At 64.9% G+C, this 55,192-nt stretch carries 52 protein-coding genes and 6 tRNA genes; 42 read left to right on the top strand and 16 right to left on the bottom strand.

Going from position 1 to position 55,192, the window contains the following annotated elements:
* Positions 1-57 precede the first annotated feature (57 nt).
* Complete coding sequence (locus Y882_RS08340; protein ID WP_046971448.1) at positions 58-864, top strand: hypothetical protein; 807 nt, start codon at positions 58-60, stop codon at positions 862-864.
* Between the two features lie 720 nt (positions 865-1,584).
* On the opposite strand, the gene Y882_RS08345 is transcribed toward Y882_RS08340, so the two are convergent.
* A tRNA-Pro gene (locus Y882_RS08345) sits at positions 1,585-1,661 on the bottom strand.
* Between the two features lie 199 nt (positions 1,662-1,860).
* On the opposite strand from Y882_RS08345, the gene hisS reads away from it, so the two are divergent.
* Together hisS and Y882_RS08355 are read left to right on the top strand one after the other, a co-directional pair.
* Positions 1,861-3,246, top strand: a complete 1,386-nt coding sequence (hisS, locus tag Y882_RS08350) for a histidine--tRNA ligase (protein ID WP_046971449.1) — start codon at positions 1,861-1,863, stop codon at positions 3,244-3,246.
* Positions 3,247-3,334: 88 nt separating this feature from the next.
* Positions 3,335-5,227, top strand: coding sequence for an HAL/PAL/TAL family ammonia-lyase (locus Y882_RS08355; protein ID WP_046971450.1), 1,893 nt, complete (start codon positions 3,335-3,337; stop codon positions 5,225-5,227).
* A gap of 124 nt (positions 5,228-5,351) precedes the next feature.
* On the opposite strand, the gene Y882_RS08360 is transcribed toward Y882_RS08355, so the two are convergent.
* The 3 genes from Y882_RS08360 to Y882_RS08370 are packed head-to-tail and all read right to left on the bottom strand — an operon-like array spanning position 5,352 to position 7,987.
* Complete coding sequence (locus tag Y882_RS08360) at positions 5,352-5,978, bottom strand: DUF998 domain-containing protein (RefSeq protein WP_052949805.1); 627 nt, start codon at positions 5,976-5,978, stop codon at positions 5,352-5,354.
* Positions 5,979-5,987: 9 nt separating this feature from the next.
* Positions 5,988-7,532, bottom strand: coding sequence for an MDR family MFS transporter (locus Y882_RS08365; RefSeq protein WP_082121016.1), 1,545 nt, complete (start codon positions 7,530-7,532; stop codon positions 5,988-5,990).
* On the bottom strand, positions 7,529-7,987 hold the full coding sequence (locus tag Y882_RS08370) for a MarR family winged helix-turn-helix transcriptional regulator (protein ID WP_046971451.1): 459 nt from the start codon (positions 7,985-7,987) through the stop codon (positions 7,529-7,531). Before Y882_RS08370 ends, Y882_RS08365 begins: the two co-directional genes overlap by 4 nt.
* Before the next feature lie 284 nt (positions 7,988-8,271).
* Here Y882_RS08370 and Y882_RS08375 point away from each other — a divergent pair, with 284 nt between their 5' ends.
* The 14 genes from Y882_RS08375 (at position 8,272) to Y882_RS08440 (ending at position 21,331) form a co-directional block, all read left to right on the top strand.
* On the top strand, positions 8,272-8,607 hold the full coding sequence (locus tag Y882_RS08375) for a YerC/YecD family TrpR-related protein (RefSeq protein WP_046971452.1): 336 nt from the start codon (positions 8,272-8,274) through the stop codon (positions 8,605-8,607).
* Entirely contained in the window at positions 8,604-9,497 is an 894-nt protein-coding gene (gene hisG / locus Y882_RS08380) for an ATP phosphoribosyltransferase (RefSeq protein ID WP_046971453.1), read from the top strand. Before Y882_RS08375 ends, hisG begins: the two co-directional genes overlap by 4 nt.
* A 27-nt stretch (positions 9,498-9,524) precedes the next feature.
* Complete coding sequence (gene hisD, locus Y882_RS08385; RefSeq protein ID WP_046971454.1) at positions 9,525-10,832, top strand: histidinol dehydrogenase; 1,308 nt, start codon at positions 9,525-9,527, stop codon at positions 10,830-10,832.
* Positions 10,829-11,935, top strand: coding sequence for a histidinol-phosphate transaminase (gene hisC, locus Y882_RS08390; protein WP_046971455.1), 1,107 nt, complete (start codon positions 10,829-10,831; stop codon positions 11,933-11,935). The genes hisD and hisC overlap by 4 nt, the downstream gene beginning before the upstream one ends.
* Positions 11,932-12,996, top strand: coding sequence for a bifunctional histidinol-phosphatase/imidazoleglycerol-phosphate dehydratase HisB (gene hisB, locus Y882_RS08395; RefSeq protein ID WP_046971456.1), 1,065 nt, complete (start codon positions 11,932-11,934; stop codon positions 12,994-12,996). The genes hisC and hisB overlap by 4 nt, the downstream gene beginning before the upstream one ends.
* On the top strand, positions 12,996-13,586 hold the full coding sequence (gene hisH, locus Y882_RS08400; protein WP_046971457.1) for an imidazole glycerol phosphate synthase subunit HisH: 591 nt from the start codon (positions 12,996-12,998) through the stop codon (positions 13,584-13,586). The genes hisB and hisH overlap by 1 nt, the downstream gene beginning before the upstream one ends.
* Positions 13,583-14,311, top strand: a complete 729-nt coding sequence (gene hisA, locus Y882_RS08405) for a 1-(5-phosphoribosyl)-5-[(5-phosphoribosylamino)methylideneamino]imidazole-4-carboxamide isomerase (RefSeq protein ID WP_046971458.1) — start codon at positions 13,583-13,585, stop codon at positions 14,309-14,311. Before hisH ends, hisA begins: the two co-directional genes overlap by 4 nt.
* A complete protein-coding gene (gene hisF / locus Y882_RS08410; protein WP_046971459.1) occupies positions 14,305-15,075 on the top strand; it encodes an imidazole glycerol phosphate synthase subunit HisF in 771 nt (256 codons plus the stop codon). The genes hisA and hisF overlap by 7 nt, the downstream gene beginning before the upstream one ends.
* A 25-nt stretch (positions 15,076-15,100) precedes the next feature.
* The gene (gene hisIE, locus Y882_RS08415; protein ID WP_046971460.1) at positions 15,101-15,733 is read left to right on the top strand and encodes a bifunctional phosphoribosyl-AMP cyclohydrolase/phosphoribosyl-ATP diphosphatase HisIE; all 633 of its coding nucleotides are present in this window, start codon (positions 15,101-15,103) and stop codon (positions 15,731-15,733) included.
* 256 nt (positions 15,734-15,989) lie between these two features.
* Positions 15,990-17,387: an FAD/NAD(P)-binding protein gene (locus Y882_RS08420; protein WP_046971461.1), complete on the top strand. Its 1,398-nt coding sequence runs from the start codon at positions 15,990-15,992 to the stop codon at positions 17,385-17,387.
* 126 nt (positions 17,388-17,513) lie between these two features.
* Positions 17,514-18,515, top strand: a complete 1,002-nt coding sequence (locus Y882_RS08425; protein ID WP_046971462.1) for a sulfate ABC transporter substrate-binding protein — start codon at positions 17,514-17,516, stop codon at positions 18,513-18,515.
* 3 nt (positions 18,516-18,518) lie between these two features.
* Positions 18,519-19,343 carry a sulfate ABC transporter permease subunit CysT gene (cysT, locus tag Y882_RS08430; RefSeq protein WP_046971463.1) on the top strand — a complete coding sequence of 275 codons (825 nt, stop codon included), beginning with the start codon at positions 18,519-18,521 and terminating at the stop codon, positions 19,341-19,343.
* Positions 19,340-20,203, top strand: a complete 864-nt coding sequence (cysW, locus tag Y882_RS08435; protein ID WP_046971464.1) for a sulfate ABC transporter permease subunit CysW — start codon at positions 19,340-19,342, stop codon at positions 20,201-20,203. Before cysT ends, cysW begins: the two co-directional genes overlap by 4 nt.
* 9 nt (positions 20,204-20,212) lie before the next feature.
* Positions 20,213-21,331 (top strand): sulfate/molybdate ABC transporter ATP-binding protein, encoded by a 1,119-nt coding sequence (locus Y882_RS08440; RefSeq protein WP_046971465.1) that lies wholly within the window; start codon positions 20,213-20,215, stop codon positions 21,329-21,331.
* Positions 21,332-21,343: 12 nt separating this feature from the next.
* Here the strand turns inward: Y882_RS08440 and Y882_RS08445 are convergent, their stop codons facing one another.
* From Y882_RS08445 to Y882_RS08460, 4 genes are all read right to left on the bottom strand, one after another.
* Positions 21,344-22,375, bottom strand: coding sequence for a C13 family peptidase (locus tag Y882_RS08445; RefSeq protein WP_046971466.1), 1,032 nt, complete (start codon positions 22,373-22,375; stop codon positions 21,344-21,346).
* Positions 22,376-22,392: 17 nt separating this feature from the next.
* Complete coding sequence (gene mtnC, locus Y882_RS08450) at positions 22,393-23,079, bottom strand: acireductone synthase (RefSeq protein WP_046971467.1); 687 nt, start codon at positions 23,077-23,079, stop codon at positions 22,393-22,395.
* 119 nt (positions 23,080-23,198) lie between these two features.
* A complete protein-coding gene (locus Y882_RS08455) occupies positions 23,199-23,765 on the bottom strand; it encodes a 1,2-dihydroxy-3-keto-5-methylthiopentene dioxygenase (protein ID WP_046971468.1) in 567 nt (188 codons plus the stop codon).
* Positions 23,762-24,409, bottom strand: a complete 648-nt coding sequence (locus tag Y882_RS08460) for a methylthioribulose 1-phosphate dehydratase (RefSeq protein ID WP_046971469.1) — start codon at positions 24,407-24,409, stop codon at positions 23,762-23,764. The genes Y882_RS08455 and Y882_RS08460 overlap by 4 nt, the downstream gene beginning before the upstream one ends.
* 163 nt (positions 24,410-24,572) lie before the next feature.
* Here Y882_RS08460 and Y882_RS08465 point away from each other — a divergent pair, with 163 nt between their 5' ends.
* Positions 24,573-24,905 (top strand): high-potential iron-sulfur protein, encoded by a 333-nt coding sequence (locus Y882_RS08465; protein ID WP_046971470.1) that lies wholly within the window; start codon positions 24,573-24,575, stop codon positions 24,903-24,905.
* A gap of 467 nt (positions 24,906-25,372) precedes the next feature.
* Here Y882_RS08465 and Y882_RS08470 read toward each other — a convergent pair whose 3' ends face one another.
* Both Y882_RS08470 and Y882_RS08475 read right to left on the bottom strand, forming a co-directional pair.
* Positions 25,373-26,815: an amino acid permease gene (locus Y882_RS08470; RefSeq protein ID WP_046971471.1), complete on the bottom strand. Its 1,443-nt coding sequence runs from the start codon at positions 26,813-26,815 to the stop codon at positions 25,373-25,375.
* A gap of 75 nt (positions 26,816-26,890) precedes the next feature.
* Positions 26,891-28,396, bottom strand: coding sequence for an amino acid permease (locus Y882_RS08475; RefSeq protein WP_046971472.1), 1,506 nt, complete (start codon positions 28,394-28,396; stop codon positions 26,891-26,893).
* 245 nt (positions 28,397-28,641) lie between these two features.
* Between Y882_RS08475 and Y882_RS08480 the strand changes: the two genes are divergently transcribed.
* On the top strand, positions 28,642-29,175 hold the full coding sequence (locus Y882_RS08480; RefSeq protein WP_046971473.1) for an NUDIX hydrolase: 534 nt from the start codon (positions 28,642-28,644) through the stop codon (positions 29,173-29,175).
* Positions 29,176-29,187: 12 nt separating this feature from the next.
* Here Y882_RS08480 and Y882_RS08485 read toward each other — a convergent pair whose 3' ends face one another.
* The 3 genes from Y882_RS08485 to Y882_RS08495 form a co-directional block, all read right to left on the bottom strand.
* Positions 29,188-29,721 carry a 3-hydroxyanthranilate 3,4-dioxygenase gene (locus tag Y882_RS08485; RefSeq protein WP_046971474.1) on the bottom strand — a complete coding sequence of 178 codons (534 nt, stop codon included), beginning with the start codon at positions 29,719-29,721 and terminating at the stop codon, positions 29,188-29,190.
* 324 nt (positions 29,722-30,045) lie between these two features.
* Positions 30,046-31,935 (bottom strand): DNA topoisomerase IV subunit B, encoded by a 1,890-nt coding sequence (parE, locus tag Y882_RS08490; protein ID WP_046971475.1) that lies wholly within the window; start codon positions 31,933-31,935, stop codon positions 30,046-30,048.
* Between the two features lie 153 nt (positions 31,936-32,088).
* On the bottom strand, positions 32,089-33,888 hold the full coding sequence (locus Y882_RS08495; protein ID WP_046971476.1) for an aminopeptidase P family protein: 1,800 nt from the start codon (positions 33,886-33,888) through the stop codon (positions 32,089-32,091).
* A gap of 223 nt (positions 33,889-34,111) precedes the next feature.
* Here Y882_RS08495 and cyoA point away from each other — a divergent pair, with 223 nt between their 5' ends.
* The 12 genes from cyoA to truD all read left to right on the top strand — a co-directional run bounded on the left by cyoA (position 34,112) and on the right by truD (position 46,281).
* Positions 34,112-35,095, top strand: coding sequence for a ubiquinol oxidase subunit II (gene cyoA / locus Y882_RS08500; protein ID WP_046971477.1), 984 nt, complete (start codon positions 34,112-34,114; stop codon positions 35,093-35,095).
* Between the two features lie 3 nt (positions 35,096-35,098).
* Positions 35,099-37,123 (top strand): cytochrome o ubiquinol oxidase subunit I, encoded by a 2,025-nt coding sequence (cyoB, locus tag Y882_RS08505; RefSeq protein WP_046971478.1) that lies wholly within the window; start codon positions 35,099-35,101, stop codon positions 37,121-37,123.
* Positions 37,124-37,126: 3 nt separating this feature from the next.
* Entirely contained in the window at positions 37,127-37,759 is a 633-nt protein-coding gene (gene cyoC, locus Y882_RS08510) for a cytochrome o ubiquinol oxidase subunit III (protein ID WP_046971479.1), read from the top strand.
* Positions 37,759-38,127, top strand: coding sequence for a cytochrome o ubiquinol oxidase subunit IV (cyoD, locus tag Y882_RS08515; protein ID WP_046971480.1), 369 nt, complete (start codon positions 37,759-37,761; stop codon positions 38,125-38,127). Before cyoC ends, cyoD begins: the two co-directional genes overlap by 1 nt.
* 220 nt (positions 38,128-38,347) lie before the next feature.
* Positions 38,348-40,018, top strand: a complete 1,671-nt coding sequence (pyrG, locus tag Y882_RS08520) for a CTP synthase (protein ID WP_046971481.1) — start codon at positions 38,348-38,350, stop codon at positions 40,016-40,018.
* Positions 40,015-40,848, top strand: coding sequence for a 3-deoxy-8-phosphooctulonate synthase (gene kdsA / locus Y882_RS08525; RefSeq protein WP_046971482.1), 834 nt, complete (start codon positions 40,015-40,017; stop codon positions 40,846-40,848). The genes pyrG and kdsA overlap by 4 nt, the downstream gene beginning before the upstream one ends.
* A 102-nt stretch (positions 40,849-40,950) precedes the next feature.
* A complete protein-coding gene (gene eno / locus Y882_RS08530; protein WP_046971483.1) occupies positions 40,951-42,264 on the top strand; it encodes a phosphopyruvate hydratase in 1,314 nt (437 codons plus the stop codon).
* An 18-nt stretch (positions 42,265-42,282) separates the two neighbouring features.
* Positions 42,283-42,609 carry a cell division protein FtsB gene (gene ftsB / locus Y882_RS08535; RefSeq protein WP_046971484.1) on the top strand — a complete coding sequence of 109 codons (327 nt, stop codon included), beginning with the start codon at positions 42,283-42,285 and terminating at the stop codon, positions 42,607-42,609.
* Positions 42,606-43,298: a 2-C-methyl-D-erythritol 4-phosphate cytidylyltransferase gene (ispD, locus tag Y882_RS08540; RefSeq protein WP_046971485.1), complete on the top strand. Its 693-nt coding sequence runs from the start codon at positions 42,606-42,608 to the stop codon at positions 43,296-43,298. Before ftsB ends, ispD begins: the two co-directional genes overlap by 4 nt.
* 26 nt (positions 43,299-43,324) lie before the next feature.
* Positions 43,325-43,798 (top strand): 2-C-methyl-D-erythritol 2,4-cyclodiphosphate synthase, encoded by a 474-nt coding sequence (gene ispF, locus Y882_RS08545; protein ID WP_046971512.1) that lies wholly within the window; start codon positions 43,325-43,327, stop codon positions 43,796-43,798.
* Positions 43,795-45,213 (top strand): magnesium transporter, encoded by a 1,419-nt coding sequence (gene mgtE / locus Y882_RS08550; RefSeq protein WP_046971486.1) that lies wholly within the window; start codon positions 43,795-43,797, stop codon positions 45,211-45,213. Before ispF ends, mgtE begins: the two co-directional genes overlap by 4 nt.
* 51 nt (positions 45,214-45,264) lie before the next feature.
* Positions 45,265-46,281 carry a tRNA pseudouridine(13) synthase TruD gene (gene truD / locus Y882_RS08555; protein WP_046971487.1) on the top strand — a complete coding sequence of 339 codons (1,017 nt, stop codon included), beginning with the start codon at positions 45,265-45,267 and terminating at the stop codon, positions 46,279-46,281.
* Positions 46,282-46,586: 305 nt separating this feature from the next.
* Here the strand turns inward: truD and Y882_RS08560 are convergent, their stop codons facing one another.
* Positions 46,587-47,138 (bottom strand): Smr/MutS family protein, encoded by a 552-nt coding sequence (locus Y882_RS08560; RefSeq protein WP_046971488.1) that lies wholly within the window; start codon positions 47,136-47,138, stop codon positions 46,587-46,589.
* Between the two features lie 196 nt (positions 47,139-47,334).
* Here Y882_RS08560 and surE point away from each other — a divergent pair, with 196 nt between their 5' ends.
* The 4 genes from surE (at position 47,335) to Y882_RS08580 (ending at position 50,518) form a co-directional block, all read left to right on the top strand.
* Positions 47,335-48,129, top strand: coding sequence for a 5'/3'-nucleotidase SurE (gene surE / locus Y882_RS08565; RefSeq protein WP_046971489.1), 795 nt, complete (start codon positions 47,335-47,337; stop codon positions 48,127-48,129).
* 4 nt (positions 48,130-48,133) lie between these two features.
* Entirely contained in the window at positions 48,134-48,829 is a 696-nt protein-coding gene (locus Y882_RS08570) for a protein-L-isoaspartate(D-aspartate) O-methyltransferase (protein WP_082121017.1), read from the top strand.
* 25 nt (positions 48,830-48,854) lie between these two features.
* Positions 48,855-49,463, top strand: coding sequence for a YqaA family protein (locus tag Y882_RS08575; protein WP_046971491.1), 609 nt, complete (start codon positions 48,855-48,857; stop codon positions 49,461-49,463).
* 65 nt (positions 49,464-49,528) lie between these two features.
* On the top strand, positions 49,529-50,518 hold the full coding sequence (locus Y882_RS08580) for a peptidoglycan DD-metalloendopeptidase family protein (RefSeq protein WP_046971492.1): 990 nt from the start codon (positions 49,529-49,531) through the stop codon (positions 50,516-50,518).
* 69 nt (positions 50,519-50,587) lie between these two features.
* Here the strand turns inward: Y882_RS08580 and Y882_RS08585 are convergent, their stop codons facing one another.
* Both Y882_RS08585 and yhbY read right to left on the bottom strand, forming a co-directional pair.
* On the bottom strand, positions 50,588-50,974 hold the full coding sequence (locus Y882_RS08585; protein WP_046971493.1) for an Mth938-like domain-containing protein: 387 nt from the start codon (positions 50,972-50,974) through the stop codon (positions 50,588-50,590).
* A 13-nt stretch (positions 50,975-50,987) separates the two neighbouring features.
* Positions 50,988-51,284, bottom strand: coding sequence for a ribosome assembly RNA-binding protein YhbY (yhbY, locus tag Y882_RS08590; RefSeq protein WP_046971494.1), 297 nt, complete (start codon positions 51,282-51,284; stop codon positions 50,988-50,990).
* A 79-nt stretch (positions 51,285-51,363) separates the two neighbouring features.
* Between yhbY and rlmE the strand changes: the two genes are divergently transcribed.
* The 7 genes from rlmE (at position 51,364) to Y882_RS08625 (ending at position 54,961) form a co-directional block, all read left to right on the top strand.
* Complete coding sequence (gene rlmE / locus Y882_RS08595; RefSeq protein WP_046971495.1) at positions 51,364-52,014, top strand: 23S rRNA (uridine(2552)-2'-O)-methyltransferase RlmE; 651 nt, start codon at positions 51,364-51,366, stop codon at positions 52,012-52,014.
* The gene (ftsH, locus tag Y882_RS08600) at positions 52,011-53,957 is read left to right on the top strand and encodes an ATP-dependent zinc metalloprotease FtsH (protein WP_211259151.1); all 1,947 of its coding nucleotides are present in this window, start codon (positions 52,011-52,013) and stop codon (positions 53,955-53,957) included. The genes rlmE and ftsH overlap by 4 nt, the downstream gene beginning before the upstream one ends.
* Before the next feature lie 379 nt (positions 53,958-54,336).
* Positions 54,337-54,413 (top strand) — tRNA-Arg (locus Y882_RS08605).
* A gap of 174 nt (positions 54,414-54,587) precedes the next feature.
* A tRNA-Pro gene (locus tag Y882_RS08610) sits at positions 54,588-54,664 on the top strand.
* A gap of 27 nt (positions 54,665-54,691) precedes the next feature.
* Positions 54,692-54,768, top strand: a tRNA-Arg gene (locus Y882_RS08615).
* A 14-nt stretch (positions 54,769-54,782) separates the two neighbouring features.
* Positions 54,783-54,859, top strand: a tRNA-His gene (locus tag Y882_RS08620).
* Positions 54,860-54,885: 26 nt separating this feature from the next.
* A tRNA-Lys gene (locus tag Y882_RS08625) sits at positions 54,886-54,961 on the top strand.
* Positions 54,962-55,192: the final 231 nt, after the last annotated feature.

Below are 55,192 nucleotides of genomic sequence, written 5' to 3' on the forward strand. Positions count from 1 at the left end.
CATCTATCAGTGGTCGTCTCGGGGCGTCAGTCTCGATCTGGGCATGCGCCACTCTAGGTGGCCATTCCCCAAGAGCTCCTTCGCCGCCTGCGGTTCGAAACCCTTGGCAGCACCAATCAGGTCCTCATCGCCCTTGTTCGCCAAGCCATAACCTGGCTGGATGGCGACGGCCTGACGTTGCGCGCCGATGTCCATGAAGGGCCTGTCCCTGCGTCGCCGGTCGCCACCAGAGTCATCCCGGATCATCTCGACAGGCAAGCGAAGCAGGACTTCATCCAGTCCCTGGATGACCTTTGGCCCAATGCCCGCCTGAGCTCAGTGCTACGAGACGGGCATTTGCTTGCCATCCAGATGGAGCGACAACCCAGAGCAGATGCTCAGCTCACTCAGATATCCATTCCCAAGGAAGTGCTGGCACGCTTGCAGCGCGATGGTGTCGGAGCAGTCAGTCAGTTGGTTATTTCGCTTGCTCCCTACGCCATGCGTCGATTGGACAGAGACAAGCTCTCTCTGGATGTGGGAGCTGAGTCGGCCCGTCCAGCGATCTCGAGCAACGAGGCCGAAGCAAAGCAACCTAAGGGCAGTGCAGTTAAGGAGCACCAAAAATCGGCGAGCCTGACTGTTGGCGATCTGATCAGCGCGTTGTCAAGGCTGCCCACGCACTCGCGTGTCGTGTTCGACGAGCGCGAGGACAGGTGGTGGGACGTCGAGCACGTAGAGGCTTCTCATATGGGTGTCGACAACTCTTGCGAGCGAGCACCGGCTCCAAGGGGGGGGGCTCCGCTGGAGGAGGCAGCGGTGCTTGTGTTGCTAAAGGGGAGCCCATCCGACGTCTACGAATTTAATGGCGACGAGATCGAGTGATCAGCGGTCCTCTTGTGCAGTTTCGGCTGTCAAAGGAACCGACAAGCTGGCAAGAAGAGCCGATGGTGATGGGTGTTGTAGCAAGAGCCGAGACTCAAGCTCGTCGTCAACATTCCGAACAAGCGGCCGAATACTTCTGTTCGATGGCATAAAAGCTGTTGATGATGGCGTTGGTTAGAAGTGCAAGAGGCTATAGCTGGCAAAGCCAGATCCCTCAGGCCAATGACGAAGACTGGTGTCTAGAGGCGCAAACGGAAAAGCCGAAAGCTATTAATTGTCGACATTAAAAACCCACTCTGGGCCACGGCGGACCATCTTCGCGCCAACATGGGCGGCGCCCGGACCAAGCACACTGTGTTTGGGCTCACCATTGCCAGCATGCTTTCCGCTGAGATGGTGAATTTCCCCATCGCTCGCTACTTTTAATCCTTGGCAGTAGCGCAGTGTGGTGCCTCGAGCCGCCGCATTTTACGCGACCTCTCTAGTTGGTGTGCGAGTGCAAGTGCCTGCCGGCTCCAAATCAAATCTAATCTGCTGGATTTACTTGATTCGTAGTTGCCCGCCACGACTCGTAAGAGTCGCGTGATGCCTCACGTGTGCTCAGCGTCGGTGAGCAGCGAGCTGTCAGGAGGGCGCAGTCGTCTTGTTTTTTTTGCAGGATGCTTGCAGGACAAATGAAAAAGGCCGCTCGGTGAGAGTGGCCTAAGTCATTGAAAACATTGGTCGGGGTGACATGATTCGAACATGCGACTTCTACGTCCCGAACGTAGCGCTCTACCAGGCTGAGCTACACCCCGTGGGAGCCGCGTATCTTAATGACACCTCGGAGGCTTGGCAACAGTTGCGGGGAAAAAATCTTCACAAACGTTGGCCGGCGGGTCGCAGGGCCTCTGAGCAAGGTCTTGGGGCGGCCTTCTGCTAATCTATACGGCTCTGTCGGACAGGTTGCCAACCGGCGTTGGCCGACGTTTTTCACACCGCTAAGCAGAGGACTTCATGGCGCTTACCCAGGCCCGCACCATGCCCGGCGTGCTCGAGCTGCTGCCGCTCGACCAGATCGCGTTCCAGCGCATGCTCGACGTGATCCGCCGCAACTATGAGCGCTTCGGTTTTCTGCCGGTGGAAACGCCGGTGATGGAATTCTCCGACGTGCTGCTCACCAAGACGGGCGGTGAGACCGAGCGCCAGGTGTATTTCGTGCAGTCCACCGGCGCCTTGAACAACGCCGACAAGGGCGACGGCGTGCCCGAGCTGGCGCTGCGCTTCGACCTCACCGTGCCGCTGGCCCGCTATGTGGCCGAGCATGAGCACGACCTCTCGTTCCCGTTCCGCCGCTACCAGATGCAGCGCGTCTACCGCGGCGAGCGCGCCCAGCGCGGCCGCTTCCGCGAGTTCTACCAGTGCGACATCGATGTGATCGGCAAGGACAGCCTGTCGGTGCGTTACGACGCCGAGCTGCCCGCGGTGATCTACAGCGTGTTCCGCGAACTGAACGTCGGCGCGTTCACCATCCAGCTCAATAACCGCAAGCTGATGCGCGGCTTTTTCGAAAGCCTGGGCGTCACCGATGGCGAGCAGCAGACCCTGGTGCTGCGCGAAGTGGACAAGCTGGACAAGCGCGGCGCCGATTACGTGCGTGACACGCTGATCGCCGAGCCGTTCGGCCTGAGCGCGGAAACCGCGCAGAAGATCCTCGATTTCGTGCAGGTGCGCTCCACCTCGTTGCAGGACGCGCTCGACAAGCTCGACGCGCTCGGCGCCGGTCCGGAAACGATGGAGCAGGGCCGTGCGGAGCTGAAGGAAGTGCTGCAGCTGATCCACGCGTTCGGCGTGCCGGAATCGCATTACGCCTTGAACCTGTCGATTGCCCGTGGCCTGGACTACTACACGGGCACCGTCTACGAGACCACGCTCAACGATCATCCGCAGATTGGCTCGGTCTGTTCCGGTGGTCGCTACGAGAATCTCGCCGGCCAGTACACCAAGTCGCACCTGCCGGGCGTGGGCATTTCGATCGGACTCACCCGCCTGTATTGGCAGCTGCGCGATGCCGGCCTGATTGGCACCGCGCGCAGCACGGTCGACGTTCTCGTGACCCAGATGGATCCGGCGCAGCTGCCGGCTTACCTGGCCGTGGCCAGCGAATTGCGCGGTGCCGGCATCGCCACCGAAGTGGTGCTCGATGGCGGCAAGCTTGGCAAGCAGTTCAAGTACGCCGACCGCGCGGGCATCCGCTTCGTGATCGTGCTGGGCGAAGACGAGCTGGCCAAGGGCGTGGTGACCGTGAAGGACCTGCGCCGCGAGGACCAGTTCGAAGTGGCGCGCGCCGATCTGATCAAGACGCTGCGGGTGGAACTGGCGCAGGCCGAAATCGGCGCCTGAGCGCACCTCGCTTTCATCACATGCCGCCGCAGCCTCGACGCGCGGCGGCTGACATCGACTTGAAGGCCCGTCCGGGCTGGAGCCAAGCATGACCGCAAAGACGATACTCCTGGACGGCAACAGCCTTACCCGCGATCAACTGGTCGCCGTGGCCCGCCAGGGTCTGCGCGTGGAGCTCGATGAGGTTCAGCTCAAGCGCGTGCAGCGCGCTGCCGATTTCCTCGCCGACAAGGTGAGCTGCGGCGAACCCACCTATGGCGTCACCACCGGTTTCGGCAGCAATGCCGACAAGCTGCTGGGCGCGCACCGCCTGCGCGACGAGCTGCCCGGCGGCAATCCGGACAAACCGGAAGGCACGCTGCTGGAAGAGCTGCAGCACAACCTGATCACCACGCATGCGGTGTGCGTCGGCAAGCCGTTTGCGCCGGAAGTGGTGCGCGCGATGTTGGTGATCCGCATCAACACGCTGATGCGCGGCCATTCGGGCATCCGCGTGGAAACGCTCAAGGCACTCACCGCCATGCTCAATGCCGGCGTGGTGCCGGTGGTGCCGGAGAAGGGATCGGTAGGCGCCAGTGGCGACCTGGCCCCGCTGTCGCACCTGGCCATCGTGCTGCTGGGCGGCGGCGAAGCGTTCTATCAGGGCGAGCGCCTGGACGGCGCCGAAGCGCTCAAGCGCGCCGGCTTGTCGCCGATCCGCCTGTCCTTCAAGGAAGGTCTGGCACTGAACAACGGCACCGCGCAGATGCTGGCGACCGCGGCGCTCGCGCTGGACGAGCTTGAGCATCTGCTGGAGCTTGCCGATCTTGCCGCCGCGATGACGCTCGACGCGTTCGCTGGCCGTAGCGGCGCCTTGCGCCCGGAAGTGCACGCGCTGCGTCCGCATCCAGGTCAGGTGGACGCTGCCGCTCACGTGCGCGAGCTGCTTACCGGCAGCACGCTGGTGGATATTCCGTATCACCTGGTGCCGCGCTTCAAGCAGTGGTCGGCTGAGGCGTGGGCCGATCCTGCCGATCAGGCGCTCACCTTCGATATTGGTTGGGACTGGGTGCCCGCCAACCAGCGTCATGGCCGCGAAGCGTTTTACGCGCGTTTTCTGCCGTTCAAGGGCGGCAAGAAGCACCAGCCGCAGGACGCCTATTGCCTGCGTTGCATGCCGCAGGTGCACGGCGCCGTGCGCGACGCCTGGGCACAGGCCTGCCGCGTGATCGACGTGGAACTGAACTCGGTCACCGACAATCCGCTGATCTTCCCGGATGCGGAGGATGCGCAGTTCATCGAAGAGCAGGTGATCTCCGCCGGCCACTTCCACGGCATGCCGCTGGCCTTGGCCATGAGCTACGTGAAGGCCGCCATTCCGGTGCTCGCGTCGATCTCCGAGCGTCGCCTCAACAAGCTGGTCGACCCGGCCACCAATGACGGCCTGCCGGCCTTCCTCACTGGCAACGAGGACGGCACCGATTCCGGCTTCATGATCGTGCAGTACACCGCCGCCGCGCTGGTGAACGATCTGGCCACGCGTGCGCACCCGGCCAGCGTGTACTCCGTGCCGACTAGCGCGAATGCAGAAGACCACGTGTCGATGGGCGCCAACGAAGCGCGCCACGTGTTGGAGATGATGGAAGATCTCGGCTACGTGCTGGCGATGGAACTGTACACCGCCGCGCAGGCGCTGGATTTCCGCCAGGCCATGCTCAACGCCGCACGCCGGCTTGCCTCGCGCGGCGACTGGCAGGCTTTGGCCGGCAAGGTGGCCAATGCACCGCGCGAAGACAACGCGCATTACGCGCAATTCGCGGAAGAGGTGAAGCAACTCACCGTGGCGCTGACCAACGTCGGCGATTTCCACGCGGGTTCGGCGGTGCGCAAGGCGCACGATGCCTTGCGTCAGCGCATCGATTTCATGTCGCGCGATCGGGCGATGGATGGGGATGTGCGGACGATCTGCGAGATGGTGCGGCAGCGGGTGTTTGCCAAGTAAGTGTGCTGAGAAGGGTCGCTAAGGCGGCCCTTTTCTTTTGAAGGGTATGGGCGAGTTGAGTCGCGCACAGGGTGCGCTCCCACAGAGGTTGGCTAGCCCTGTGGGAGCGCACCCTGTGCGCGACTCAATCTTGCGACAAACTCGCCCGCCACAACTGCCGAGCCACCCACGCAAGCCACAGCAGGATCAGCACGATCAACGCCTTCTGCGTAAGCCCCGGCGGCAACCCCTTCCACAACGCCAACACCCACATCTGTACAAACGCCAGCCACGCCAGCGCAACGCCGAGATGGCGACCGCTCTGCATGCGCGGATCGCGCAGCCAGTGTGTCGACAGCACCAGCATGGCGACCACGAGGCATAGGAAGGTGGCCTGCGCCGCCTCGCCATGGACCAGCCGCGCGAAATCTTCGCTGGGCGTGTGCTCGTACAGCACCGTCCATGCGACCACGGGCAGCGCCAGTGCGGCAATGAGGAAGAGGGCGCTCGCCAGAGCGCTGCGCAATGGTGCGCGGGTAGCCCGGAAGCTCGACCAGGCGAGGCAGGCCAGCGCGCTGGCCATCAGATAGTAGGCGCCACGCAGCCAGGCGCCGCCTGCACCACGCAGATAGGCGCTCAGTGGCATGGCGACCGGATCGAGATCCGCGCGCGACACCTGCAGCACACCCGCCGTCAACGCAAAAGCGAACACAACGAAAGCCATCCAGACGGCTGCTGAAGCCAGTGCGGTGTTTCGCTGCGGAGCAGTCATGCGCTTCCTTTAGTCGGCCGCGGGCGCCGGCGCCCGGTGATGATGATCGCTCAAGGGCACCTCCGGCAGCAGCAGGATCAGCACGAAGGCGCATGCCACGATGCACGCACCCAAGGTGAAAGTTGAGGCGATCGCGTGGCGATAAAGCAGCACCGCGGCATCCGTCGCCTGGGGCAGCACGTGGTTCGCCATGCCGCCGCCTTCGGGCGACATGCTCACCGCGGGCGCCGCTGCACCGCCGTGGCTGCGCAGCTGCCAGGCGAGGATCGCGCCCGAGCCCGCCACGCCGACCAGGCCGCCCAGCGAACGGAAGAAGGTGAGCGTGGCCGTGCCCACGCCGCGATGGATCGGCGCCAGCGCGCTTTGCACGGCAATCGTCACGTTCGGCATGACCAGGCCCAGGCCCAGGCCAAGCGCAAAGATGGCCGGCTCGATGATGCCCAGGCTTTGCGCGGTGGCCGCGCTCCATGCCAGCACGCCGAACGCCAGCGTCGCCAGCGCGAGCCCTCCCACCACGGTGGGCTTGTAACGCCCGGCGCGCATCAGCACGCGTCCGTTGAACAGCGACGACAGCGCGATGCCTATCATCATGGGCCCTGTCAGCAGTCCGGAGGTCGCTGGGCTCACACCCATCACCAGCTGGAAGAACAGCGGGAAGAACAGGCTCGCGCCCATCAGGCCCATGAAGGTCAGCGCCATCACCAGGCTGGCGATCACGAACAGGCGATTGTGGAACAGGTCCAGCGGCAACACCGGCTCGGGTTCGTGCTTCACGTGCCGCACGAACATCACGCCGGTGGCCAGCGCAAAGGCGCTGAGCGTCATGATCGGCATCGATGTCCACGGCCATTGGCCGCCGCCCAGGGTCAGCACCAGCAGCAACGCCACCGTGCAGCCCGTCATCAGCACGGAACCGAGATAGTCGATGCGTCGCGCATGCAATGGCGTGTATTGCCTGAGCGTGCGGCTGATGATCACGAACGCCACGGCGCCGACCGGCAGGTTGACGAAAAAGATCCAGTGCCAGGACAGCAGGTCGGTGATGACGCCGCCCAGCACGGGGCCGACCACGCTGCACAGCGCGAAGATGCCCGCCACCACGCCCTGTCGTTTGCCGCGCTGGGTGGGCGGCACCATGTCGCCGATGATGATCTGCGCCAGCGGCAGCAGGCCGCCCGCACCGATACCCTGGATGGCGCGGAACACGATCAGTTCGAGCAGGTTGCTCGCGGCGCCGCACAGCACGGAGCCAAGCAGGAACATGAAGATGGCGAAGTACAGCACGGGCTTGCGGCCGTATTGATCGCTCAGCTTGCCGTACAGCGGCATGGTGGCCGTCGACGCGAGGATGTACGAGGTCACCACCCACGACAGATGGCTTATGCCACCCAGGTCGCTCACGATGCGGGGAAGGGCCGTGGCGACGATGCTTTGATCGATGGCGCCCAGCGCCAGCACGATCACCAGGCCGGCAAAGACGCGGCGAATCTCGTGCTCGGTCGCAGGGTGGATGTCATCCGCGGAGGCGGCAAGGGTGGCGCTGGGTGTGCTCATGCGTCGATGTCGTTCAGTTCAATGTCGTTCAATGCCGGAATGGCGGCCCACAGTGCGGCGCGCGACGAAGGCGAGAGCTGCAGCAGCGCCTTGGTAAGTTGGTCGGTGCGGCGCCGGCGCTTGGCCTCGATCACGGCGCGCCCGTGCGCGGTGGCCACCAGGCCCACGCGTCGCCGGTCGCCATCGGCCGGTTCGGTGCGTTTGACCAGGCCGGCGGCCACCATGCTGTTGATATGTCCCGTCATGGTCGGGCTGCGCAGGCCCTCCAGCTGGGCCAGCTCGCCCACGCCGATGCCGGGGTTCTCCAGCACGTGCAGCATCAAGGGCAGCTGGACCAGCGAGATGTCCTGGTGATCCGAGTGGCGGCGCAGCTGGCGAAACAGCCGGCGCAGCGCCGGCCGCAACTGCTCGGCCAGTTCGCGGGCATCGCCTTCGGTGGCTGGCTTCTGGCTCATGGGCGGCTTGACCGGGTAAATAGATAGGCTACCTATCTAATTTAGCGCAGATGAGGCCCGTTAGCGAGCGCCATGGCCCGGGCAGGGTGCGTCCAAGTGGCAACTGGTTTCGGCAAGCGCGCCTGGATCGCCATGCGAGTCGACTTTCCGATGTTGATTCTTCGCAAGATTTTGCTGGCCGGGAGGCAGCGCTAAGCCCTGTTTATGCCTATCGCTGCACGGGGTTGCCCCGGCGCGCCGACGCACGTATCATCTGTTCCACTGTATTAACGCATTAGTACATTATGAAGCGCCGATCGATCGATCCCGAGCTGCCTGCCGAGTCCGCCGAGCTGAGTCTGTGCGAGGCGTTGCTGTCGCTGAAGAATGCCGAGGAAATGTCGGCCTTCCTGCACGACCTGTGCACCCCCTCCGAGCTGGAGGTGATGGTGGACCGCTGGCGCGTGGTGCCTTATCTGCTTGATGGCGTGTCGTATCGCGAGATCCACGAACGCACGGCGGTGAGCATCACCACCATCGGACGCGTTGCGCGTTACCTCAACCAGGGCAGTGGCGGCTATCTCGCCGCAGCAGCCCGCGCCGCGCGTCGCCGTGCAGCGACCAAGAAGGCCAAGGCATGAAACCGCGAGACCGACTGCGCATCGCGATGCAGAAATCCGGCCGCCTCACCGAGCCGGCACTGGAGTTGCTCAACCGCTGCGGGCTCACCTTCCGCCAGAGCCGCGACAAGCTGTTCTGTTTTGGCGAAGGTGAACCCGTCGACCTGTTGCTGGTGCGCGACGACGACATTCCCGGCCTGATCGCGCAGGGCGTGTGCGACCTGGGCATCGTGGGCCGCAACGTGCTCAGCGAATACCGCCTCACCGGCGGCCTGGATGGCCCGGCGCTGGCCGAATGGCGGCCGCTGGGCTTTGGACGCTGTCGCCTCTCGGTGGCGGTGCCGCAGGATCTGGACTATCGCGATGCCTCGCAGCTGCAGGGCAAGCGCATCGCCACCTCGTATCCGGGCCTGCTCGGCGAGTGGCTGCGCGAGCGCGGCATCGATGCCGGCGTGGTGACGCTGGCCGGGTCGGTGGAGATCGCGCCGCGCCTGGGCACGGCCGATGCGATCTGCGATCTGGTGCAGAGCGGCGGCACGCTGGTGGCCAACCAGCTGCGCGAAGCAGACGTGCTGCTGGAGAGCGAGGCCGTGCTGGCCGGTCCGCAGACGCTGCCCACGGACGAGCGTGGCGACATGATCGAGCTGCTGCTCAAGCGCCTCGATGGCGTCATCCAGGTGCGCGAGTCGCGCCTGCTGTTGCTGCAGACCTCGCGTGGCGCGCTCGATGCCGTGATCCGCCTCCTGCCCGGTGGCCCGCAGCCGACCCTGCTGCCGGTGGCGGGCCAACCCGATCAGCTGATGTTGCAGGCGCTGTGTGCCGGCGAAGTCAGCTGGCGCCAGCTGGAAGAGATCAAGAAGGCCGGGGCGCGCGAGATGTTCGTGCTGCCGGTCGAGAAGATGCTTGCGTGATGCAGGCGCGATGAACGAGCCCAACGTATGAACCGCCTAGATTGGAATGCCTTGGATACGCAGGCGCAGCGCGCGGCGCTGTCGCGACCGGCGCAGTCGCGAGCCGAAAGCCTGCGCACCGGCGTGGAGCAGATCGTCGCCCGCGTGCGTGCGGACGGCGATCTCGCCCTGCGCGAACTCACCGCCAAGCTTGACCGTTGCGAACTGCACGCCATCGAAGTCACCGAGCAGGAGTGGCGCGAGGCCGAAGCTCGCCTGGCTCCCGCGCTGAAGGCCGCCATCGAAGAAGCCGCGTCGCGCATCGACGCCTTTCATCGCGCAGCGGCGCCGCAACCGGTGGGCTTGGACACGGCCAGCGGTGTTCGCGTGGAGCGCATGCTGCGTCCCATTGGCCGCGTCGGTTTGTACGTGCCGGCGGGCAGTGCGCCGTTGCCGTCCACCGCCTTGATGCTCGGCGTGCCCGCGCGCATTGCCGGTTGCGCGGAAGTCGTGCTGTGTTCGCCCGCGCGCCCGGATGGCCGGTGCGATGACGCCGTGCTGTACGCCGCGCGCATCACCGGCGTGCACCGCGTGTTCAAGCTCGGTGGCGCGCAGGCGATCGCCGCCATGGCCTATGGCACTGAGTCCGTGCCCAAGTGCGACAAGCTGTTTGGCCCAGGCAATGCCTGGGTGACCGAGGCGAAGCTGCAGGTGTCGGGCGATCCCGAAGGCGCGGCCATCGATATGCCGGCCGGCCCGTCCGAAGTGCTGGTGATTGCCGACGAGCAGGCCAACCCGGCATTTGTTGCCGCCGATCTGTTGTCGCAGGCCGAACACGGGCCGGATTCCCAGGTCATCCTGCTGAGCCCGTCGCCGTCGCTGCTGGATGCGGTGGAGATGGAAGTGGCGAGCCAGTGCGCCGCCCTGCCTCGTGCGCAGATCGCCGAGCAGGCGTTGACGCAGAGCCGCCTGATCGCCGTCTCCTCGCTGGCGCAGGCGGTGCAGGTGAGCAACCGGTATGCGCCGGAGCACTTGATCCTGCAGGTCAGCGAACCGCGCGCCTTGCTCGATGCAGTACAAAGCGCGGGCTCGGTCTTCCTCGGTGCATGGACGCCCGAGTCGGTGGGCGACTACTGCAGCGGCAGCAACCATGTGTTGCCGACCTATGGCTATGCGCGCAGCTACAGCGGTGTATCGGTGGCCAGTTACCAGAAGCAGATCACCGTGCAGGAGCTGTCGCCGGAAGGCCTGCGCACGATTGGTCCCTGCACGGCCACGCTGGCTGCCGCCGAGCAGCTGGAAGCGCATCGCCGCGCCGTGACGCTGCGACTGGCGGCGCTGGAGAACGCAGCATGAGCGTGCTCGACCTGGCTCGCCCCGAGATCCGCGCCATGCAGCCGTACTCGTCGGCGCGCATGGAAGCCAGCGGCGGCCGCGTGTTTCTCAACGCGAATGAATCGGCGTGGGCGCCGCCGGGCGATGGCGAGCTGGCCTGCAACCGCTATCCCGATCCGCAACCAGCTGCCCTGGTAGATGCGCTGGCGCGCCTGTATGGCGTGCGGCCCTCGCAGTTGCTGGTAGGGCGCGGCAGCGACGAAGCCATCGACCTGCTGGTGCGCGCATTCTGCCGCGCTGGTGAAGATGCGATCGCGATCCAGCCGCCCACCTTCGGCATGTATGCGGTGAGCGCGCAGATACAGAACGCCGGCGTGGTGACGGTACCACTTCAGTCGGACTTCACCTTGGATGTGGACGCGGTGCTCGCCGCAATCACACCGGCGGTGAAGCTGGTGTTCGTGTGCACGCCGAACAATCCGACCGGACAACTCGTGCCGTTGCGTGATGTGGTGCGTCTCGCGCAGGCGCTGACCGATCGCGCGCTGCTGGTGGTCGACGAGGCCTATATCGAATTCTCCGACGCACCCAGTGCCACGTCGCTGGTGAACCAGTTCGACAACCTCGCTGTGCTGCGCACGTTGTCGAAGGCGTGGGCACTGGCGGGGGCGCGCATCGGCAGCCTGGTAGCCAACGAAGACGTGATCGGCCTGCTTCGACGCATCATCGCGCCGTATCCGTTGCCGCGTCCTTGTGTCGCCCTGGCCATGCAAGCCTTGGCTGATGAGGGGCAGGCGGCCGCGCGTGCGCATATCGCCATCGTCCGCGCACAACGTGAACGCATGGCCAGCGCGCTTGCCGCCATGCCTGGCGTGCGCGAAGTGCTCCCTTCACAGGCCAATTTCCTCGCCATTCGCCACGATGACGCGGCCGCGGTCTATCAACGCCTGCGGGGTGCCGGCATCCTCGTGCGCGACATCCAACGCTATCCGCAGCTGGGCGATGCGCTGCGCATCACCATCGGCTTGCCGGAGGAGAACGACCGCGTGCTCGACGTATTGCAGCAGATGGCCGCGGACGTAGCGGCCACGGTGAACGAAACAACCGCAGGACAAGGTGCATGAGCCGCAAGATTCTCTTCATCGATCGCGATGGCTGCCTGATCGAGGAGCCGGAAGATTTCCAGATCGACAGCTTCGAAAAATTCGCGCTGCTGCCTGGGGTGATTGCCGCCTTGCAGCGCTGCGTGGCCGCCGGCTACGAGCTGGTGATGGTGACCAATCAGGATGGCCTGGGTACTGGCAGTTTTCCCGAGGAGGATTTCATCGGTCCGCACGAATTGCTGATGCGCGTCCTCGCCTCGCAAGGCATCAAGTTCAGCGAGGTGCTGATTGACCGCAGCTTCCTGCATGAGCGCAAGGACACCCGCAAACCAGGCATCGGCATGATGCGCCACTACCTGGCGGACGACGGCTGGAGCCGTGCGGCGTCGGCCATGGTGGGCGATCGCGAGACCGACCTGCAGTTCGCCGCCAACATGGGTGTACGCGGCTTCCAGGTGGGTGCCAATGGCCTCGGCTGGAAAGAGGTTGCGCACCTGTTGCTCGATGCGCCGCGCCGGGCCACGGTGGAGCGCAATACACGCGAAACGCGGATCACCGTCAGCGTGAACCTGGACCAGTCCGCGGAGCCGCAGATCCACACGGGCCTGGGTTTCTTCGACCACATGCTGGAACAGATCGGCAAGCACGGAGGCTTCGCGCTGGCGCTGCGCTGCGACGGCGATACGCATATCGATGAGCATCACACCATCGAAGACTGCGCGCTGGCCCTCGGCCAGGCCTTGCGTCAGGCGTTGGGCGACAAGCGCGGCATTGGCCGCTACGGTTTCGTGCTGCCGATGGACGAAGCGCAGGCGAGCGCGACGTTGGATCTGTCCGGACGCCCGTATTTCGTCTTTGACGGCCAGTTCCCGCGTGAGCGTGTGGGGGATATTCCCACCGAACTGATCCCGCATTTCTTCCGCTCGCTGTGTGAAACGCTGGGCGCCAATCTGCACCTCAGCGTGCATGGCGACAATGCGCATCACATGGTGGAGGCGTGCTTCAAGGTGGTGGCTCGCACGTTGCGTCAGGCGATCCGGCGCGAAGGCAGCGATCTGCCCAGCACCAAGGGAGCGCTGTGATGAGCGTGGTGCTAGTCGATGCCGGCGGCACCAATATCGGCTCGGTGCGTTACGCCTTGCAGCGGCTCGGTGTGGAGGCGTCCCTGACATCGGATGCCGACGCCATCCGCACGGCCGACAAGGTGATCCTGCCGGGTGTGGGTGCGGCCGGTCCTGGCATGGCGCGGCTGCGCGAGCTTGGTCTGGTCGAACTGATGCGCTCGCTGACGCAGCCGGTGCTGGGCGTGTGCCTTGGCATGCAGCTGCTGTGCGAGCGCTCGGAGGAGGGCGATACCGAATGTCTCAGCCTGATCCCTGCGACGGTAAGTCGCTTCAGCGAACAGCCGGGGCTGCGTGTACCGCACATGGGCTGGAATCGGCTGCAGCGCCAACGCGAGCATCCACTGCTGGATGGCCTGGTCGATGGTGACTGGGCGTACTTCGTGCACAGCTATGCCGTGCCCGCGGGTGACTACGCCCTGGCGGTCACTGATTTCGGCGGCGCCTTCAGCTCGGTGATCGCACGGGGCAATTTTCACGGCATGCAGTTTCACCCGGAGCGCTCGGCCAAGGTCGGCGCCCGCCTGCTGAAGAACTTTCTCGAACTATGAGCTTCACCGTCATCCCCGCCATCGATTTGCGCGCAGGCCGCGTCGTTCGCCTCAAGCAGGGCGACTACGCGCAGCAGACCACCTATGACTTCGATCCGCGTTCGCTGGCCCGCGACTACGCGCAGGCCGGTGCGCAGTGGCTGCATCTGGTCGATCTGGATGGCGCCCGCGGCGGCAGCCTGGACAATCTCGCGGTGATCGAGGCGATCGCCAGCGATGGCATGCATATCCAGGCCGGCGGCGGTGTACGCAGCGAGGCGGACGTGCAGCGCCTGCTGGATGCCGGCGTGTCGCGGGTGGTGCTGGGCAGTCTGGCGATCCGTGATCCGGTGATGGTGGAAGGGTGGCTGGCGGCGCGCGGCGTCCAGCGTTTTACCCTTGCGCTCGACACTTTGTATCGCGACGGCGCCTGGCGCCTGCCCAGTGCCGGATGGACGGAGACGGAGTCCAATACGCTGGAGGAACTGGCGCCGTGGTACGCCGAGCGTGGCGCCAAACACCTGCTTTGCACCGATATCGATCGCGACGGCATGCTCGCGGGATTCAATCTTGAGTTGTATCGCTATCTGGCGGCGACGGTGCCCTCGATGGCGGTGCAGGCGTCAGGCGGTGTTCGTTCGCTAGAAGACATCCGCGCGGCGCGAGAGGCTGGCGCACAAGGCGTCATCCTTGGCCGCGCACTGCTGGAAGGCCGCTTCACCGTGAGGGAGGCGCTGGCATGTTGAGTCGTCGCATCATTCCCTGCCTCGACGTGCGCGATGGCAAGGTCGTCAAGGGCGTGCGCTTCCGCGACCACGTGGTGATGGGCGAGATCGTGGATCTGGCGCTGCGCTATCGCGACGAAGGCGCGGACGAACTGGTGTTCTACGACATCACCGCCAGTCCGGAAGGGCGCAGCGTCGATCGCGGCTGGGTCGAGCGTGTCGCCAGTGTCATCGATATTCCGTTCTGCGTGGCGGGCGGCATCCGCAGCGTGGACGAAGCACGTGCCGTGCTGCATGCAGGCGCGGACAAGATCTCGGTCAACTCGCCGGCGCTGGAGCGCCCCGATCTGATCGACGAGCTGGCTGCAGCGTTCGGCGTGCAGTGCGTGGTGGTGGGCATCGACAGCCTGCGTGATGCGGACGGCGAATGGCACGTGCGCCAGTACACCGGCGATCCCTCGCGCACGCAGGCCTTGCCGCGACGCACGCTGGACTGGATGGTCGAAGCCCAGCAGCGCGGTGCCGGCGAGATCGTGCTCAATTGCATGGGCAGCGATGGCGTGCGCCAGGGTTACGACCTGGAGCAGCTGGCCGCTGTGCGCAAGTTTTGCCTGGTGCCGCTGATCGCTTCCGGCGGCGCTGGTGCGCCCGAGCACTTTCGCGATGCCTTCCTCACCGCCGATGTCGACGGCGCGCTCGCCGCCAGCGTTTTTCACTCCGGCGCCATCGCCATTCCCTCGCTCAAGCAATCGCTTGATGCCTGGGGCGTCGCCGTACGAACGTAATCACGCCAGTCATCCGGTAAAGACCATGAACTCCACTACGCTCGATCCCGCCCGACTCGACTGGAGCAAAGGCGATGGCCTGTTGCCCGCCATCGTCCAGCATTGGCTGACGGGCGAGGTGTTGATGCTGGGCTACATGAATGCCCAGGCCCTGGAGGCGACGCAGCGCATCGGCCAGGTCACCTTCTATAGCCGCAGCAAGCAGCGTCTGTGGACCAAGGGCGAGTCGTCCGGGCATGTGTTGACGCTCAAGTCGGTACGCATGGACTGCGATGCCGACACCTTGTTGTTGCAGGCCGCGCCGCATGGGCCGACCTGCCACCAGGGCACCAGCAGTTGTTTCGGCAGTGAGGTGCAACCGCCGCTGGGCTTCCTGGCCGAACTCGATGCCTTGATCGCGCAGCGACATGCGCAGCGACCGGCCGGCAGCTACACCACCAAGCTGTTTGAAGGCGGCATACGCCGCATGGCGCAGAAGGTGGGCGAAGAGGGCGTGGAGACGGCGCTTGCCTCGGTGGCACAGGATGATGAGGCGCTGCTGGGCGAAGCGGCCGACCTGATCTATCACCTCACGGTGACGCTGCGGGCGCGAGGGCTGGGGCTTTCAGACGTCTCGGCCGTGCTCGCCCAGCGGCATGCGGTGAGTGTGTCGTCATAACCTCCCGGGAATGAGCCGCGCCACAACTGCACGGATGGCTAGCGCGGCCTTAACGGCTGCTGTGATTTCTTGTCAGCCCATGGATTGACGTGCTTGCACCACCTGCGGCGCGAAGCCACTGAGGCAGACATTCGCCTCACGGTCTTGGGATGTGAAGGCTGTTTTCACCTGGGATTTCTTTCTAGGGGACGCAACGCGTAGTGATCTGCCAGCGGGCAGACCGCCAGGGGTTGGTGTCCCATTCGAGGATCGCGTTATGGCTGATGTGGCAGTGATCGGTGGTGGGGCGGCAGGCGCGGCGGCGTTCGGCGAGCTGCTGGCGCGGTTCGAAGGAGGCACGGTCCACTGGATCGTCGGCCAGCATGCGCCCGGTCGCGGCGTGGCCTATGGCACCAGCGACAACCAGCATCTGCTGAATGTGCGTGCCGCATCCATGGGGGTGTTCCAGGAGCATGCGGAGGATTTTCTCCAGCATGCATCGCGGCAGCTGGGCCAGGTCAAAGGCACGGACTTTCTGCCGCGCCGTCTGTTCGGCGATTTCATCCAGGCGCAAGTCGGCGCGCGCATCGATGCGGCTCGTCGTGCCGGACGCAGTTTCCGCATCCATCCGGAGAGCGCGCGCGAGATCATCTCGCGCGGCGAAGGCGGCTATGCGATACGCGTGGGCGCCGATCGTTGGCTGGAAGTGGGCGACGTGGTGCTGGCCGTAGGCGCATTGGCCCAACGCCCGCTACGCACGGTATCGACCACGGCGCTGGCCGGCGGCGCCTATGAACTCGATCCCTGGCGCCTGGATCGCCATCCGCACGCGCCTCGCCGCGTCGTGGTGATCGGCACCGGCCTGACCGCCGTCGATACCTTGCTGTCGGCAGCGATCAGATGGCCGCACGCGGAGTTGGTGGCGGTATCGCGCCATGGCTTGTTGCCGTTCAACCATGCGGCGCTGCCCTTGGCGCCGTATGCGCAGCAGGAGGCGCTCAATCAGGCCTTGCTGGCCAGCGACGGGGCCGCGGCCATGTTCCGCCTGGTGCGTCGCGCGTTGAACGAGGCCGGCGACACCGACTGGCGCAGCATCATCGACGGCATGCGCCCGATCAATGCGCAGCTGTGGCAGCGGCTCACGCATGCGCGGCGCCGGCAGTTCCTGCGGCATGCGCGCTGGATCTGGGAAGCGGCGCGCCATCGTATGGCGCCGGCCACGGGCGAGGCGATCTACCAATTGCAGGAAGAGGGTAGGCTGCAGGTGTTGGCGGCACGCGTGCTCGATGTCGATGGATCCGCACCGTTGCAGGTGAGCCTGCGCGAGCGGGCGACCCAGCTGGTCAGCGTGCTCGAAGCGGACCTGGTGATCCAGGCGACCGGCCTGGATACCGCCGTGGCGTACGGCGCCAACGAGCTGCTCTCGCAATTGTTGCGTGACGGGCTTGCCACCGCCGACCCCTTGCAGCTTGGCGTGCTGGCCCAGGCGGACGGCCAACTGGTGGATGCCGACGGCCGGCCGCAGCGTGGCCTGTACGCGATCGGTTCGCTGTTGCGCGGCAACCTGTGGGAGTGCACTGCTATGCCGGAGATCCGCGCGGCGGCCCATCGTCTGGCCGTCCATCTGTCGCCGGCGGCTGTCGTGGCGCGCGAAAGCGCGGGCGAGCAGCCCTGAAGCGCAAATCAGACGATGCCGTGCTGACGTTGCGCAAGGTCGCGACATGAGGATATGCCATATTGCGATTTCGCCCGTTCGCCGGCCAACGCTAGTCTGCTGTCTGAACCTGCCGCAGGAGGCGCCATGAAGAAGTCCATCCTCGTATTGCTGGCCGCCATCGGCGTGCTGCTGACGGCCGCCGTGGCCGCCAAGGATGTCTCGCTGCTCAACGTCTCCTACGATCCCACGCGCGAGCTGTATCGCCAGATCAACACCGCGTTTGCCGCGCAGTGGAAGGCGCAGCACGGCGACAGCGTCACCATCCAGATGTCGCACGGCGGTTCGGGCAAGCAGGCGCGTTCGGTGGTTGACGGGCTGCCTGCCGACGTGGTGACCCTGGCGCTGGCCTACGATATCGACGCCATCGCCGATCGCGGACTGCTGGCCAAGGATTGGCAGAAGAAGCTGCCCAACAACGCCACGCCGTATACCTCGACCATCGTGTTCCTGGTGCGCAAGGGCAATCCCAAGGGCATCAAGGACTGGGGCGATCTGGTGCGCGCGGGTGTGCAGGTGGTGACGCCCAATCCGAAATCCTCCGGTGGCGCGCGCTGGAATTTCCTGGCGGCCTGGGGCTATGCGCTCAAGCAGCCGGGCGGCAGCGATGCCACGGCCAAGGCCTATGTGAAGGAACTCTTCAAGCACGTGCCTGTGCTCGATACCGGAGCGCGCGGCGCCACCAATACCTTCGTGCAGCGTGGCATCGGCGACGTGCTGATCGCCTGGGAAAACGAGGCCCTGCTGGCCCAGCGTCAACTGGGCAACAACGCATTCGAGATCGTGGTGCCGTCGATCACCATCGTGGCCGAGCCGCCGGTGGCGGTAGTGGACAGCAATGTCGACAAGCACGGTACGCGCGCAGTGGCGCAGGCGTATGTAGAGTTCCTGTATTCGCCGCAGGGTCAGGAGATCGCAGCGAAGAACTTCTATCGGCCGCGCTCGCCCGAGCTCGCTGCGCGCTACGCCAGCCAGTTCCCTGCCACGCACACCTTCACGCTGAGCGATCTGTTCGGCGACTGGCGCCAGGCGCAGGCGAAGTTCTTCAATGACGGCGGCATCTTCGACCAGCTGGGCGTGGGTAGCTGAGTCATGCGACGTCGCGTGCTACCGGGATTCGGCATCAGCCTGGGCTATGCGCTGGCTTATCTCGGCTTGATCGTCCTGCTGCCGCTGGCAGCCCTGGCGTGGAAAGCGTCGGGGATCGGTGTCGAAGGTTTGCTGCGCCTGCTGTCGTCGCCGCGCACGCTCGCGGCGTTGCGACTGAGCGTGGTTGGCGCGGTGGTGGCCGCCCTGGTCAATGCCGTGATCGGCCTGCTTGTAGGCTGGGTGCTGGTGCGTTATCGCTTTCCGGGACGCCGCCTGTTCGACGCCCTGGTGGACCTTCCGTTTGCGTTGCCCACTGCCGTGGCCGGCATCGCGCTCACCACGCTGTATGCGCCCAACGGCTGGCTGGGACAGTGGCTCGAACCCTTGGGCATCAAGGTCGCCTATACGCCGCTGGGCGTGTTCGTGGCGATGGTGTTCGTGGGCTTTCCGTTCGTCGTGCGCACCTTGCAGCCGGTGCTGGCGTCGCTGGAGCGCGATGTGGAAGAGGCCGCAGAAAGTCTGGGCGCACAACGCTGGCAAACCTTTTTCCGGGTGATCCTGCCGATGCTGGCGCCGGCCCTGCTGACCGGCTTTGCCTTGGCGCTGGCGCGCGCCGTCGGCGAATACGGTTCGGTGATCTTCATCGCCGGCAATATCCCGATGCGCTCGGAGATTGCGCCACTGTTGATCGTGCAGAAGCTGGAACAGTTCGACTATGCCGGCGCCGCCGCGCTGGGCGTGGCGATGCTGGCCATCTCGTTTGCCTTGCTGGTGCTGGTGTCCTTGCTGCAGCGCTGGAGCCATCGCTGGCAGGAGCGCTCGCTATGAGTGCGGTGATGCGTTCCCGCACGGTGGCTTGGCCGCGCCGCCTGGTGCATGTGGTGTTGATCGCCCTGGCGCTGGTCTTCCTGGTGCTGTTCCTGCTGCTGCCGCTGGCGACCGTGTTCGTCGAGGCCTTCCGCCAGGGCGTGGCGCCGTATCTGGAGGCGATCAAGCAGCCCGAGGCGCTCTCTGCCATCAAGCTCACCCTGCTGGTGGCGGTGATCGCCGTGCCGTTGAACCTGGTGTTCGGCGTGGCCGCTGCCTGGGCGATCACGCGCTTCGAGTTTCCCGGCAAGGCGCTGCTCGGCGCCTTCATCGACCTGCCGTTTTCGGTGTCGCCGGTGGTATCGGGCCTGGTCTATGTGCTGCTGTTCGGTGCGCAAGGCTGGTTCGGGCCGTGGCTGGACGATCATGGCATCAAGATCATCTTTGCCGTGCCCGGCCTGGTGCTGGCCACCATCTTCGTGACGCTGCCGTTCGTCGCGCGCGAACTCATACCGTTGATGCAGGCCCAGGGCAGCGAGGAAGAAGAGGCGGCCCGCGTGCTGGGCGCCAGCGGCTGGCAGATGTTCTTTCGCGTCACCTTGCCCAATATCCGCTGGGCGCTGCTGTATGGCGTGCTGCTCTGCAATGCGCGCGCGATGGGCGAATTCGGTGCGGTCTCCGTGGTGTCCGGCCATATACGCGGGCTGACCACCACCATGCCGCTGGAAGTGGAAATGCGCTACAACGAATACGAATACGTCGGTGCGTTTGCGATTGCTTCGCTGCTGGCCTTGCTCGCGCTGCTGACGCTGGCGCTGAAATCGCTGCTGGAATGGCGCTACGGCGACGAAATCGCCGCGCATGCGCCCGGTGGCCATTGAGGATGCGGCATGACGCTTGAACTGTCCCGACTGCATCGTCGCTTCGCCGGCTTCCAGGCGCTGGACGACGTGAGCCTGAGCATCGCGCCGGGCGAGTTCCTCGCCTTGCTGGGGCCATCGGGTTCGGGCAAGACCACGCTGCTGCGCATCCTAGCCGGCCTGGACTATCCCGACAGCGGCAGCGTGCACAACGACGGCGAGAATTTTCTGGCCCAGCCGGCACGCGAGCGTCGCATCGGCATGGTGTTCCAGCACTACGCCTTGTTCCGGCATCTGACCGTGGTCGAGAACATCGCGTTCGGCTTGCGCGTGCGGCCATGGCGGCTGCGCCCGTCGCGCGGTGAGATCCGGGCACGCGTCGATCGGCTGCTGCGTCGCGTGCAACTGGAAGGGATGGGCGCGCGCTATCCGGCCCAGCTTTCCGGTGGCCAGCGCCAGCGCGTGGCGCTGGCACGTGCGCTCGCGGTGGAGCCCGACATGCTGCTGCTCGACGAGCCGTTCGGCGCACTCGATGCGCAGGTACGCGTGACGCTGCGGCGCTGGCTGCGCGAACTGCACGAGGAACTGGAGCTCACCACCGTGTTCGTCACGCACGACCAGGAAGAAGCGCTCGAGCTTGCCGACCGCGTGGCCGTAATGAACAACGGGCGCATCGAGCAGGTCGGCACGCCCGAAGTCATCTATCAGCAGCCGGCCACGCCGTTCGTATGCGAGTTCATCGGCAAGGTGAACCGGTTCAACGTGTGGAGCGGCAATCAGGGCTTCGCCGCCGGCAGCTGGTCATTGCATGACGACCCATGGCAGGGACGCTACACCGAGGCCGTGGCCTATGTGCGGCCCGAGCAGCTACGGCTGGCGGCGCCGGCCTCGCAGCCGGCCTGGGAGGCGCGTCTGCGCCATATCTATCTCGCTGGCAGCGTGGCGCATCTGGATCTTTACGTGGCTTCGCTCGACCTCTCACTGGAAGCGGACGTGGCGAGTGAAGACCTGTCGCGACTGGGCCTGCAGGCCGGCATGGAGCTGCGCGTCGCGCCGCGCGGTGCGGTGCTGTTTCCGCTCGATCGCGACGGGAGGCCGCTCAGCGCGGAACGCTGGATCTGGCAGGCGCGCAGTCCCGTTCCCGCCTGAGGATCTGCCGACTCAGCGCGAACCGGTGGGGCGATCCAGCACGGCAGCCGGGGAGGCCGGCTTGAATGCCACCGCCGGTCCCGGCGTCACATGCTTGCGCCACAGCGCGAGCTGCGCGGCGATGCCGTCGCCGGCATTCATCTGCGGCTCCGACGGCGTCAGCTTGTCCTTGGCTTCCCACTGCGCGATTTCAGCCGATGCCTGGCGGAACGCCTCCATGAAGTCCGGCGTGCGATTGAGTCCATCGACCAGCCAGGCGCGACCGAAATAGGTGATGTCCGAATCCGTGCCGCAACCGAACGAGCTGCGATCGGAGCGCGCCGCCGTGATCACCAGCGTGCCGGCCCCTTGCAGGCTGGGCACAAAGCCGCCCGAGTAGCAGGCATTGACCACCACCACCTTCCACTTGAAGGGACGCTTGCTGAGGATGTCCGACAGATCGCTCGCGCCGATCTGGTCCAGCGGCAGCGGATCCATGTCCACTAGCAGGTTGTGGTCTTCGTCGCCATGCGTGGTGAGGTAGAGCAGCAGGATGTCCTCATCCGGCTTCATCAGGCTGGCCAGGCCGTCGAGCGTGGCTTCCAGGTTGCTCCAGCTGGCCAGCGGGTGCTTTTCCAGCGAACCGGGATTGTTCTCCAGCACCATCACGTGGGTGTCCGCACCAAAGCGCTGGGGAAACATCTTGGCGGCGTATTCCGCTTCATTGCGGAACACGTCCTCGCCACCATCGGCGCCGAACGCCACCACGTAGAGATTGGGATGGCCGGCGGTACGCGGGCCCAGTTCGGCCAGCGCCTTCTGCACCATTGTGCGCTGGCCGTACATCACCTGCTCGGGCGACGGCGCCTGCGCAGGCCAGTTGTCGCCAGCAGAACTGTCGTCGTCGGTGGTCGCGCTGCTGCTCGCGGTTGTCGGCGCGCTCGCGCCAGCCGCGGGCAGCGGGCCTTGCTCGGCGACCGGTGTCTGCGCCGTGTGGTGCGCCAGGCCAACCATGAGCAAAACGCCGGCTGCAAATGCGAGCAGGGCGATCAGAGCGGTACGCATGGCGGGAGCCCGTGAAGTCAGAGAACGATGTCGTCGAACGTGCGGTAGGCGGGATGGCGCGGCGCCTCGGGGATCTCCAGCGGCTCGCGCAACAGCCAGCCGGTGCGCAGTCCGGCCTCGCGGGCGGCATCGAGTTCTTCCACGATGTCCGAAAGGAACAGGATATGCGCCGGCTGTTCGCCGAGCGCTTCGGCGATCAGCTCATAGGAGTGGCGCTCGCGCTTGGGGCCGGTTTCCGTATCGAAATAACCCGAGAACATCGGCGAGAGGTCGCCCGCGTCGCTATAGCGGAAGAACAGCTTCTGCGCCGGCACCGAGCCCGACGAGTAGACGTACAGGTGCAGGCCATCCGCACGCCAGGCGTGCAGCCGGGCCGACACTTCCGGATAGACATGGGCCTGGTAGTCGCCGGCCTCGTAGCCTTCCTGCCAGATCATGCCCTGCAGCGCCTTGAGCGCGGTGGACTTGCGGTCCTGCTTGATCCAGCGGAGCAGCAGCTCGATCACGTCCTGGCGCGGCGCTTCGACGATGCCTTCTTCCTTGGCCGCTTCGTGCAGCCAGTGCTGCACCTCAGGCTTGTCGCCGTGCGTTTCGATGAAGGCGGGCAGCCGCTTATAGGCGTACGGAAACAGCACGTCCTTGACGAAGCTGATCGAGCTGGTGGTGCCCTCGATATCGGTGACGATGGCGCGGATGACGGTCATACATAAAGCCGGGGAACAGGAGCGACAAGCTTACCCGTCACCGGGGCCCCGGGCGAGCGCCGCCACGCCGGTTCATGATCCCGGTCACCCGGCGAGCCCTTGGGCCGCCGGGAGTCGTCTCAGGCGGCTGCTGTCGAGGCGTGCGGCGTCATGCGGGGAAACTGCAGCGCGATGTCTTCGCCGGTGAACTGCGCCACCCAGCCTTCCTTGTTGGTGAACAGGCGAATGGCCACGAAATAGGGCGACTCGCTCATGTCGAACCAGTGGCGGGTGCCGTCCGGCACGCCGATCAGGTCGCCTTGTTCGCACAGCACGTCGTACACCTTGCCGTTCACATGCAAGGTGAACTGGCCGGCGCCAGCGACGAAGAAGCGCACCTCGTCCTCGCTGTGGGTGTGCTCGCTGAGGAATTTCTGGCGCAGCGCCGCGCGATCCGGGTGGTCGGGCTTGAGGCTGATCACGTCGACTGCCTGATAGCCCGCTTCGGCCATCAGCCGATCGATGTCGCTGCGATAGGCGGCGATCACTTCGTCCTGGCTGGCGCCGGGCGCGATCGGCTGGTTCGCTTCCCATTGCTCGAAGCGCACGCCGATCTTGGCCAGTTCGCGCGAGATGTCCGCGTGCTCGTTGTGCACCGACAATGGGGCTTGCGGTTGGGTGTCGCTGAAAATGCGCAGGCGGCTCATGCGGAGAGTCTCCTCAAGTCGAGTTCGCAGCCGAGCAGGAATTCCAGCGCCTCCAGATGGCGGCGCGTCTCGGCCATGTCGCGGCCCCAGGTATAGATGCCGTGGCCGTTGATGAGATAAGCGTGCAGCGAGCGGCCGCTGTCGAGCCAGGCTTCCACCTGCGCGACCAGCTCGGGCATGTGCTGCGTGTTCGGGAACACCGGGATGGCCAGCTCGGCATCGTGGGTGGTCTGCCCGGCAATCGCCTTCTGCAGCTCCCAGCCTTCCAGCTTCACCACCCCATCGCGGGCGAACAGGCGCGAAGCCACGCTCTGCGTGCGCGAATGCGTATGCAGCACCACGTTGATCTCGGGAAAGCGGCGGTAGATCTGCGTGTGCAGGTCGGTTTCGGCGCTGGGGCGCGCGCTGGTGCCCACGGCCTGGCCGTTCATGTCGATCAACATGATGTCGTCGCGGCCGAGCTTGCCCTTGTCGCGTCCGGAGATGGTGATCGCGGCGTGATGGCCGTCGATGCGCATCGAGAAGTTGCTGCTGGTGGCAGGCGTCCAGCCGGCCGCGGCAAGCTCGCGCGCCGCATCGGCGATGGCGTCGGAACGCTCGGCGAACAGCGCGGGGGAGATCGAGTCGGGGAGGAGCTGGCTCATGATGTATGGACGTCCAAATGAGTCGGCACTATACCACGCCGGTTTCCGGCATATGCCGAAAATGCGATCCATTCTCACGACTTATCGCTGGCGCGAGTAGCATCGGCAAAGGGCTGGCCACGGGCGTGGCCAGCGTGAATGTTTCAAGACGGAGGTTGGACCTATGTCGCATGAGAAAGATATCGAATCGCGTCGCCGTTTTCTCAAGGCCGCAGCCGGGACGGCTGTCGCTGCGGCGATGGTCGGCTCGCTGCCGCGCGTGGCGCGCGCTGCCGATCTGCCGCACCTGGCTGACACCGATCCGACCGCCAAGGCACTGGGTTATGTCGAAGATGCCAGCAAATCGACCGATCCCAAGCATAAGGCGGGCGACATCTGCTCCAACTGCCAGTTCTATACCGGCGCACCGACCGGTTATGGCCCGTGTCAGCTGTTCCCGGGCAAGGCGGTGAATGCGAAGGGCTGGTGCGTATCGCACGCACCGAAGAAAGCTTGATCGCCACACGCATCACCTAAAGAAAGCCGGCATGCATGCCGGCTTTTTTTTGCGCGTGACATCGTCGTCACGCACGCGACGGCCCATCGGCATCGACGTTTTTGCTGCTCATGGGTAACAACTCGAACCGAAGAACTCGGTGAGAGAGAAGATGCTGCCCAGACGCGTCAGGCCGAGGAGCTGACCCGCCTGACGCGCCGGGCGGCAATCCGGGGCCCACTGCCAAGTGATCAACCCACGGAGCACAGATGATACTCCCGGCCGGGCATTTTTGGGCCTGTGAAGGCCAAAATTTTCTCGAAAAAGTCTCGTTAAATTCAACAAAAACAATAACTTGCTAGACTATTAGAGATTGGCGATCACGAATAGCCTTCCAGGGCCGATCATTCCTTCCTGGAGCGCAGGGTGTGGCTTTTGGGATTTTCGGCGACGTTGGCGGCAGATCGCCGCCAAGATCGCCAGGCCCTTCAGGAAGGGCGGTGCAGGCGGCTGTGACGGATGCCGTAGCCGAAGTAGATGGCCAGGCCGATGACGGTCCATATGATCATCAACAGCCAATTGAACCAGGCCATGGCGCCCAGCAGGGCCAGGCAGCTGATCACGCCGGCGGGGCAGATAAACCACACCCACGGCACGCGGAAGCCACGATGCAGCTGCGGCGCCGTGTAGCGAAGAATCAGCACGCCTGCGCACACCGCCACAAAGGCGATCAGCGTGCCCATCGAGGTGAGGTCGGCCAGCAGATCCAGCGGAAACACCGCCGCGAGAATGGCGATGCCGATGCCCGTAATCACCGTGTTGATGTGCGGCGTGCGGTGCTTGGGGTGAATGCGATTGAAGATCGGCGGCAGCAAGCCGTCGCGCGACATGATCATGAAAATGCGCGGCTGCGCGATGATCATGACCAGGATCACCGACGACAGGCCGATCATCGCGCCGATCTCCACCACCCAGCGCAGCCAGCCCAGTTCCGGATGGTTCTTGATCGCTGTCACCACCGGTTCGCTGGTGCCCAGCTCGGTGTATGAGATCAGGCCGGTCAGCACGGCTGCCATCGCCAGATAGAGGATGGTGCAGATCACCAGCGACACCAGCGTGCCGAAGGGCAGGTCGCGCTGCGGGTTCTTGCATTCCTGCGCGGCCGTGGAAGTGGCCTCGAAGCCGATATAGGCGAAGAACACCATCGCCGCGCCCCGCATGATGCCGGACCAGCCGTACTTGCCTGGTGCTTCGTTGGCGGGAATGAACGGATGCCAGTTGGCCGGATCGATGTAGCGATAACCCGCCACCACCACCACGATGATCAAGCCCACCTTGAGCGCCACCATCAGCACGTTCAGGCCCGCCGATTCGCGGATGCCGACGTAGCACAGCCAGGTGAGCGCGAGCACGATCGCCACTGCGGGCAGGTTCATCAGATGCCCGGTGGTGACCAGGTGTCCGTCAGTGAACGCCAGCGGCGCTTCGGTCAGCGACGTGGGCAGGTGGATGCCCACCTGGTCGAGCATGCTGGTGAAGTAGCCGGTCCAGCTGGCCGCGACGGCCGAGGCGGAGATGCCGTACTCCAGCACCATGTTCCAGCCGATAAACCAGGCCAGCAGCTCGCCGAGCGTGGCGTAGGCGTAGGAATAGGAGCTGCCCGAGACCGGGATCAGCGTGGCGAACTCGGCGTAGCACAGCGCGGTGAAGCCGCTGCACAGCGCCGCGAGCATGAAGGAGATCAGCACGGCGGGGCCGGCGTGTTCGGCGGCGGCCTGTCCGGTCACCACGAAGATGCCGGTGCCGATCACCGCGCCGATGCCCAGCGCGGTGATGCCCCAGGGGCCGAGGGTGCGGCGCAGGGTGGGGCCGTGGGACGCGTCGTCGGCGTCGGAGAAATCGGTTTTGCGAGCGAATAACTGTTTGAGCATGCGTCGGCCTGGTGCCACGAGAGGCGCTGGATTCAAAACGAGAGGGCCGGCGCTAAGCCGGCCCTTCGTGTCAGATCAGGAGTTTTGCTTGCGTAGCTTGCTATGGGAATACCCATAGAGGAAATAAATGAGCATGCCGATCACCGTCCAGCCCAGCATCAGCGGCCAGTTGGCGCGGAACGACTGCCAGAACAGATACAGGCAGATCACCGAACCGAGCACCGCCACCGTCCAGACGCCGATCATGCCGCCCGGCACGCGGAACGAGCGCGGCAATTCCGGACGGGTATAGCGCAGGATCAGCACGCCGATGCACACCGTGGTGAATGCCAGCAGGGTGCCCATCGAAACCAGCTCACCCAGGATGCTCACCGGGAACAGGCCGGCGATCACCAGCGCGGCGACGCCGGCGATGATGGTGGCGACGTGCGGCGTGCGGTGCGAGGCGTGCACCTTCGACATGCCCTTGGGCAGCAGGCCATCGCGCGCCATGCTGAAGAAGATGCGCGAGGTACCCAGCAGCATCACCAGGATCACCGACGACAGGCCGGCCAGCGCACCGAACGAGACGATGGCCTTGAGCCAGGTCAGCTGCGGATAGAGGCTCAACGCCGTGGCCACCGGTTCCGGCGTGCCCAGCATGTGGTACGGGGCGATGCCGGTGAGCGTGAGCGCCATGGCGATATACAGCACGGTGCAGATCGCGAGCGAGCCCAGGATGCCGATCGGCATGTCGCGCTGCGGATTCTTCGCTTCGCCGGCGGCGGTGGACACCGCATCGAAGCCCACATAGGAGAAGAACACCAGCACCGCGGCGCGGAAGATGCCGCTCGTGCCGAAACGGCCCGGGCCTTCCTCCGCCGGAATGAACGGATGCCAGTTGGCCGGATTGATGTAGCGGAAGGAGAAGATCAGGAACAGCGAGATCACCAGCACCTTGATCGTCACAATCAGCGAGTTGACGAAGGTGGACTGGGTGATGCCCACGTAGCACAGCCAGGTCAGGCCAGCCACGATCATCACTGCCGGCAGATTGATCAGCGCACCGGTGGTCACGATCTGATGCGTGTCGGTGAACTTCAGCGGCGCGCTCGACAGGTAGTCGGGTAGCGCCAGCGGCAGTCCCGTCCAGTGTCCGAGGATGGAGAGGCACTCGTTGAAATATCCCGACCAGCCCGCCGCCACGGTGGCGACGGCGAAGAGATATTCGAGGACGAGATTCCAGCCGATGAACCAGGCGACGATCTCGCCCAGCGTGGCGTAGGAGTACGCGTAGGCGCTGCCCGAGACCGGGATCATCGCGGCGAACTCGGCGTAGCACAGGCCGGCAAAGGCGCAGGCAATACCGGCGACGATGAAGCTGATGACCAGGGCAGGGCCCGCGTGTTCGGCGGCGGCCTGGCCGGTGATGACGAAGATACCGGCGCCGATCACCGCGCCGATGCCCAGCGTCACCAGGTGACGCGCGGTCAGTACGCGCTTGAGGCTGGTTTCGCCTTGCAGGCCGTCGTGGGGCAGTTCGCCCGCGTCGACGTGTGGCGACGCCTCAATGGGATGCGTCGCGAACAGGTTTTTCAGCATGTTTCTCCCCTACCGCCGGAATGCTCGTTTCTTAAAAGCGTGAAACCGTGACTTTCGCCATGGCCATTAACGTCGCTTCCCCTGCGACGACACGGAACCATAGCCCAGCGGGCCTTGGGGGTACAAGCTGCATTGCGGCTGGCCCCGAGCGCGCTCCTGGCCGGTGCCAGTCTCGGCGCCGTCTGGAATAATGCGGCGCGCCGTACCGCAGCTGCGCGGCCGGTTTTGACTGACACGGATTATCGATGGACGCGTTGTTTGCACAGCTTCGGCACTATCGCCAGCAATGGCCACAGGAGGGCGATGCCGGTCATTTCGAGGCATTTCTGGAAGCAGGCCAGCGTGTGTTCTTTCGGGACGCCCTGGAAGGTCACTTCACCGGCTCGGCGTGGCTGGTGAGCGCCGATGGTGAGCGCGTCCTGCTCACCCATCACCGCAAGCTGGGGCGCTGGCTGCAGTTGGGAGGTCATGCCGACGGCGACACGGATCTGGCGCGCGTCGCCTTGCGCGAAGCCGAAGAAGAGTCTGGTCTGGTTGACCTGAGCGTCGAAGCGGAGCCGTTCGACCTGGATCGTCACCGTATTCCCGCGCGTGGCGACGAGCCCGAACACTGGCATTACGACGTGCGGTACGTCGTTCGTGCGGGCGCCAACGAAACCTATGTGATCAACGAGGAATCGAACGCGCTGGCGTGGCGTTCCATCCGCGAGATCGCGGAAGATCCCTCGGCCGATGCATCGCTGATGCGCATGGCGCGCAAGTGGTTGTCGCGCGCCTGAGCGGCGCGCGCGTCAGGCGGGTTGCCCGGAATACTTTGCCGGCGCCGGATTGAGGTGGCCGCATTCGACGCAGGTGCGCGCGTCGATCGAGCGATAGAAACGCTCGAATACCGGCGGAAAATCCCGCTCGATGCTGTCGAGGGTGAAGTACTCCTCGTACAGCTTGTGATTGCAGCGCTCGCAGTACCACATCAGGCCGTCTTTCTCGCCCGCCAGCCGGCGGCGCTCGATCACCAGCCCGATCGACTCGGGCAGGCGTTGCGGCGAATGCGGCACGCAGGGCGGCAGGTAGAACATCTGGCCGGCGCGGATGGGAATGTCGCGGGCCACGCCTTCATCCTGCACCTTCAACACCATCTCGCCCTCGAGCTGGTAGAAGAACTCCGGGCCTTCGTCGTAGTGGTAGTCGGTGCGCGAGTTCGGCCCGCCCACGATCATCACGATGAAATCGCCATCGACGATGCACTTGTTGCCGACCGGCGGCTTGAGCAGATGCCGGTGCTCGTCGATCCAGCGCTGCAGGTCGATGGGAGGCGTGAGGGCCATGGGGGCTCCGGGGCGAGAGATCGCCAAGATAGCGCCGGCGGCATCCTTTGGGAAAGGGTGTCTCACGGTGTAGTTGCGGCGGAGCGCCGCCATTTGTAGGAGCGCACCCTGTGCGCGACCACCCAACGGAGAGGTACATCCCAGCGCTGCGGTCGCGCACAGGGTGCGCTCCTACAAGGGAATACCCAGGCCTGTGCCGATCAGCTCTTTGTGGGAGCGCACCCTGTGCGCGACAAACCTACGGAGCGATACACCCAGGCGTGGCCGTCGCGCACAGGGTGCGCTCCCACAGATAAGCGGCGGGCTAAAGCGGGTTGTGTGGACTCACACTTCCAGCGTCGCCAGATCGCCCTTTTCCTCAAGCCACGCCTTGCGGTCGCTGGCGCGCTTCTTGGCCAGCAACATATCCATCAGCTTGGTGGTGCCGTCATCGCCATCGACGGTGAGCTGCACCAGGCGGCGCGTATCCGGATGGATGGTCGACTCGCGCAGCTGCGAGGGGTTCATCTCACCCAGGCCCTTGAAGCGGGTGGTGCTGACGGCGCCCTTCATCTTTTCGCGCTGCACGCGTTCGAGCATCGCGTTCTTTTCGCTTTCGTCGAGGCAATAGAACACCTGCTTGCCCACGTCCACGCGGAACAGCGGCGGCATGGCCACGAACACATGGCCCTCGCGCACCAGCGACGGGAAGTGGCGCAGGAACAGCGCGCTCAGCAGCGTGGCGATGTGCAGGCCGTCGGAGTCCGCATCGGCGAGGATGACCACCTTGCCGTAACGTAGACCCGAGAGATCGTCCTTGCCCGGATCGCAGCCGATCGCCACGGCGAGGTTGTGCACTTCTTCGGAAGCGAGCACGGAGCCCGACTCGACTTCCCAGGTGTTCAAGATCTTGCCGCGCAAAGGCAGGATCGCCTGAAATTCCTTGTCGCGCGCCTGCTTGGCGCTGCCGCCGGCCGAATCGCCCTCGACCAGGAACAGCTCGGTGCGGGTGAGGTCGGTCGCGGTGCAGTCGGCCAGCTTGCCGGGCAGGGCGGGGCCCTGGGTGATCTTCTTGCGCACCACCTGCTTGGCGGCCTTCAGGCGCGCGCTGGCGCGCTCGATGGCGAGCTGGGCAATGCGTTCGCCCAGGTCCACATGCTGGTTGAGCCACAGGCTGAAGGCATCGTGGATGACGTTCTCGACCATGCCCGCGGCGTTGCGCGAGGACAGGCGCTCCTTGGTCTGGCCGGCAAACTGCGGATCCTGCAGCTTGGTCGACAGCACGAAGGCGAGGCGTTCCCACACGTCTTCCGGCGCCAGCTTGACGCCGCGCGGCAGCAGGTTGCGGATGTCGCAGAATTCGCGGATCGCATTGGTGAGGCCCGAACGCAGGCCGTTCACGTGCGTGCCGCCTTGCGCCGTGGGAATCAGGTTGACGTAGCTTTCCTGCACCAGCTCGCCTTCCGGCACCCAGGCCAGGGCCACGTCGAGGCCATCGGCTTCGCGCTGCACGTGATGCACGAACAGCTCGGTCGGAATCGCTTCGGCACCGGACAGCTCGTCGCGCAGGTAATCGCGCAGGCCGTCCTCGTAATGCCATTCGTTGACTTCGCCGGTGGCTTCGTCGAGCAGCTTCACGTTGAGGCCGGCGCACAGCACGGCCTTGGCGCGCAGCAGGTGGCGCAGCTTGCCCAGCGAGATCTTCGGCGAGTCGAAGTACTTCGGGTCGGCCCAGAAGCGCACGGTGGTGCCGGTCTTCTTCTTGGGCACCGAGCCGATGATTTCCAGCTCGCTGGCGCGGTCGCCGTTCTCGAACGCCATGCGGTATTCGTTGCCGTCGCGGCGGATGGTGACTTCCACGCGGTTGGACAGCGCATTGACCACCGACACGCCCACGCCGTGCAAGCCGCCGGAGAAGTTGTAGTTCTTGCCGGAGAATTTGCCGCCCGCATGCAGGCGCGTGAGGATCAGCTCCACGCCCGGCACGCCTTCTTCCGGATGGATATCCACCGGCATGCCGCGGCCGTCGTCGCTCACTTCCACCGAGCCGTCGGTATGGACGATCACGTCCAGCGTCTTGGCGTGGCCGGAAATGGCCTCGTCCACCGAGTTGTCGATGACTTCCTGCGCCAGATGGTTCGGGCGCGAGGTGTCGGTATACATGCCCGGGCGGCGCTTGACGGGGTCAAGGCCAGAGAGGACTTCAATGTCGGCGGCGTTGTAGCGACTGCTCATGGGGAAAGGTCGGGTGGCTAAGACGGGGAGGATGGGTTGCCGGGGGCGGGAAGGTCAAGCGTCCTCTGTTTGTAGGAGCGCACCCTGTGCGCGACCCGGCCTTCGGCCGGGCCGGTTCGCGCACAGGGTGCGCTCCTACAAGGAGGGGCAGTGTTAAAGGGGGGCGCAGTGCCGCTCCAGCCAGACCAGATCGGCGTCTTCCAAGAGCGGCGCTAGCGCCGCTCGCACGGTGGCATGGTAGTCATCCAGCCAGGCCCGCTCCTCGGGATTGAGCAGCTCCGGTTCCAGCGCACGGCGGTCGAACGGGCACAGGGTGAGCGTTTCGAACGCGTAGAACTCGCCAAATTCGGTCTTGTCGGCCTCGATCACCACCGCCAGGTTCTCGTGGCGGATGCCGTGGCGGCCCGGCTTGTACAGGCCCGGTTCGATCGAGGTGATCATGCCGGGGTCCAGCGGCACCAGGGTGGCGCCGGACGCCGGCGGGCGGATGCCTTGCGGGCCTTCGTGCACATTAAGGAAGTAACCCACGCCGTGGCCGGTGCCGTGGCCGTAGTCCATGCCGCTCGCCCAGAGCGGCGCGCGGGCCAGTGCATCGAGCTGCGGGCCGCTGGCGCCTTTGGGGAAACGGGCGCGGCTGAGGGCAATCAGGCCTTTCATCACCAGGGTGGCGTCGCGGCGCTGCTCGGCGGTGGTTTCGCCCAGCGCCAGCACGCGGGTGACGTCGGTGGTGCCGCCCAGGTATTGACCACCGGAATCGACCAGCAACAGGCCCTGCGGCTTCAGCGTGCTGTGGGCTTCCGGCGTGGCCCGGTAATGGGGCAGGGCGCCATTGGCCTGGTAGCCGGCGATGGTGGAGAAACTCTCGCCGACGAAATTCGGCTGGGCGGAACGTTCTTCGCGCAGCAAGGCATCGACGTCGAGCTCGGTCTGCTTCATGCCGGCGGTGACGCGTTCCTCCAGCCGGCGGAACGCGCGGACCAGAGCCGAGCCGTCCCGGCGCATGGCGTCGCGGACGTGTTCCAGCTCGGCTTCGGTCTTGCGTGACTTGAACAGCGTCGACGGATTGGCCGCCTCGATCAGCGGCGTGGCCGTCGGGATCGCGGACGCCACGGCCACCACGATGCGGTTGCCGTCCAGCAGCAATCGATCTTGCGCGCCCAGCTCGGCCAGCGTGTCGGTCACGGTCGCGTAGTCGGCAATGCGAACCTGATCGGCATGAAGCGCCTGCACCAGGGCATCGCTGAGCTTGCCGCGATCGACGAACAAGGTGGCGTGTCCTTCGGCCTGCACCAAAAGATGGGCGAGGAACACAGGATTGCATTCCACATCGCTGCCGCGCAGGTTGGTCAGCCAGGCGATGTCGTCGAGGCTGGACACCAGATGATGGGTGGCGCCCAGTTTGCGCATGGCGGTGCGCAGGCGGCCGAATTTGTCGCTGCGCGGTTGGCTGGCGTAGCGGGCCGGATGTTCCACGATGGGCGCGGCGGGCAGGGCGGGACGATCCGGCCAGATCAGTGCCGGCAGGTCGAGGTCCGTGCGCAGCTTCGCGCCGTTGCGTTCCAGGCGTCGCTCAAGCTGCCGGGCGGCGGACAAGGAGAAACTGTCGCCAGCGACGGCCAGGACCTGGTCCTCGCCCAAGCGTTCAAGCAGCCATTCGATATGTTCCGGCGCGTGCGCCACGCGCTGCTTCATCAGCTCGACGCCGCTGCCGGCCAGTTCCGTGCCGGCCTGCGCGAAATAGCGGCTGTCCGTCCATAGGCCGGCGTGATCGGCGGTGACCACCAGGGTGCCGGCCGAGCCGGTAAACCCGGAGAGCCATTGGCGCGCCTGCCAGTGCGCCGGCAGATATTCGGATAGGTGGGGATCGGCGCTGGGCACGAGGCAGGCGGCGATGCCATGTTGCTTCATGGCTTGCCGCAGGGCGGTCAATTTCGCGGGCGTGGTGAGGTCCATCGCGGCATGTTAGCAGGGCGCCGCGCGGACGAAATTCTTCCTTTTTCGACCAAGGTCGACGCACGAATGCGGGTGCGCGCGCTTGCTTTTTCAAGTCAAGGGGTCGCGGCCTCGTGCGCAAAATGTTGCATGTGCGGCATTGTGTCTCTAGGAGAGGAAAACGCGGGGACAAATCGCTACCATGCCGCCCGTCCCCACGCTGTACCCCAGGTAGTCAGTGAACATGCATGCCCTTATTTCGCGCTTGCGCTACGCAGGCGTTGGCGCCGCTGTGTTGCTCAGCGGTTGCAACTTGGAAGTCCTCACGCCCAAGGGCGACGTGGGTTCCCAGGAGAAGTCCCTCATCCTGATCGCGCTGGGCCTGATGGCCATCGTGGCGATTCCGGTGATCGCGATGACGCTGTGGTTCCCCTGGCGCTACCGCAAGGCCAACAAGAACGCCACCTACGCGCCGTCCTGGTCGCATTCGACCAAGATCGAGCTGGTGGTGTGGACGATCCCCGCGATCATCGTGGCCATCCTCGCCGTGATCACCTGGACGAGCTCGCATGCGCTCGATCCGTACAAGCCGCTGGAGTCCGAGGCCAAGCCGGTGACGGTGCAGGTCGTGTCGATGGACTGGAAGTGGCTGTTCGTCTATCCGGAATACGGCGTGGCCTCGGTCAACGAGCTGGCCTTCCCGGTCGATCGCCCGGTCAATTTCCAGATCACCTCCGATTCGGTGATGAATGCCTTCTTCATCCCGCAGCTGGGCAGCCAGGTCTACGCGATGGCGGGCATGGAAACCAAGCTGCACCTGATTGCCCGCGAGCCGGGTGCGTACGACGGCCTGTCGACCAACTTCAGCGGCGAAGGCTTCTCGGACATGCACTTCAAGGCCATCGCCACCTCGGAAGACGGCTTCAAGGACTGGATCGCCAAGGCCAAGGCCACGCCGACCACGCTCGACGCCGACAGCTACAAGACCCTGGCCAAGCCCAGCGAGAAGGCGCCAGTCGCCTACTACGGCAACGTGGCCAACGGCTTGTTCTCCAGCGTGCTCAACCAACACATGGATGGCATGTCGCACGACGCCGCCGCGCACGGGGAGATTTCGATGGACATGTCTCACGACGCGCCGGAAGAAAGCATGCAGATGGACATGCACGAACACCAGGACGGGGGCGCTGTGTCCTCGAACATCACCCCGGCCAAGGCAGAGAAGTAAGCCATGTTTGGAAAGCTCACCCTTGACGCGATTCCCTATCACGAACCGATCGTGATGGTGACGCTCGCCGCCGTCCTCCTTGGCGGCCTGGCGATGCTCGCGGCTCTTACCAAGTTCCGTCTGTGGGGTTACCTGTGGAAGGAATGGTTCACCTCGGTGGACCACAAGAAGATCGGCATCATGTACATCATCGTGGCGCTGGTCATGCTGCTGCGCGGCTTCGCCGATGCCTTGATGATGCGCCTGCAGCAGGCCACGGCCGCGGCCGATTCGGCCGGCTACCTGCCGCCGCACCACTTCGACCAGGTGTTCACCGCCCACGGCGTGATCATGATCTTCTTCGTGGCGATGCCGCTGATCACCGGCCTGATGAACCTGGTGGTGCCGCTGCAGATCGGCGCGCGCGACGTGGCTTATCCCTTCCTCAACTCGCTCAGCTTCTGGCTGTTCCTGTCGGGCGTGTTCCTGGTGATGGTGTCGCTGTTCGTCGGCGACTTCGCCGCGACCGGCTGGCTGGCCTATCCGCCGTTGTCCGGGCTTGATTACAGTCCAACGGTCGGCGTCGATTACTACATCTGGGCGCTGCAGCTATCGGGTCTGGGCACCACGCTGAGCGGCATCAACTTCATCGTCACCATCATGAAGATGCGCACGCCCGGCATGACGCTGATGAAGATGCCGGTGTTCACCTGGACGGCGCTGGTCACCAACATCCTGATCGTGGCCGCATTCCCGATCCTTACGGTGACGCTGGCGCTGCTCACGGCCGATCGTTATCTCGGCATGCACTTCTTCACCAACGATCTTGGCGGCAACGCCATGATGTACGTGAACCTGATCTGGATCTGGGGCCACCCCGAGGTCTACATCCTGGTGCTGCCGTGCTTCGGCGCGTACTCGGAAATCGTCGCCACGTTCTCCAAGAAGCCGCTGTTCGGTTACAAGTCGATGGTGTACGCCACCTCGGCGATCGGCGTGCTGTCGTTCCTGGTGTGGCTGCACCACTTCTTCACCATGGGCTCGGGTGCGAACGTCAATGCCTTCTTCGGCATCATGACGATGATCATCTCGGTGCCTACCGGCGCGAAGCTGTTCAACTGGTTGTTCACCATGTACCGCGGCCGCGTCGAGATGACCGTGCCGATGCTGTGGACGATCGGCTTCATGGTCACCTTCGTGGTCGGCGGCGTCACCGGCGTGCTGATGGCGGTGCCGGGTGCGGACTTCGTCCTGCACAACAGCGTGTTCCTGATCGCGCACTTCCATAACGTGATCATCGGCGGCGTGGTGTTCGGCTGCCTGGCCGCGATCAACTACTGGTTCCCCAAGGCGTTCGGCTTCCGCTTGAACGAGGCCTGGGGCAAGGCGTCGTTCTGGTGCTGGCTGGTGGGTTTCTACGTGGCCTTCGTGCCGCTGTACATCCTGGGCCTGAAGGGCATGACGCGTCGCATGAACCACTATGCGAACCCCGATTGGCAGCCTTATCTGATCGTCGCCGCCATCGGCGCGGCGATCATCGCCGCCGGCATCTTCTGCATCCTCGTGCAGTTCTACGTCAGCGTGCGCGACCGCAAGAAGCTCACCGATCCCAGCGGCGACCCGTGGGGTGGCCGCACCCTGGAATGGTCGATCAGCTCGCCCGCACCGTTCTACAACTTTGCAACGCTGCCCCAGGTCCGTGAACTGGACCAGTTCTGGGAAGACAAACAAAACGGAGTCGCCTACGTGCAACCTGCCAAGTACGAAGACATTCACATGCCCCGCAACACCGGCGTCGGTGTGGTCATGGGCGCGTTCGGTACGGTCCTGGGTTTTGCCCTGGTGTGGCACATCTGGTGGATGGCGGCGATCGGCCTGCTCGGCATGATTGCTTCCTTCATCGTCCGCGCCTACGACCGCGACGTCGACTACTGGGTGCCGGCGGCCGAAGTGGAACGCATCGAGCGTTCGCGTCACGCCCAGCTCAAGCAGTTCCAGACCACGCAGGTGGCTCCGGTGGCCGCTCCGCAGCGTCAGAAGGTGGCGTAAGTCATGAGCAGTCCTGCAGTAAGCGCCACCCACGGCGCGCTCGACGGCGTCTCCCACGGGGGAGACGCCCATCACCACGACGATGGATCCAAGACCCTGCTGGGGTTCTGGATCTATCTGATGAGCGACTGCCTGATCTTCTCGGGCCTGTTCGCGACCTTTGCCGTGCTGGCCAACGCCACCGCGGGCGGCCCGACCGGCAAGGAGCTGTTCGAGCTGCCGTACGTGCTCGGCGAGACCATGCTGCTGCTGATCTCGTCGGTCACCTTCGGCATGGCCATGCTGGCCATGCACGCCGGCAAGAAGAACCAGCTGCTCGCGTGGCTGGCGGTGACCTTCGTGTTCGGCGCCGGCTTCATCGGCATGGAAGTGCATGAGTTCGCCAAGCTGATCGCCGACGGCGCCGGCCCGAGCCGGAGTGCGTTCCTGTCCAGCTACTTCACCCTGGTCGGCACGCACGGTCTGCACGTGACCTGCGGCCTGATCTGGCTGGTGGTGATGATGGACCAGATGCGCCGCTACGGCCTGACCGACGCGACCCGTCGCCGCCTGTCCTGCCTGAGCCTGTTCTGGCACTTCCTGGACATCGTCTGGATCTGCGTCTTCACCTTCGTCTACCTGCGGGGTGCCATCTGATGTCCGCCCATCCTTCGTCCCACGACGCGGCCCACCACGACGCCGCCCACGGCAGCACCAAGTCCTACTTGATCGGCTTCGTGCTGTCGGTGGTGCTGACCCTGGCCTCGTTTGGCGTGGTCATGAGCGGCAAGGTGCCGCACGAGCTGATGATGCCCGGCATCATCGTGTTCGGCGTAGCCCAGCTTATCGTCCAGCTGGTCTACTTCCTGCACATGGGCACCTCACCCTCGCAGCGCGGCAACCTGGCCATCATGCTGTTCACCCTGCTGATCCTGGCCATCGTGGTGGTCGGCTCGCTGTGGGTGCTGCACAACATGAATGTGAACATGATGCATCCGACGTCGCAGATGGTGCCGGTGGAGTAAGCCGGGGCTGCTGCGTGACGACAGGGGCGCCTTCGGGCGCCTTTGTTGTTTATGGGGCTACCTAGGGCCCCCCTCGTCAATCCGGCGCGGGCCGGAATGACGATCAAAAACAGGGCCTCCAGACCCTCAACTTGAACGCCCCAGTCATTTAGCCACCGCAAACCCTCGCGGTAGAACCGTTCTTCCTCTAAAATGCCGATTTCCAGCACGGCTGCATCCCATGACCCCCCTGATTTTCGTCACCGGCGGTGTGGTGTCCTCGCTTGGCAAGGGCATCGCCGCGGCGTCGCTGGCTTCCATCCTGGAAGCGCGTGGCCTCTCGGTCACCATGATGAAGCTGGATCCGTATATCAATGTGGATCCCGGCACCATGAGCCCCTTCCAGCACGGCGAGGTCTATGTGACCGACGATGGCGCCGAGACCGACCTCGACCTCGGTCACTACGAGCGCTTCGTCAACACCCGCCTCACCGGCAAGAATTCCATCACCACCGGCAAGATCTACGAATCGGTGATCCGCAAGGAGCGCCGCGGCGATTACCTGGGCGCCACCGTGCAGGTGATCCCGCATATCACCGACGAGATCAAGCACTGCATCCACGAGGCCACCCGCGGCTATGACGTGGCGATGGTCGAGATCGGCGGCACCGTCGGCGACATCGAGTCGCTGCCGTTCCTGGAGGCCATCCGCCAGCTGCGCATCGAGCACGGCCCGGAAAAGGTGATGTTCATGCACCTGACCCTGGTGCCGTACATCAAGGCCGCCGGCGAGATCAAAACCAAGCCGACCCAGCATTCGGTAAAGGAGCTGCGCTCGATCGGTATCCAGCCGGACGTGCTGCTGTGCCGTTGCGAGCAGCCGCTGCCCGATGGCGAGCGCCGCAAGATCGCCTTGTTCACCAACGTGCCCGAGAACGCCGTGATCAGCGCGGCCGACGTGGACATCATCTACAAGCAGCCCCTGTGGCTGCACAAGCAGGGCCTCGACGAGATCGTGGTCAAGCGCCTGGGCCTGCAGGTCGGTCCGGCGGATCTTTCCTCGTGGGTGCGCACCGTCGAAGCGGTCGAGCATCCCAAGGACGAGGTCACCGTGGCCATCGTCGGCAAGTATGTCGAGCACAAGGACGCCTATAAGTCCCTGGGCGAGGCCTTGCGCCACGGCGGCATCAAGCAGCTGACCCGCGTCAATCTCAACTGGGTTGATTCGGAGCAGGTCGAGGCCGAAGGCGCCGCCAAGGCGCTGGGCAATGCGGACGCCATCCTGGTGCCGGGCGGTTTCGGCAAGCGCGGTTTCGAAGGCAAGGTGCTGGCGGCCAAGTACGCCCGCGAGAAGGGCGTGCCGTATTTCGGCATCTGCTACGGCATGCATGCGGCGGTGGTGGACTTCGCCCGCAACGTGGCGGGTCTGAGCGAAGCCGATTCCAGCGAAAACGATCGCAACAGCCCCGATCCGGTGATCGGCCTGATCACCGAGTGGACCACCGCCACGGGTGAAGTCGAGCAGCGCAGCGAGCGTTCGGATCTGGGCGGCACCATGCGCCTGGGCGCACAGGAATGCCGCCTCAAGGCCGGTACGCTGGCGCGCGAGCTGTACGGCCAGGACGTGGTGCGCGAGCGCCATCGTCACCGCTACGAATTCAACAACCGCTACCGCCAGACGTTCGAAGACCTCGGCCTGGTGATCTCGGGCAAGTCGATGGACGACCTGCTGGTCGAAATCGTCGAACTGCCGCAGCAGAAGCACCCGTGGTTCCTCGGCTGCCAGGCGCATCCGGAGTTCACCTCCACCCCGCGCGACGGCCACCCGCTGTTCATCGGCTTCGTGCAGGCCGCCCGCGAGTTCAAGGCAGTGCGCGAAGGCGAGCGTCTGGCCAAGGAGTCCGTCGCATGAAGCTGTGTGGCTTCGAGGTCGGCCTGGACCAGCCGCTGTTCCTGATCGCCGGCCCCTGCGTGGTCGAGTCCGAGCAGCTGCAGATGGATACCGCCGGCAAGCTCAAGGAAATCACCGGCAAGCTCGGCATCAACTTCATCTTCAAGTCCAGCTTCGACAAGGCCAATCGCTCCTCGGGCAACAGCTTCCGCGGTCCCGGCCTGGAAGCGGGCCTGAAGATCCTCGGCGAAGTGAAGCGCCAGCTCGGCGTGCCCGTGCTCACCGACGTGCACGAATACACGCCGATGAACGAAGTGGCCGCCGTGGTCGACGTGCTGCAGACGCCGGCCTTCCTGTGCCGCCAGACCGACTTCATCCAGAACGTGGCGCGCGCCGGCAAGCCGGTGAACATCAAGAAGGGCCAGTTCCTCTCGCCGTGGGAGATGAAGAACGTGGCCGAAAAGGCCAAGGCCGTCGGCAATAACGACATCATGGTGTGCGAGCGCGGCGCCAGCTTCGGCTACAACAACCTGGTTTCGGATATGCGCTCGCTCAGCGTGATGCGCGACACCGGTTGCCCGGTGGTGTTCGATGCCACCCACTCGGTGCAGTTGCCGGGCGGGCAGGGCACCAGCTCGGGTGGTCAGCGCGAGTTCGTGCCGGTGTTGGCGCGCGCGGCGGTGGCCGTGGGCGTGGCCGGCTTGTTTGCCGAAACGCATCCCGATCCTTCCAAGGCGCTCAGCGACGGCCCCAATGCCTGGCCGCTGGACAAGATGGAAGCGCTGCTGGAAACCCTGCTCGAACTGGACCAGGTCACCAAGCGGCATCGTTTCCTCGAACACACGCTGTAACAGCTCTGATCCGCCTCGGGGGAGGCGAATGAAGCGCATCCCCCGCAGATCAGGCAGGATGTCTCCCCCTCGCTTCATTCACCTCATCAAGCAACGGATCCCATGAGCACCGAAATCACCCGCATCCACGCACGTGAAATCCTCGATTCCCGCGGCAACCCCACGCTTGAAGCGGAAGTGACGCTGGCCGGCGGCGGCTTTGGCCGCGCTGCCGTGCCGAGCGGTGCGTCGACGGGTTCGCGCGAAGCGGTGGAGCTGCGCGACGGTGACAAGGCCCGCTACCTGGGCAAGGGCGTCAAGAACGCGGTGGGCAACGTCAACGGCGCCATCGCCAGCGCGCTGAAGGGCTTTGACGCCGCCAACCAGGGCGGTCTCGACGCCAAGCTGATCAACCTCGATGGCTCGCCGAACAAGGGCAAGCTGGGCGCCAACGCCATCCTCGGCGTGTCGATGGCCGCCGCACACGCCGTTGCTGCGCAGAACCGCCAGCCGCTGTGGCAGTACCTCGCCAGCATCAACGGCACTACCGGCAAGCCGGGCGCGTTGCCGGTGCCGATGATGAACATCATCAACGGCGGTGCGCATGCCGACAACAACGTCGACGTGCAGGAATTCATGGTGCTGCCGGTGGGCGTGTCGAGCTTCAGCGAGGCGCTGCGCGCCGGCGCGGAAATCTTCCACGCGCTCAAGAGTGTGCTCAAGGGCAAGGGCCTGAACACGGCGGTGGGCGATGAAGGCGGCTTCGCGCCGGACCTGCGCTCGAATATCGAAGCGCTCGACACCATCCTCGAAGCGGTCAACAAGGCCGGCTACAAGGTGGGCAGCGAGATACTGCTCGGCCTGGACGTGGCGAGCTCCGAATTCTTCAAGAACGGCAAGTACGACCTCGAAGGCGAGGGCAAGATCTACACGCCGGAACAGTGGGTCGACGTGCTGGCCAGCTGGGCCAAGCAGTACCCCATCGTCACCATCGAAGACGGCATGGGCGAAGGCGACTGGGACGGCTGGAAGCACCTGACCGACAAGCTCGGCCAGAACATCCAGCTGGTCGGCGACGACCTGTTCGTCACCAACCCGAGCATCTTCCAGGAAGGCATCGACAAGAAGATCGCCAACGCCATCCTGATCAAGGTCAACCAGATCGGCACGCTGTCCGAAACGCTGGAAGCGATCGCCATGGCCGACGCCGCCAAGTACGCAGCGATCGTGTCCCATCGTTCGGGCGAGACGGAAGACACCACCATCTCCGATATCGCCGTGGCTACCACTGCGACGCAGATCAAGACCGGTTCGCTGTGCCGCACCGATCGTGTGGCCAAGTACAACCAGCTGCTGCGTATCGAAGAGGCGCTGGGTTCGGCCGCGCGTTACGCTGGCCGCGACGCGTTCCCGAACCTGGCCAAGCTGCCGGGCTGATAGGAGCGCACTACGCCTATGCTGCGTTGGGTTGCCCTGGTCCTGGTACTCGTGCTGATCGCCCTGCAGGTGAAACTGTGGAGCGGCACCGGCGGCGTGCACGGCGTGGAAACGCTGCGCGCCGCGGTGAAGAAGCAGGGTGAGGACAACGACAAGCTGACCCAGCGCAACCAGGCGCTGGGCGCGGACGTGAGCGACCTCAAGCACGGCGAGCAAGCCGTGGAGGCACGCGCCCGCGCCGAGCTCGGCCTGATCAAGCCGGGCGAAACGTTCTACCAGGTGGTTGAAAAGCCGGGCGCCACGCAGGCGCCCGCGTCCGCAGCCTCCACCAACGGCAACCCATGAGCGCGCCGCTCTGGTGCGTGGTGCCGGCGGCGGGGCGCGGCACGCGTGTTGGTGGCAGCATCCCCAAACAATACCTGCCGTTGGCCGGCCGGCCGCTGATCCTGCATACGCTGGAGCGGCTGGCGTCGCATCCCCGCATCGCCGGTCTGATGGTGGTGCTGGGCGACAACGACGGCCACTGGCCGGGCGTCGATCATCTGTACGGCAAGCCAGTGCTCACGACGCTGGGCGGTGCGGAGCGTTGCGACTCGGTACTGGCTGGCGTGCGCGCCTTGCCGCCCGAGGTAAGCGACGAGGGCTTCGTGCTGGTACATGACGCGGCACGTCCCTGCGTGCGCGAAGGCGACATCACCCGTCTGCTCGATCTGGGTATGCCCGCCGGTGGCGGCCTGCTGGGCGCGCCCCTGCGCGACACGCTCAAGCGCGCCAATGATGTCGGACGCAGCGATGTCACCGAACCACGCGATCATCGCTGGCGTGCGTTCACGCCGCAGATGTTCCGTCGCGGCGAGCTCGCGGCTGCGCTGCAGGCGGCTTACGCGGCCGGCGTGACGGTGAGCGACGAGGCCATGGCGATGGAGCGCGCGGGTTTCGCGCCGTTGCTGGTCGAGGGCGCCGAAGACAACATCAAGGTCACCACGGCAACGGATTTCGCACTTGCGGAGTTCCTGTTGTCGCGTATGAAATGAGCCCGAGGCTCCAAGGAGTATCCATGATGCGCATCGGACAGGGCTTCGACGTCCACACTTTCGGCGAAGGCGACCACGTGATGCTGGGCGGCGTACGCGTGCCGCACACGCATGGCGTGGTGGCGCACTCCGATGGTGACGTGGTGCTCCATGCGCTGTGCGATGCGATCTTCGGCGCGCTGGCGCTGGGCGATATCGGCCGGCATTTTCCGCCCAGCCAGGAGCAATGGCGCAACGCCGACAGCCGCGTCTTCCTGCGCCATGCCGCCAAGCTGATGCGCGAGCAGGGCTATACGCTGGGCAATGCCGATGTCACCGTGATCTGCGAAGCGCCCAAGGTGGGCCCGCACTCGCTGGCCATGCGCGAAGCCGTGGCCGAGGAACTGCGCTGCGAACTGGGCCGTATCAGCATCAAGGCCACCACCACCGAAAAGCTCGGCTTCACCGGCCGCGGCGAGGGCATTGCGGCGCAAGCCTGCGTGCTGCTGGTCCTGGCATGAGCGAGCTAGGAGGCCGCAGCTCGGCCTCGCGTCTCCACGACCAACTGGAGACGATCGCCGAACAGTTGCGGCGACTGCGCGGCCTCGGCCAGTTGCCGGAGCCCGACAGCGACCAGGGTTTCCGCGAGACGCAGGTCGAGCTGCAGCGTCTGCTCGATGCGTTGCATCCGGCCGATATCGCCTATGTGCTGGAGGCGTTGCCCCTGGTCGACCGCCTGGCGGTGTGGCAGCGCGTGAAGGCCGATCGCGATGGCGAGATCCTGCTGGAAGTCTCCGATGCGGTGCGCGAATCGTTGATCGCCGATATGGACGATCACGAGATCCTCGCCGCCGTCGAACCACTGGATGCGGATGAACTGGCCGACCTGGTCGAGGACCTGCCCAGCGAGGTGCTGCCCGAACTCATGGCCAGCCTCGATGCGCAGCAACGCGAACGCGTGCAGGCTGCGTTGTCGTACCCGGAGGACCAGGTCGGCGCGCTGATGGATTTCGAGATGATCACCATCCGCGAAGACATCAGCCTGGAAACCGTGCTGCGCTATCTGCGCCGTTTCGACGAGCTGCCCGCGCAAACCGACAAGCTGTTCGTGATCAACCAGGACAACCTGCTCACCGGCGTGCTGCCGCTGCACTGGCTGCTGGTCAACTCGCCCGAAAAGCGCGTGAGCGAGGTGATGGCGCCGGACGTCAACACGTTCCATCCCCAAGACGATGCCTATGAGGTCGCCCAGGCGTTCGAACGCTACGACCTGGTCAGCGCGCCCGTGGTGGATGGCAACGGTCATCTGATCGGCCGCATCACCATTGATGCGATGGTCGACGTCTTGCGCGAGGAGAGCGAAAGCGAAGCCTTGAATCGCGGCGGTCTGCGCGAAGAGGAAGACGTGTTCGCCTCGGTGTGGAAATCCATCCGCAACCGCTGGGCCTGGCTGGCGGTGAACCTGGTGACCGCGTTTATCGCCTCGCGCGTGATTGGCCTGTTCGAAGGTTCGATCCAGCATCTGGTCGCGCTTGCCACGCTGATGCCCATCGTCGCGGGCATCGGCGGCAATTCGGGCAACCAGACCATCACCATGATCGTGCGTGCACTGGCGCTGGACCAGATCACGCCGGCCAGCGCGCGGCGACTGTGGGGCAAGGAAATCGCCGTCGCCCTGATCAACGGCCTGGTCTGGGGCAGTGTGATCGGCGTGGTGGCGTGGCTGCTCTACGACAATTTTCCGCTCGGCGTGGTGATGACCACCGCGATGACGCTCAACCTTGTGCTCGCCGCGTTTTGTGGCGTCGGTATCCCGTTGCTGATGATGCGCATGGGGCGCGATCCCGCACTGGGTTCGAGTGTGATGATTACCGCGATGACCGATTCGGGCGGCTTCTTCATCTTTCTCGGCCTCGCCACGCTGTTCCTGATGTAGTTGGTTCCAGCGCTCTTCTTCTTTGTTGCCGGCCCCCGCCGGTGGAGTCCCATGTCCGATCTCGAATTGCCCTATGCCTATGGCAACCCGCCGCTGACCGCCGTCCTGCGCAGCACGCCCGAGGATTTCCAGGTGGAGGAAATCCTGGGTTACGACGCCGACGGCGAAGGCGAGCATGCCTTGCTGTGGGTGGAAAAGCGTGGGGCGAATACCGACTGGGTGGCGCGCGAGCTGGCGAAGTTCGCTGGCATTCCGCCGCTCAACGTGGGCTATGCCGGATTGAAGGATCGCCATGCGGTGACGCGTCAGACCTTCTCCGTGCAGCTGGCCGGCAAGCCCGATCCGGATTGGTCGACCTTTGCTGCCGAGGGCGTGAAAGTGCTGGCGGCGACGCGCCACTCGCGCAAGCTCAAGCGCGGCGCGCTGCGTGGCAACCGCTTCGTGCTCGTGTTGCGCCAGGTCGATGGTGATCGCGCGGTAGCCGATCAGATCCTCAAGCAGATCGCGCAGCGTGGCGTGCCCAACTATTTCGGCGAACAGCGCTTTGGCCGCGAAGGCGGCAACGTGGCGCAGGCGCGTGCGATGTTTGCCGGACGGCGCGTGGATCGCGACAAGCGCCACTTCCTGTTGTCGGCTGCGCGCTCGCACATCTTCAACGCGGTCTTGGCTGCGCGTGTCGAACGCGACGCCTGGGATTCGCCGATGGAAGGCGAGATCTGGTCATTGGCCGGTTCGCGTTCGTGGTTCGGACCCGAGCCGTTCGACGCCACCTTGTCGCAGCGATTGGCCACGGGGGATATCCACCCTTCGGGTCCGCTGTGGGGACGTGGCGAGACGCCTGCGCAGGGCGAGGTGGCGTCGTTGGAGAATGCTGTTGCCGCCGACAATGCCGATCTGGCCGATGGCCTGGTGGCCGCGAAGATGGATCAGGAACGTCGCGCCTTGCGCATGATTCCGCTGAATCTCTCGTGGCGGTGGCTGGAGGATGGCGCGCTGGAGTTGAGTTTCGAGCTGGCGGCGGGCGCCTATGCAACCACGGTGGTGAGGGAGTTGGCAGTCACAGGGTGATTCTTCGCCCGACATTCCCTGTGGGAGCGCACCCTGTGCGCGACGGGTGCGCTTACGCGTATCGCTCCGTTAGGTTTGTCGCGCACAGGGTGCGCTCCCACAGACAAGCGGCCCGCATGGCTGAAACCGTGAGCCACGGCGCGCGTCCTCCGTTGCAGGAGCGCACCTTGTGCGCGACCGCGACGCTTGGTTGTATCGCTCCGTAGGGTGTTCGCGCACAGGGTGCGCTCCTACAGTTGCGTTATGGCTCGGTCGTCGGGCGCGTTCCGATCGGTGTTGCCCAGCAGACCAAGGCAGGCAGAACCCTAGCGCCCCTTCAAAAGCACCACCACCGCCCCAGTCCCGCCCTGCATCGGCCGCGCCGACGCAAACGCCACCACATCATCCCGGCGTCTCAGCATGCGATCGGTCAGCACCTTCAGCACGGGGCCGGCGGCGCGGGAGCGCAGGCCCTTGCCATGCACGATGCGCACGCAGCGGATGCCGTTGTGCTTGGCCTCGGCGAGGAAATCGGAGATGCACGCCTGCGCGGTGGCGGCGTTCATCTGGTGCAGGTCGATTTCGTCCTGGATGCTGTACTGGCCGCGCTTGAGCTGGCGCAGCAGCTTGGGCGGATAGCCGTCGCGCAGATAGCTCAGTTCCTCGCCCACTTCGAGCATGGTCGGGTCAAAGGCCATGTCGAGCAGTTCGCCCGGCACGGCGGCCTCGTCCGCCTGCAGCATGTGCGCCTGTGGCTCGGGCTTGGGTGCAGCCGGGGTGGGCTCGACCGGATCGAAGGCCCGCACCTGATCGCCCAGGGCCTCCCGGAAGAGGCGCGCATCATCGTCGGAAACCGGAGAGGGCGGGCGATGTTTCATGCCATGAATCCTAATGCACGGGCGTCGCGCCTGTGTCGCGGCGCGGTTGAGCCGGCGGCTGTCGCGGGCCGTTGGAATCGGGCGCCGGTGCGCGCTTATCTGATGTGAAACCGCCGCCCCGGTCCGGTAGACTTCAAGCTTCACCGGCAGACGCAGCCCCATCCGCGTCGCCGCGACTGGCTTTGAACGGATCATCATGCGAGTTCTTGTTAGTAACGACGATGGCGTGGATGCACCGGGCATCCGTGTGCTCGCCGAACGCCTTGGCGCGGTCGGTCAGGTGACCGTAGTGGCGCCCGACCGCGATCGCTCCGGCGCCAGCAATTCCCTGACCCTGGACGCCCCGATCCGCGCGCTGCGGATGGACAACGGTTACTACCGTGTGGCGGGCACGCCCACGAACTGTGTCCATCTGGCACTGGCCGGCATGCTCGACTACGAGCCGGACATGGTGGTGTCGGGCATCAACAACTCCGCCAACCTCGGCGACGACGTCATCTACTCCGGCACCGTGTCGGCGGCGATGGAGGGGCGTTTCCTGGGCTTGCCGGCGATTGCCGTATCGCTGGTCACCAAGGATCACAAGGGTGAACATTACGACTCGGCCGCCACTGCCGTGCTGGCGCTGATGCAGCAGCTGCTGGTCGATCCGCTGCCGGCGGACACCATCCTCAACGTCAACGTGCCCGACCTGCCGTGGGATCAGATCCGCGGTTTCGAAGTCACCCGACTGGGCAAGCGTCACCGTTCCGAACCGTGCATCAAGCAGACCGATCCGCGCGGCAAGGAAATCTGGTGGATCGGCCCGTCGGGCGCCGTCGATGACGCCGGCCCGGGTACGGATTTCAACGCGGTGCATCGTGGTTACGTGTCGGTGACGCCCATCCATGTCGACCTGACGCGCTTCCAGGCGCTGGAAAAGGTCAGCAGCTGGATCGGCGGCTTGAACAAGAGCGTGGCCGGCGGCAAGCCGGCCGATGAGGCCGCGTGAGGGCATGAACGTGCATCCTTTGCCGCCATCCGCACTGAAGGGCGAGGGCATGACCTCGCAGCGTGCGCGCGACCGTCTCGCCGTCAAGCTCAAGGAAGAAGGCATCCGCGACCAGCGCGTGATCGACGTGATCCGCAACACGCCGCGCCACCATTTCATCGATCAGGCGCTGCATTCGCGCGCTTACGAAAACACCGCCTTGCCGATCGGCCACGGGCAGACCATTTCCCAGCCGTGGGTGGTGGCGCGCATGACCGAAGCGCTGCTGGAACGTCCCGACGGCAAGCAGGGCGTGCCGCAGAAGGTGTTGGAGATCGGCACCGGCTCCGGTTACCAGGCGGTCGTGCTGGCGCAGATCGTGCCGCAGGTGTTCACCGTCGAGCGCATCGAGGAGTTGCTGCGCCAGGCGCGTCGTCGCTTCCGTCAGTTGGGGCTCAACAATATCCGCTCGCGCCATGACGACGGCAAACTCGGCTGGCCCGACGAAGCGCCGTTCGACGCGATCATTCTTACCGCCGCCGGCGATGCGATTCCGCACGCCGTGCTTGACCAGCTCAGTCCCACCGGCGTGCTGGTCGCGCCGGTCGGTTCGCCCAGCAACCAGACCCTGATCCGCATGCGCGGCGACGGGCAGGGCGATTTCATCCAGGAAGAACTGGCCGCCGTCAGTTTCGTGCCGCTGCTTGGCGGCATCGGCTGATGCGCTCACAAGGAAACGTTTAAGCATGCGTCTGTTCGGACCGCTTTACGCGCGTGCACTCACGTGGGCGCGCCACCCCAGGGCTGTGTATTACCTGTGCGGCCTGAGTTTCGTCGAGGCCTTCATCTTCCCGATCATGCCGGAAGTGATGCTGGCGCCGATGATGCTGGGCAAGCGTCACAAGGCGTTCTTCTACGCCAACATCAGCCTGCTGTTTTCGCTGCTGGGTTCGCTGGTGGGCTATGCGCTGGGCCACTGGGCCTTCCATGCGCTGTCGCCGCTGCTGGACAGCCTGCATCTGCTGGCGCCGATCGAAAAGGGCGTGGACAACCTGCGCCTGCAGATGAACCAGCATTGGCTGGGCCTGTTGCTGGTGCTCGCGCTGGCGGCGCTGCAGCCGGTGGTGCCGATGAAGTTCGTCACCTGGGCGTCGGGCATCGTGGGCGTGCCGGTGATTCCGTTCCTGGTCTGCATGGCGGTGGGCCGCGGCAAGCGCGTGTGGCTGCTGGCCTTGCTGATCCGCATTTTCGGCGAGCGTGCCGAGCGCATCCTGCACAAGCACATCGAGCGCATTGGCTGGGCAGCGCTGGTGATTCTGGCCGGCCTTTTGGCCTGGTGGCTGCTCTCGCGCTGAACGCCCGCCGGCGGACTTCGGTCGCCGTGCAAGCCATACGCATGAAAATGACGCGTCGCCTAGCTATGCTGACCGATATGAATGGATATCTCCGGTCACTCATCCTGACCTTCGTCGTCCTGCTGGCTGCCTGCGGCACCCAGCGCTCCGTCGTGGTCGAGCCATCGGCCGGCGGCACCTCGCGCGTGGTCACGCCGACGCCGCGCCCGACGCCGGGCGGCACCTATAAGGTGGCCAAGGGCGACACGCTGTACTCGATTGCCTTCCGCAACGGCGTGGACTTCCGCGATCTGGCGAGCTGGAACCACATCGATTCGCCGTACACGATCTGGCCGGGGCAGGAGCTGAAGCTCGCGCCGGCCGACGGCAGGCCGCCCGCCGCGGCGCCCATGCATACGGCGCCCGTGGTCACCACGGCGACCAAGCCACCGCCGACGACCGGTCGCGTGGTGACGCCCGCGCCGGAAGCCCAGGCTGGTTTCCAGCCGGCGACTCCCTCCACCGCAAACACGGCTGCTGTCGTGACGCCTCCTGCACCGACTGCGCCACACCCGGCCACGCCGGCGCCAGCTGCCAGCACCACGCCCGTGGTTCCGGTGGCCGGTGCGCCGACGGCCACCGCAGCCAATACGCCGCCGCCCGCACCGCCAGTCCCGGCGGCTCCGGGCGCGACGCGCAGCAATGGCGGCGTGAACTGGCGTTGGCCGGCCGATGGCACGCTGATCAAGCGCTTCCAATCCGGTGATGCGATTCCGGGCATCGAGATCGGCGGCAAGTCCGGTGATCCGGTGCGCGCGGCTGCCGATGGCGTGGTCGTGTACAGCGGCAATGGCCTGGTCGGCTACGGCGAACTGGTCATCGTCAAGCACAACGACAGCTACCTGTCGGCCTATGGCCACAACAGCAAGCGACTGGTGAAGGAAGGTCAGCGCGTCACGGCTGGCCAGCCGATCGCGGAGATGGGTTCGACGGGTGCGTCGCGCGACGAACTGCAGTTCCAGATCCGCAAGGATGGCAATCCGGTGGATCCGCTGGGGTATTTGCCACCGCGTTGAGTGCAAGAAATAGGGGAGAGGAGTGAGAGAAGGCGGGGACGCTCTCTCTCACTTCTCACTCCTCTTCACTCACTTCTGCCTTTCGCTCGGCAGAATGAATGCCGCCACCACGCGCCGACTCTCGCCAGCCAGCAAGTCATACGTGCGCGCGGCCGCCGCGTTGTCCATCACTTCCACACCCACGCCTTTGCGCAGCAGGCCAGCCATGAAGGCCTGCGCCGGGAACACTTGGCGCTCGCCGGTGCCCAGCAGCACGACTTCCGGTTTCAGGGCGAGGATGGCATCGATATGCCCGGCATCCAGCTCGGACGCAGCCGTAACCGGCCAGTCTTCGACCAGACGTTCGGGCGACAACAGAAAGCTGCGGGTGAATTCGCGATCCACCACGGTGATGGCATGCGCGCCAACACGGCGCACAAACAGGTAACCCTCGGGACGATCGAGCGACAGGTCCATCGCTGGGTGGCCCTTAGCGGGGCAGGGCGAGCTTGGGCTCGTCCTCGTTGCGGCGGAACAGCACCACCACGTGGCCGATCTGCTGCACGCTTTCGGACTGCGTGCCTTCGGCCAGGAAGTCGATCTGCTGCTGACGCTCGTCCTTGTCGCCGCCGGACAGCTTCACCTTGACCAGCTCGTGCTGGGACAGCGCCAGGTCCAATTCCTTGCGGACGGCCTCGGTCGCGCCCTTGGCGCCCAGCAGGATGACGGGATTGAGATCATGCGCAAGGCTGCGCAGATAGCGGCGCTGCGAGGGGGAAAGTGCCATGCGTTCAGTCTCGGATTCACTGCGATAGGACAGGTAAGGGTATCATGCGGCCATCTCCCCCGTATCTTGGCAACTGTCGATGGCGCGCAGCAAAAGTAGTTCCCGCTGGCTGCGGGAGCACTTCGATGATCCTTATGTGAAGAAAGCCCAGGCCGAAGGCCTGCGTTCGCGCGCCGTCTTCAAGCTGGAAGAGCTGATCGACAAGGATCGCCTGCTCAAGCCCAATATGCGGGTGGTCGACCTGGGCGCGGCCCCGGGCGGATGGTCGCAGCTGGTGCGCCAGCGCCTGGGCGACACCGGCCACGTAGTGGCCATGGACATCCTGCCGATGCAGGGCATCGGCGGGGTCGACTTCCTGCAGGGCGATTTCCGTGAAGAATCCGTGCTGCGGGAGCTGGAAAGCCGCCTGCAGGGGCAGCAGGTCGATCTTGTGCTGTCTGATATGGCCCCCAATATGAGTGGTGTGGCCCTATCCGATCAGATCCGGGCAATGGACTTGGCCGACCTGGCGCTGGACTTCAGCCGCCAATGGCTCAAGCCCGGCGGCTCGTTTTTGATCAAGTTGTTCCAGGGGACCGGTTTTGACGACTACATCCGCAGCTTGCGCGCAGACTTCACCCGCGTAACGATGCGTAAACCCAAGGCCTCCCGCGCGCGTTCGCGGGAGGTGTATGCATTAGCTGTGGGGCGAAAGGTCCATGGCGTGCAATCCGGCGAGAACCGTGCATGAATGAAATGGCGAAAAACCTGCTGCTCTGGCTGATCATCGCGGTGGTCCTGCTCACCGTGTTCCAGAGCTTCAACCCGCATGGCGCCTCCTCGTCGGACCTGCCTTACAGCAGCTTCGTGCAGAGCGTGGACAACGGGAACGTGGCCTCGGCCAACATCAGTGCCGACCAGCCGGCCGCCATCAGCGGCAAGCTGAAGGACGGCAGCTCGTTCCGCACCGTCGCGCCGGTCCTGGGCTGGTCCACCAACGGGGTGGTCAAGCAGATGCAGGACAAGGGCGTCGAGGTCCGCCAGGAGCCGTCCAACAACGGGTTCTCCTTGCTGGGCCTGCTGCTCAACTGGCTGCCCATCATCCTGATCGTCGGCGTGTTCATCTGGTTCATGCGCCAGATGCAGGCCGGTGCCGGTGGTCGCGGCGCCATGAGCTTCGGCCGCTCGCGCGCCAAGCTGCAGGGCGAGGATCAGATCAAGGTCAACTTCAGCGACGTCGCCGGTTGCGATGAAGCCAAGGAAGAAGTGGGCGAGCTGGTCGAGTTCCTGCGCGATCCGGGCAAGTTCCAGAAGCTGGGCGGCAAGATTCCGCGCGGCGTGCTGATGGTCGGCCCGCCGGGTACCGGCAAGACGCTGCTGGCCAAGGCCATCGCCGGCGAAGCCAAGGTGCCGTTCTTCTCGATCTCCGGTTCGGACTTCGTGGAGATGTTCGTGGGTGTGGGCGCCAGCCGCGTGCGCGACATGTTCGAGCAGGCAAAGAAGCACGCGCCGTGCATCATCTTCATCGACGAAATCGACGCCGTCGGTCGCCATCGCGGCGCCGGTCTGGGCGGCGGTCACGACGAGCGCGAGCAGACGCTCAACCAGTTGCTGGTGGAAATGGACGGTTTCGAAGGCACCGAAGGTGTCATCGTGATCGCCGCCACCAACCGTCCCGACGTGCTCGATCCGGCGCTGCTGCGTCCGGGCCGTTTCGACCGCCAGGTCGTGGTGGGCCTGCCGGATGTGAAGGGCCGCGAGCAGATCCTCAAGGTGCATATGCGCCGCGTGCCGATCGCTTCGGACGTCGATGCGATGACCATCGCGCGCGGCACGCCGGGCTTCTCCGGCGCCGATCTCGCCAACCTGGTGAACGAGGCTGCCTTGTTCGCTGCACGCGAAAACGCGCGCGACGTGCGCATGATTCATCTGGACAAGGCGCGCGACAAGATCCTGATGGGCGCCGAGCGCCGCTCGATGGCCATGAGCGAGGACGAGAAGAAGCTGACGGCGTATCACGAAGCCGGTCACGCCATCGTCGGCCGCCTGGTGCCCGAGCACGACCCGGTCTACAAGGTCACCATCATCCCGCGCGGTCGCGCGCTGGGCGTGACCATGTACCTGCCCGAAGGCGACAAGTACAGCATGAACCGCGTGGCGATCGAATCGCAGCTGTGCTCGCTGTACGGCGGCCGCGTGGCCGAGGCGCTGATCTTCGGCGAAGACAAAGTCACCACCGGTGCGTCCAACGACATCGAGCGCGCCACCAAGATGGCCCGCAACATGGCCACCAAGTGGGGCCTGTCCGACACGCTCGGTCCGGTGACTTATGGCGAGGAAGAGGATGAAGTGTTCCTCGGCCGCGCCGTCACGCAGCACAAGAACGTCTCCAATGAGACGGCGCGCAAGATCGACGAGGAGGTGCGTGCCATCCTCGATCGCAACTACGCCCGCACCAAGCAGCTGCTGACCGACAATATCGACAAGCTGCACGTGATGGCCGATGCGCTCCTGCAGTACGAAACCATCGACGCACGCCAGATCGACGACATCATGGCCGGCCGCGTGCCGGGCCCGCCGGCCGACTGGTCGAAGAACTCCAGCGGCTCCACGCCGCCGCCTCCGCCGCCGCGTGGTGACAGCGGCGCCAAGGTGGGTGATCCGGCTACGCAGAGCCGTATCGCCGATCGCTGATCGCTTTCGGCAAGAAATGAAGAGGCGGCCCTGGGCCGCCTTTTTCATGCGCGTCCTCAACCCAACCTATTCGCTCGCACCTCTGTAGGAGCGCACCCTGTGCGCGACCACGATGCAGCGAACACCTCACTCCGCCTCATTCGCGGTCTGCAAAAAACTTCGCGCTCTCTCGCTCAAAGGTGTAGCCGAAAGTGAAACAGAACGCTAAAATAAGCGGCTCGAGTGAAGTGCATGCATCGCCGAACGTGAAGGTTTCCACACGGCAATGCAAAAAATCTGAAAAAAAGAGTTGACGCACTGCCCTCGAATCTGAATAATTCCGCTTCTCGCTTCGGCGCTTTCCACCTCGGTGGTTAAGCGACAAGGCAAAAGTTAAAACGCGCCCGTAGCTCAGTTGGATAGAGTACCAGGCTACGAACTTGGTGGTCGGGAGTTCGAATCTCTCCGGGCGCGCCATATAACAGCAAGATGTGATGTTCGCATCATGGCTTGCACCGCAAGGCAGAGCATCGCCAGGCGGTCCGAACGTAAGGTTTAGAAGTTCGGTGTGCTTTGATACGGATTGACTAGGCTAGGCGTCACCCGTAGCATTTCAAAGCTTCAGCCCGAACAGGTTGAGGGTTTCGAAATCGGGGTATAGCTCAGCCTGGTAGAGCGCCAGCTTTGGGAGCTGGATGTCGGGGGTTCGAATCCCTCTGCCCCGACCATGCAGATGCTATGCACAATGTGCACAAGCGCCTGTAGCTCAACCGGATAGAGCATCGGCCTTCTAAGCCGACGGTTGCAGGTTCGATTCCTGTCGGGCGCGCCAGTTCAAAGTTTGCGGTGGATGTAGCTCAGCTGGTTAGAGCATCGGATTGTGATTCCGAGGGTCGTGGGTTCGAGTCCCATCTTCCACCCCAGTTGACAGTAAGTACAAACAGTTTCAGGGCCGTTAGCTCAGTTGGTAGAGCAGTTGACTCTTAATCAATTGGTCGAAAGTTCGAATCTTTCACGGCCCACCAATTGAATCAGGCGCTTAGCGAAAGCTAAGCGCCTTTTTCTTTGCCTGCCGGAAAGTAAAGCCGGAAAACCAGGCCGCAGGACGCGCATGAAAATGTCGCCCAGTAGGCGCCACTCGAAGCGCGATGCCGAGTTGCTTTGCCTCTATCTCGGAACGAAAAGGAAGGGGACGCGACTGGCGATGCCGGCGTTTGTCACAGGCCTTGGTCGGGGGCGGGGCTTGAAAGTCGTCC

Origin of the sequence: Dyella japonica DSM 16301, assembly GCF_001010355.1 — a bacterium.
Taxonomy (GTDB): Bacteria; Pseudomonadota; Gammaproteobacteria; order Xanthomonadales; family Rhodanobacteraceae; genus Dyella; species Dyella japonica.

Bases quoted from the DNA above. Each gene is read 5' to 3' on its own strand.
- hisS (WP_046971449.1), top strand. From the start codon at position 1,861: ATGGCGCTTACCCAGGCCCGCACCATGCCCGGCGTGCTCGAGCTGCTG.
- Y882_RS08355 (WP_046971450.1), top strand. From the start codon at position 3,335: ATGACCGCAAAGACGATACTCCTGGACGGCAACAGCCTTACCCGCGAT.
- Y882_RS08360 (WP_052949805.1), bottom strand. From the start codon at position 5,978: ATGACTGCTCCGCAGCGAAACACCGCACTGGCTTCAGCAGCCGTCTGG.
- Y882_RS08365 (WP_082121016.1), bottom strand. From the start codon at position 7,532: ATGAGCACACCCAGCGCCACCCTTGCCGCCTCCGCGGATGACATCCAC.
- Y882_RS08370 (WP_046971451.1), bottom strand. From the start codon at position 7,987: ATGAGCCAGAAGCCAGCCACCGAAGGCGATGCCCGCGAACTGGCCGAG.
- Y882_RS08375 (WP_046971452.1), top strand. From the start codon at position 8,272: ATGAAGCGCCGATCGATCGATCCCGAGCTGCCTGCCGAGTCCGCCGAG.
- hisG (WP_046971453.1), top strand. From the start codon at position 8,604: ATGAAACCGCGAGACCGACTGCGCATCGCGATGCAGAAATCCGGCCGC.
- hisD (WP_046971454.1), top strand. From the start codon at position 9,525: ATGAACCGCCTAGATTGGAATGCCTTGGATACGCAGGCGCAGCGCGCG.
- hisC (WP_046971455.1), top strand. From the start codon at position 10,829: ATGAGCGTGCTCGACCTGGCTCGCCCCGAGATCCGCGCCATGCAGCCG.
- hisB (WP_046971456.1), top strand. From the start codon at position 11,932: ATGAGCCGCAAGATTCTCTTCATCGATCGCGATGGCTGCCTGATCGAG.
- hisH (WP_046971457.1), top strand. From the start codon at position 12,996: ATGAGCGTGGTGCTAGTCGATGCCGGCGGCACCAATATCGGCTCGGTG.
- hisA (WP_046971458.1), top strand. From the start codon at position 13,583: ATGAGCTTCACCGTCATCCCCGCCATCGATTTGCGCGCAGGCCGCGTC.
- hisF (WP_046971459.1), top strand. From the start codon at position 14,305: ATGTTGAGTCGTCGCATCATTCCCTGCCTCGACGTGCGCGATGGCAAG.
- hisIE (WP_046971460.1), top strand. From the start codon at position 15,101: ATGAACTCCACTACGCTCGATCCCGCCCGACTCGACTGGAGCAAAGGC.
- Y882_RS08420 (WP_046971461.1), top strand. From the start codon at position 15,990: ATGGCTGATGTGGCAGTGATCGGTGGTGGGGCGGCAGGCGCGGCGGCG.
- Y882_RS08425 (WP_046971462.1), top strand. From the start codon at position 17,514: ATGAAGAAGTCCATCCTCGTATTGCTGGCCGCCATCGGCGTGCTGCTG.
- cysT (WP_046971463.1), top strand. From the start codon at position 18,519: ATGCGACGTCGCGTGCTACCGGGATTCGGCATCAGCCTGGGCTATGCG.
- cysW (WP_046971464.1), top strand. From the start codon at position 19,340: ATGAGTGCGGTGATGCGTTCCCGCACGGTGGCTTGGCCGCGCCGCCTG.
- Y882_RS08440 (WP_046971465.1), top strand. From the start codon at position 20,213: ATGACGCTTGAACTGTCCCGACTGCATCGTCGCTTCGCCGGCTTCCAG.
- Y882_RS08445 (WP_046971466.1), bottom strand. From the start codon at position 22,375: ATGCGTACCGCTCTGATCGCCCTGCTCGCATTTGCAGCCGGCGTTTTG.
- mtnC (WP_046971467.1), bottom strand. From the start codon at position 23,079: ATGACCGTCATCCGCGCCATCGTCACCGATATCGAGGGCACCACCAGC.
- Y882_RS08455 (WP_046971468.1), bottom strand. From the start codon at position 23,765: ATGAGCCGCCTGCGCATTTTCAGCGACACCCAACCGCAAGCCCCATTG.
- Y882_RS08460 (WP_046971469.1), bottom strand. From the start codon at position 24,409: ATGAGCCAGCTCCTCCCCGACTCGATCTCCCCCGCGCTGTTCGCCGAG.
- Y882_RS08465 (WP_046971470.1), top strand. From the start codon at position 24,573: ATGTCGCATGAGAAAGATATCGAATCGCGTCGCCGTTTTCTCAAGGCC.
- Y882_RS08470 (WP_046971471.1), bottom strand. From the start codon at position 26,815: ATGCTCAAACAGTTATTCGCTCGCAAAACCGATTTCTCCGACGCCGAC.
- Y882_RS08475 (WP_046971472.1), bottom strand. From the start codon at position 28,396: ATGCTGAAAAACCTGTTCGCGACGCATCCCATTGAGGCGTCGCCACAC.
- Y882_RS08480 (WP_046971473.1), top strand. From the start codon at position 28,642: ATGGACGCGTTGTTTGCACAGCTTCGGCACTATCGCCAGCAATGGCCA.
- Y882_RS08485 (WP_046971474.1), bottom strand. From the start codon at position 29,721: ATGGCCCTCACGCCTCCCATCGACCTGCAGCGCTGGATCGACGAGCAC.
- parE (WP_046971475.1), bottom strand. From the start codon at position 31,935: ATGAGCAGTCGCTACAACGCCGCCGACATTGAAGTCCTCTCTGGCCTT.
- Y882_RS08495 (WP_046971476.1), bottom strand. From the start codon at position 33,888: ATGGACCTCACCACGCCCGCGAAATTGACCGCCCTGCGGCAAGCCATG.
- cyoA (WP_046971477.1), top strand. From the start codon at position 34,112: ATGCATGCCCTTATTTCGCGCTTGCGCTACGCAGGCGTTGGCGCCGCT.
- cyoB (WP_046971478.1), top strand. From the start codon at position 35,099: ATGTTTGGAAAGCTCACCCTTGACGCGATTCCCTATCACGAACCGATC.
- cyoC (WP_046971479.1), top strand. From the start codon at position 37,127: ATGAGCAGTCCTGCAGTAAGCGCCACCCACGGCGCGCTCGACGGCGTC.
- cyoD (WP_046971480.1), top strand. From the start codon at position 37,759: ATGTCCGCCCATCCTTCGTCCCACGACGCGGCCCACCACGACGCCGCC.
- pyrG (WP_046971481.1), top strand. From the start codon at position 38,348: ATGACCCCCCTGATTTTCGTCACCGGCGGTGTGGTGTCCTCGCTTGGC.
- kdsA (WP_046971482.1), top strand. From the start codon at position 40,015: ATGAAGCTGTGTGGCTTCGAGGTCGGCCTGGACCAGCCGCTGTTCCTG.
- eno (WP_046971483.1), top strand. From the start codon at position 40,951: ATGAGCACCGAAATCACCCGCATCCACGCACGTGAAATCCTCGATTCC.
- ftsB (WP_046971484.1), top strand. From the start codon at position 42,283: ATGCTGCGTTGGGTTGCCCTGGTCCTGGTACTCGTGCTGATCGCCCTG.
- ispD (WP_046971485.1), top strand. From the start codon at position 42,606: ATGAGCGCGCCGCTCTGGTGCGTGGTGCCGGCGGCGGGGCGCGGCACG.
- ispF (WP_046971512.1), top strand. From the start codon at position 43,325: ATGCGCATCGGACAGGGCTTCGACGTCCACACTTTCGGCGAAGGCGAC.
- mgtE (WP_046971486.1), top strand. From the start codon at position 43,795: ATGAGCGAGCTAGGAGGCCGCAGCTCGGCCTCGCGTCTCCACGACCAA.
- truD (WP_046971487.1), top strand. From the start codon at position 45,265: ATGTCCGATCTCGAATTGCCCTATGCCTATGGCAACCCGCCGCTGACC.
- Y882_RS08560 (WP_046971488.1), bottom strand. From the start codon at position 47,138: ATGAAACATCGCCCGCCCTCTCCGGTTTCCGACGATGATGCGCGCCTC.
- surE (WP_046971489.1), top strand. From the start codon at position 47,335: ATGCGAGTTCTTGTTAGTAACGACGATGGCGTGGATGCACCGGGCATC.
- Y882_RS08570 (WP_082121017.1), top strand. From the start codon at position 48,134: ATGAACGTGCATCCTTTGCCGCCATCCGCACTGAAGGGCGAGGGCATG.
- Y882_RS08575 (WP_046971491.1), top strand. From the start codon at position 48,855: ATGCGTCTGTTCGGACCGCTTTACGCGCGTGCACTCACGTGGGCGCGC.
- Y882_RS08580 (WP_046971492.1), top strand. From the start codon at position 49,529: ATGCTGACCGATATGAATGGATATCTCCGGTCACTCATCCTGACCTTC.
- Y882_RS08585 (WP_046971493.1), bottom strand. From the start codon at position 50,974: ATGGACCTGTCGCTCGATCGTCCCGAGGGTTACCTGTTTGTGCGCCGT.
- yhbY (WP_046971494.1), bottom strand. From the start codon at position 51,284: ATGGCACTTTCCCCCTCGCAGCGCCGCTATCTGCGCAGCCTTGCGCAT.
- rlmE (WP_046971495.1), top strand. From the start codon at position 51,364: ATGGCGCGCAGCAAAAGTAGTTCCCGCTGGCTGCGGGAGCACTTCGAT.
- ftsH (WP_211259151.1), top strand. From the start codon at position 52,011: ATGAATGAAATGGCGAAAAACCTGCTGCTCTGGCTGATCATCGCGGTG.